This window comes from Arthrobacter sp. ES3-54, from assembly GCF_029504395.1.
Lineage (GTDB): Bacteria > Actinomycetota > Actinomycetes > Actinomycetales > Micrococcaceae > Arthrobacter.
Map to the genome: position 1 here is coordinate 1 of NZ_JAQFIF010000015.1, position 56,566 is coordinate 56,566.

Here is a 56,566-nt window from a genome sequence, read left to right on the forward strand (position 1 = left end):
CGGTGCGTCAAACGCTATCTCGCCCGACGGGTCTACCGAACACTCAACGCTACAAACCCGGAGTCCTGCCGCGCTTGACAACTATAGAAGGGTCGCCGGGGTTCCCCGTGCGCTGCACCGTCAGAAAACGCAAATGCTAAGGTTACTTATTATTTGAAATGCTGTCTTGAATGAAGGGCAAGAAACGTGACCCTGGAAAATCGGCAACCGCCCCAGGGCGGCGAGCAGGGCGAAGTCCAACAGGACCGCTTCGTCGGCGGCAATGACCTTACGCGCTGGGACACTCGGCTTGGCCAGCACCTCGCCTTAGTTGTCGGGCGTGCCAGCCGCGTTCTCGGCCCGCACGCGACCCTGATCCTGACGCTGACCATCGGCGCGGCCTTGGCTATTTCACTCACGGCGGTCTTCGCCCAGGTCTACGAATCCGTTGTTGAAGCTGACGGGGTCGCCGGTCTGGACCATCCAGTCCTAGCTACGGCCAAGACAGTTCGCTCCCCCGCACTGGACATCATCACGACTGCGTACACCGACATCGGCGGGACCATCGGCATGCCGCTCCTCGCGCTGGCCGTCATGGCAACTCTGGCTCTGCGACGCCGCTCCTGGACCCCCGTCATCCTCATCGTCATCGCTGGTACCGGGTCGTTGCTAATGACTATCGCGGGGAAATCACTCATTGGGAGAACCCGCCCGCCGCTGACCGACGCCGTTCCGCCGCATGAACACTCGGCGTCCTTTCCCAGCGGCCATTCGCTGAACGCGGTCGTTATCGCCGGCATCGTCGCGTACTTAATCATCCTCCGCCTGAAGTCCCCCCGCGCCAGGATCATCACAGCACTCCTGGCAGGACTCTTCGCCGCAACCATAGGCCTGAGCCGGGTCTATCTGGGCCACCACTGGCTCACGGACGTCCTTGCCGCCTGGGCCCTCGGCGCCGCATGGCTTGCGTTGGTTATCACAGCCCACCGGCTCTACCTCACCGAACGGACGCACCGCATAAGTACACCGATAACCGACTCCCGCACAGTAAGGGCGACTAGAAGCTGAGGTTTGGCTGGAAACCTGGCGTCGCTACATTCGCACCTTCACTGACCGCCCGAAAGCCGGAACCGGCGGCCGCGATGAACTCGCAACCGCCGGCTGCTACCGGGTGAGACCTGGTCTCAACGCACCGACTTCCGCTCGTAAATCACCATCGACCACGCGTAGCCGGCAACCACGATCACGACGCACCATACGATGGCGAGCACCGGGCTCCACCCGAGCGGCGTGCCGAGCAGCAGTCCGCGGATGGCCTCGATGAACGGCGTAAACGGCTGGTACTGCGCGAACCACTGCAGCCACTCCGGCATCGACTCGGTCGGCACGAAGCCGCTGCTGAGGAAGGGCAGGAAGGTCAGGAGGAGGGGCCAATTGCTGGCTGTCTCGACCGACTTCGCCTGCATGCCCATGGCGACCCCGAGCCAGCTGATCGCGTACGCGATGAGCACGAGCAGACCGGCGGCTGCGATCCACTCGATCGGCCCGGCAGTCGGGCGGAAGCCGATCAGTAGACCGACGCCGAGCACGAGCGCGACGGCGATGATCGCCTGGATGGTGTTGCCGAGCACGTGCCCGGCGAGCACCGCAGCCCGCGAGATCGCCATTGTGCGGAACCGCGCCGTGATGCCCTCGGTCATGTCCATCGCGACCGTCGTCGCGGTGCCGCCGGCGCTGCCGGCGATGGTCAACAGCAGGATGCCCGGCATGATGTACGCGACATACGCCTCCCGCCCGCCGGCCGGATCCGCACCGGGCAGGCCGGCCCCGAGGGTGCCGCCGAACACGAACACGAAGAACAGCAGGAGCACCACCGGCCCCACGATGGTGAACACCGACAGGCCCGGGTAGCGCACCATATGCAGCAGGTTGCGGTGCAGCATCGTGATCGAGTCGGCGACGACGTGCGACTGTCGACTGGTGCTTGGGGCCGTCTTGCGCTGAGCGGTGATGGTGGTCATGACGCGGTTCCCTTCGTGTCTGCCCGGCCGGTGAGCGCGAAGAACACGTCATCGAGGTCCGGGGTGTTGATGCTGAGGTCCTCGACTTCGACGTCGGCCGCATCAAGGCGGTCCAGGACGGTGCGCAGCACGCTAACCCCGCCGTCGCTCGGCACGGTGAGCGCGAGCCCGGCGTCGTCGCGCGCGGACTCATCGAGCAGGCCGGAGGCGGCATCCAGCGCCGCGGCATCCGCGAACCGGAGCCGGATGTGCCCGCCGGGCACCAGGCGCTTGAGCTCGTCCGGCGTCCCCTCGGCGACGATGCGGCCGCCGTCGAGCACTGCGACGCGGTCCGCGAGTTCGTCTGCTTCCTCGAGATGCTGGGTGGTGAGCAGGACGGTCGTGCCGTCCGCGACGAGGCTGCGGACGATGTCCCACATGGTGTGGCGGCTGCGCGGGTCCAGGCCCGTGGTGGGCTCGTCGAGGAAGATCACGCTCGGCGTCGCCACGAGGGTCATCGCGAGGTCGAGGCGGCGCTGCATCCCGCCGGAGTAGGTGGCGAGCGGCTTGCGGGCGGCGTCGACGAGGTCGAACTGCTCGAGCAGCTCGGCCACCCGAGTCTTCGAGCGCTTCGCCCCGAGGTGCCGCAGCCGCGCCATCAGCAGCAGGTTCTCCTCGCCGGTGAGCAGTTTGTCCACCGCGGAGAACTGGCCGGTGAGGCCGATCGCGGCGCGCACGCCGTCGTGGTCGCGGACGACGTCGCATCCGTTGACGAATGCCGTGCCGGCGTCGGGCCGCACGAGCGTGGACAGGATGTGCACGGTGGTCGTCTTGCCGGCGCCGTTCGGGCCGAGCAGCGCAGTGACGGTGCCGGCGTTGACGGTGAGGTCGACGTCGTCGAGCACCACCTTGCCGCCGTAGGACTTCCGCAGCCCGTGGACTGCGATCGCTGGCGTGTTCATGTGTGTGGTTCCCTTCTGTTGGTTGCCCGGATTCACCGCGCGCGCCGGATGTTGATGTTGCCGTGCTGCGTGCGTGCACGTACTTCGACGGTCTGTTCGGACGCGTCGGGGGCGCCGTCGCCGTCGAGCTCGTTGCGAACGTGCCCGGCCTTCGAGGACAGGTCCAGCCACGCGGCAACGCCGGACCGCACGCCGATGGTGACCTGGCCGAAGCCGCTTTCGACCTGGATGGAACCGCTCGAAACATCGGCCAGCTGGATGCTGCCGTATGCGGTCTTCGCCGTAACGGAGGCGCGTGCATTCATGATTTCGAGGTCGCCGTAGGAAAGCTTCGCGTCGAGGTCGCCGCCGGAGTCCCCGACCTGGATGGTGCCGTGCGAGGCCTTGAGGATCGCGTCGCCGGTGACCGTGCCGACCCGGATCTGACCGTGGTCAGCCGTGATCTCGATGCCGCCGTCGGCGGTGCCCACGGTCGCGTTGCCGTGCGAGGCGCGCAGCCAGAGGTCGCCCGCGGTGTCGACATCCACGGGACCGAGCGAGCTCTTGATGCGGGTGGCGCCGAGGCGGCCGACGGTACGCAGGCCGCCGACGGCGATCTCGGCGGCGAGCCGCGACCCCGTCGGCAGCTCGACCTTCACATCGACCGACTCGGTCGGGCCGCTCCAGCTGATGCGGGGCCGTGGGCCTGTGATGGTGAGCCGCTGGCCATCGAAGTCGACTGTGGTGTCCTGCGCGCCCCGGCGGTCGACCGCCTTCTCGGGGTTGGTGGGCGAGACGGTCACGACCGTGTCGGCGCGGTCGCTGGCGAAGACATCGATCGCGCCGACCTGCAGGTTGATGGCGAGGTCGATGGGGCCGGGGGTGTTGTAGGTGGGCATGCTGAAGCCTGCCTTTCTCTGCGCGTGTTCGTATTACCCCGCGGGTCCGCGTGGTTGGTGAATGGTGAGGGTGGTGGGCTGAGCGGGTTAGCGCGCCCAGCCGGCGAAGTTGTCGCCGGTGCGCAGCGTGCGCTGCGTGGATCGTCGTTGCTTGGGTTGGAGGGCGGCCGCAATCGCACGGACCAGCCAGGTGTTGACGGACATGCCGTCGGCCGCCGCTGCCTCATCCACCCGCGCCTTGAGGGCGTCCGGCAGGCGAAGCGTAGTGCGGGAGGTGCTCGCGTCGTCGAGGTCGACGGTTGCGGCGGGCCGCTCGTCGCTCTCCGGCTCGGTGCTCGGCTGGGTAACGACGAACTCGATCTCGCGTCCGCGCAGCCGCATGTCAACCGATCCAGGTGCGAGGTCGCGGGTGATCTCGCCGGCCGCGGCCGACAACACGTCGAGCAGCACGAGCCGCACCGCGGCATCTAGTCCGGCGGCGAGCCGCTCGGCGACGGCGCGGGTGTCCTCCGTGCCGTTCTCCGCGGTATCAACTAGTTGGCGCTGCAGGTCGCTGACGTATTGTCCAAGTTCCATGCCATCATAGTGACACCACAGTGGTGTCACGTCAAGACATGGTGGTGTCACGGGTCTCGGCGAGAGCGGCTGGACGACCCCCAACCCCCGTAGCGGTCCATCAAGGAACGCATTGCAAACTTGATTGCTTGACCTTGGCCCGTCGTGATTCCGTGCTCACGAGGGCTACTGCCCGGAAGAACCGGGCGATGCCCCAAATTGGCCCGTGCAGGCCACGGCTGGTGGCCTGCACTCGGTCCTTTCTTCCTAAGGTCCAACCGCGACCGAACCGGAGCGTCTAGATTCGCAGACTAAACAGTGCCGGCGCCCGAGTCGTTGTGACGATTTCGGCTTCGTCCGAGCTCACTGGTATGCGAGCACCGCCACCGCCGTCATCCGTCAGAACATCGTTTATTGCGTCCCAAGCTCGACCGGCCAGGTCCTCGGCCGCGTCCCATATACCCGACAGACTGATCGCATTTACGTCAAACCCAGGGGTGGCTGTCGTTGAAACCACGAGGTCTGGCGTCTTGCCTTCTGCTGTTAATAGTGTTGTTTGACCGTGCACCATTGCACGATATCGATATCCCTGGCGGGATTCTGCAGGCTCAGAGGTAAAAGCACCGGGCGCGTCCGCAACCGGCTTAAAAGAAATTCCAGACATTTTGTCTCCGTTGATCCCCAGATTCGGAGTTGACTAACAGATGCGGAAGCATGAGCTTCGCGAATAGCGATATTCCATTGCAGAGTCAAAATCTAACGCGGGAATAATCGACACACATGCATATTCTCGGCAGGTCAGACTCGGAGTTATTCCCCCCATCATCGACTTACACTCGACATCGTCCTCGCAGGAGGCAAGAAAGTCAACGGCGCCTGTTGACGCGTGATTCCGAGGGGAAGTTTTGATCAAAGCGGGTCAGCCCGCCCGGATCGATGTGGCGGTCGGCCGCTGGGCCTGGAACTGAAACTGGACCGCCCCTCCCCCGAACACCAGACAGTTGCCGAACAGGCAGCGATACTCAAGGAAGGAATGTGGTGGTTATGATTCGGTCATGCCGAACCCGCGATTGTCCCTCGCCCTAGAACGTATTGGCCCTGGAGATTGGGAGGTATTTGAACAGTTCGCGTCAGAGTTCTTAGCCGTCGAATATCCCGCCCTGCGGACGATGGCAGCTCCGAACGGAGACAAGGGCAGAGACGCCGAAATATTCACGACTGACGGTGTGCCAAAAGTCGCATTTCAGTACTCCGTCACGGCGAGTTGGAAGACGAAACTTAGGAGCGCGCTGGACACGCTCAAAAGGAATTTTCCTTCGGTCAGCACCATGATCTACGTGACCAACCAGGTGATTGGTCCGGCTGCCGATGAACTCAGGGAAGAGTCTCGACGTGACCGGAATATAACCGTAGATATCCGAGACCGGTCGTGGTTTGTGGACCGTGAGGAGTCCTATCCCCAACGACGAGTGGCAAGTGAAGAGCTGGCCAAGAGATTTGTCGATCCGCTCCTGTCCAAACGAGGGGTCATCGACAGAATATCGACGCTGACAGCGGATGAGAGCAAGGTCGCGGTGCTGCACTTGGCACTTGACGGCGTAGACCAGGCAACCGATCAGAGTCTTACCAAGAGCTGCTTCGATTCACTGGTTTTGGCGGCACTTCACGATTCGAGCAGAGACAACAGGCTCAGCCTGAGCGAAATCCAAGACGGCGTCGCCCTCCGTATGCCCGTGGGGAAGCGAGGGCAAGTCGATGCCCTGACCCTGAGCGCATTGAACCGACTGTCCCGGAAGGGGCCCGTTAAACAACACAAGTCAGGTTCCGGGTCTGAGGACACTTACCATCTCAGTTTTGAGGAGGCCAAGAGGATAAATGATCAGACAGCCAAGTTCCTTCTTGATGAAGCTGTTCTAGATGCGAAACTCACTGTCGCGATTCGAGCCCTCGAAGTCCCGAAGGCGCTGAACGAAACACAGTTGACGGAGATTTCCCGGCAACTACGAACGGTGTTGGAAGAAACACTCCTGGAACGCGGTGAGTCTTTTGCCGAGGCCGTGGAAACGGGAGAACCGTTCCAACTCAGCCCCGTAGCCATAGCAGACAGAATTACGGCGAATGGCGGCATCAGCGAGCTCAGTTCTGATGCCGCGGCCGCGGCCATCATGCATGTATTGGAACAGCCGTCGCCTCAAACACAGTCCCATCTTCGGCGACTAGCTGACGCATACACGCTTTTCGCGTTCCTGAAACAAACCCCGGACGTCCAGAAAGTCATGCTCAACGTCTTCAGTGAAGGCGACATATGGATGGACACCACCGCGATCCTGCCGCTAATCGGGGAGAGCCTGGTAGACGACCCGGAAGAGCGCCACTTTACGATTCTGATGCGAGCAGCGGTAGACGCCGGGTTGGTCTTATTCGTGACGGAAGGAGTGGTGGAAGAAGTTGAAAGACACCTCAACCTGGCCGTTGCGTATGGTCACAACAGAACGTCGAATTGGACGGGACGAGTCCCCTTCCTATACTCGGCCTTCGTGCTCTCGGGCCGGCCAGAGAACGAATTCTTGGACTGGCAAAGGAACATCTGTGGACGCGAACAGCCGTTGCAGGACGTCAGCGACTACCTTGCCGACGAATTCTCAATCGAGACCAAGAATCTCCTGGAGTACTCCGATGCCGCATCCCTCGAACTTCGGGGCGTAGTGCAGGAACTGTGGAATGAGACTCACGAAAGAAGGCGTCAACGAGGTGACTACGGAGCCGACCAAGGGACGCGGTCTCGCCTGGTTGCTCACGACGTTGAAAACTCAGTCGGCGTCATCGAGTATCGCCGGACGATTGGACCATCACCGATGGGCTACCTCGCATGGTGGCTGACGTTCGATGGAACAGCAATGAAAATGAAGGACCACCTACGGGAACGCCTTGGCCCTCAAGCGCCGCCGTCGCCCGTATTGAGTCCGGATTTCCTCACTCAATTGCTTCGCTTAGGCCCCCTTCGCACTGCCATCGAGCAGGATCTGCGGGTGCAGTTACCCCTCCTCACCGACATGAGCGTCAATCACTACGCTCCGCACGCTCTGCTCGATTTAGCAAGAGAAACGAGAGAAAAGTCGTCGAGTCAGAATGAACGGGTAGTCCGTCGCGAAGTCCGCGATGCGGTGAACCGCGCAAGACAGCAGATGGGTCCAGCGGCGGTAGGCGGCGTTCGAGCAATGGAGGATCGAATTTCAGCTTCCATCAAACGTCAGTCATCCGAATGAATCACCACGCGCAAAGCTGACGACGGCGAAACGTCCTGTCCCTACCCTCGGCGCGCCACAGGAAAATCCCAACGACACAGGCGCACAGTAAGAACATGAAATCACTACTAAGCGATGAAGTCGTCGCAGTACGTGGCGTCCTCACTGATACACACCCGGTCGACTTCCATGCTCTTGGGGTAACCGGTGCAATCGACCGCCTAACGGGTCCCCTCCGCGAACGCGGCACCGTGGTGCATCTGGAGACTCCGCGCCACCGGATGGACGTAGACCGACAGACCGCAACTCTTCTGTACCGGGCGGCGCAGGAGCTTCTCAGCAATGTCTATAAATTCGCTCAGGCATCAGCTGTGACGGTCCGGCTCGGCTGCGTCACCCACGGCATGAGCCACGGCGTTCAGCTCAAAGTGACCGACGACGGTGGTGGGTTCGACGTGCCGGCAGCCATGATTGGCCGGCACACCGGCATGGGACTGCGCCTCATGCGCGCGGCCGTAGGCCTTGCTGGCGGAGAGGTGATCATCGATTCATCCGCCGCCGCAGGAACCTGTGTGACGATAACGCTGCCCCTCGACTAGCGTCGGCCGTGGCCGCCCGGAGTCTTGATTGGCTCAAATCCGGGCCCCTGCGGGGCCGGCGTCCGCGTCGGGGTTCGCGCCGCTGGGACGCTGCACATTCACGGACGGCACCGGCTCCTCATCGGCCGGCCCAAAAAAGTGCCAGGCCGCGAGTCCCGCGGTCACCGCGACGGCGACCGCCCCGGCAATCAACCAGGCTTTCCCGGAAGCCGTCCGCCTCGACTTAGCCCGGGCGGGTGCCGGGGCAACATTAGGTGCGACCCGCTTCAGACCCTCGTGAACACGGGGAGCCAGAGTTTCCACTCCGCCGGCGAGCTCGTCAGCAAGCCGCCGCAGACCGGCCTGGATCCTCGGGGACGCAGATTCAATCCCGGCATCGAGCCCCGCGACCGCTTTTTGCAATGCCGCCTCGACCCCGGGAGTGGCCCACTCCCTCCCCTTGGTGAGCTGAGACATGAGATTCTCTGAAAGTTGGCGGACCTGATCGGCCTGCGCTGTGGGTGTTGCCGTGCGCATGAGTGCCTCCTCGGTGTGATGGATGCCCATAGCCTACGGTGGACGGCGCCGCCGAAACAGGCCCCGCGTTGACTCAACCCGCCTGGCTGGGCTCCCGTTCCTGTCGAATCGGGAGCCCAGCCACGCCTGGATCCGGCTAACGGAAGACGTTAGGCAATCTCCCGGAGCGGGGGGATCTTCGCTACGGCTTCAGGACCACCTTGATGCAGCCGTCTTCCTTTTTCTGGAAGATCTCGTAGGCGGCCGCGGCGCCGTCGAGGTCAACCTCGTGAGTTTTCAGGTCCATGACGCCGAGCGGGTCTGCGGGATCTTCCACGAGCGGGAGCAGCTCGTCCGTCCACCGGCGGACGTTGCACTGGCCCATCCGCAGTTGGATCTGCTTGTCGAACATGGTCAGCAGCGGCATGGGGCTCGCCGTACCCCCGTAAACCCCGCTGAGCGAGACGGTGCCTCCCCGGCGCACGGAGTCGATCGCCGCGTGGAGGACCGCCATGCGGTCTACGCCGGCAGTTTCCATGGCCTTCTTTGCCAGGGCATCCGGCAGGAGCCCGACGGCATTCTGTGCAAAGGCGCCGACGGGCGAATTGTGCGCTTCCATCCCGACGGCGTCGACCACAGCGTCGGGGCCTCTTCCGCCGGTCATCTCGCGCAGCTGGTCACCGACGTCCTTTGTGAAGTCAATCGTTTCCACTCCGTGCCGCTCTGCCATGCGGCGGCGTTCCGGAACCGGCTCGACGGCGATGACCCGCTGGCCCAGGTGCCGACCGACCCGGCTGGCGAACTGACCCACCGGTCCGAGCCCAAAGACGGCCAGTGTGCCGCCGGCGGGGACGTCCGCGTACTTCACTCCCTGCCAGGCGGTGGGAAGAATATCGGAGAGGTAGAGGTATCGCTCATCAGGCAGTTCGTGCCCGACCTTTATCGGTCCGTAATCGGCGTGGGGCACGCGCAGGTATTCCGCCTGCCCGCCGGGGACCGACCCGTAGAGCTCGGAGAACCCGAACAGGCTTGCCCCGCTGTTGTGGGCATGGACCTGGGTGGTTTCGCACTGGGATTGCAGCCCCTGTTTGCACATCCAGCAATGGCCGCAGGAGATGTTGAAGGGGATGACCACCCTGTCGCCCGGCTTGAGGTTCCTGACTTCGGAGCCGACCTCTTCAACCACACCCATGGGTTCGTGGCCCAGGATGTCCCCGGCCTTCATATAGGGGCCAAGGACCTCGTAGAGGTGGAGGTCTGAGCCGCAGATCGCCGATGAAGTGATCCGAACGATGGCGTCCGTCCCCTTCTCAATGACCGGATCCGGAACCATCTCCACGCTGACCGACCGCTTTCCCTGCCAGGTAAGTGCCCTCATATTCGCTCCTTCCGTCACGTCCAAATTAGTAAGTTTACTGATCAATACGATCATTCCTTGTTCGCGCCTGAATGGGAAGGATCGACGCCCCCCGGCACCCGCCGACAGCTTTGAAGGGCAGAAGCCGGCCGCACGATTGCTGAAGATATTTGATGGCCAGCAGGCCCCCTGGCCGATCCGCAGGCATAGGCTACAAACAGAACATCCCAACCACGCCGGGGAGCTCGTCATGGACACTGAAACCGCCGACGTCATCGGCCATGATGTCACCACCATCACCTGCGTGTGTGGCAACACCGTCAGCCAAAACGGATTGATCCAGTGCAATTCACAAGGCATCCCCGTCTACATTGGAGGAGACGCTCCTGTCCCGGCAGGGCTGGCCAAATGGCCTGAGGATGAGGACCTCTACACGCTGTGTCCGTCATGCGGCCGCGTGTACCACGACACGGTCATCGAAGAGACAGGGACCGCACCCGTTGCTTTCCGGGTCGATGTCACCGCTGGCCCAATTGCCGAGGCCATCCGAGTCCATTGGGAGCTCAACACCTAGGCCCTTTAGGCAGCCTCAGAGGCCGGGTTCTTCTTCCTCCGCCAGTCTGATCATGCGCAGTTCGTCCTCCACCGCGCGGGCAGGCCAATAGTCCTTCGCCAGCTCACTTGCCCGGATTTTATCTGCTGCCGGGACGAGCTTGCCGAGCAGTCCGGCAGCCTGAAGCAGGGCGATCAGCGCTGTGGTTCTGGCATCGGGTGCCTTGGCATCAGGCTTCGCGGGAGCGGGAGTCCCGGTGTCAGGTGCCCCGGCATCGGACGGAGTGGCATCAGACGTACCGGCATCAGGCGCGCCTGCATCGGGCGGCGTGCCATCCGACGCGCCTGCATCGGGCACCGTGTCATCCGGCGCCCCGCCGTCGGGTGGCGCACCGCCGAGTGGGGCCTGGATCTTCTTCAGGAGCGCCGCCTCCGGAGCGTGGTCCTTCTCCGGGTACCGCACGCTCCGGAACACACCCAGGTGTTTTTCGCCGACATGTTCCACGATGCCCAGTGCCGCCATCCCCTCGTAGACACGCTGCACTTCGGCGCGGCCCTCCAGCATGGAGACCCACCGCTTGGGAGTATGGGGCCGCGATTTGCCACGTATGAGTTCCAGCTCGTGTTGGAAGTCCGTTTGCGGGGCCGTGCCGGTAGCCTTGACGTGCTTCCCCTGCAGCCCGATTGCACCGATCAGTTCCAGCTCGGCCAGTATCGCCCCTGCCAAAGTGGTCCTGAGTGCGTATACCGGCACGTCAGGTGTGCCGTCTTTGTCGTTCGTTGCCAGAAGGAGGAAGGCCTGGGGAAGGTTCAGCTCCGCGGCCTTCGGTGTTTCAGCGTTCATACGAACATCGTGGCGCGGTTGGGCGGCCGCCACAATGAGGATTTGCAAGCGTCGACGTCGGCTCCTACCTTGCCCTGCCGCCGGCCCACCGCTTCCAAAAGTTTGCGGCCCCAGTGGGCGGACGACGGCGGGACTTCCCGCCGTCGTCCGGCGTGCAACTCGCGACACGGGCTCTGTGCGCCAGGAAGGGCAGCACTTTCGTAGACTCAATGGAGATCCGACGTGTCTCCTCTATAGAGACAGCCCGCCACAGGAAGAGCCATCAATGAAGATTATCGTCCTAGTAAAGGAGGTCCCCGACACGTACGGGGACCGAAAACTGAACCTAGAAACAGGCCTCGCCGATCGAGAAGCCAGCGAGGCAGTCATTGACGAGATCGGTGAGCGGGCCTTGGAGCTGGCACTGACGTACGCCGACGCGAACGTGGGCACTGAGGTCGCAATCCTCTCCCTCGCCCCCGAGGGTGCGACCGCGACGATACGCAAGGCGCTTGCGATGGGCGCGGGGAGCGCCATCCACGTCTCTGACAAGGCGCTCCGGGGTGCGGATCTTGGCCTGACCGCCGAAACCCTCGCAGCGGCCATCCGTCGCGTTGAGTTTGACCTTGTGATCACTGGCAACGTCTCCACCGATGGATCCGGCGGCATGATCCCCGCGATGCTTGCAGAATTTCTTGACGTGCGGCTTGCGACCGGCCTCAGCTCCGTAGAGATCAGCGACGGCGCCGTGTCCGGCTCCAGGCCCCTTGAATCCGGCGTGCAGAAGGTATCAGCGAACCTGCCCGCGGTGATTTCCATTACCGAGGCGCTTCCCGGGCCGCGCTTCCCGAACTTCAAAGGAATCATGGCCGCGAAGAAGAAGCCCCTGGAGGTGCTCACCCTCGCAGACCTCGGGATCACGGCCGACAACCCGGACGCGGCCCGGTCGATCATGTTGACCGTTGCAGAGAAGCCCCCGCATGCGGCGGGCGTAAAGATCATTGACGAGGGTGATGCCGGCGAGAAACTGGCTGACTTCCTTATTGAAAACCGACTGGCGTAAGGAGTATCGACATGACTGAATTCCCTCGTGACGCAATCCTCGTCGTCGTGGAATCCCGGACTTCCGGTGAACTCGAGAAGGCCGCACCCGGACTCTTCGGCGCTGCCGCTTCCGCTGGCACCCCAATTGCACTGGTACTTGCATCACCCGGCACCGGGAGCGCCGCCGCTGCGGAGGCCGCGGCCCTGGGTGCCGCGCACGTGCTGATCGCGGAGACTCCGGATCCGTCCGCGCTCAGTGTGCCGAGCGTTGACGCGCTGGCCGCCGCTGTGGAGCAGGTGCAGCCCGACGCGATCCTGATTTCGCATTCTTTGAATGGGCGCGACCTTGCTGGCCGCTACGCCGCACGTTCGCGTGCAGCGATTTCTGTCGATGCGATCGGCGTCTCACGTGATGACGAGGGCGTCGTGGCACACCACTCCGTCTACGGCGGTGCCTACAACGTGACGTCAACGTCCACGTTTGGGGCGCCGGTCATTACGGTTCGCCAGGGCTCCATCGAAGCGCGCGCTTCGGCTCAGCCGCCGGCGTCAGAGACCCTGGCAGTGACGCCCTCCGGGAAGCCAGCCGCGCGGATCGACTCGTTCGACGAGGCAGTTGCCGCCACCTCGCGGCCGGAGCTGCGTGGTGCCGCGAAGGTTGTCGCCGGTGGCCGTGGCCTCGGGTCGGAGGAACAGTTCGCCCTCGTTGGACAGCTCGCCGATACCCTCGGTGCTGCCGTTGGCGCTTCGCGTGCCGCAGTGGATGCAGGCTACATCCCGCAGTCGCAGCAGGTGGGCCAGACCGGGGTTTCCGTGTCATCACAGCTGTATATTGCGCTGGGCATTTCCGGCGCGATTCAGCACCGGGCCGGCATGCAGACCGCGAAGACGATCGTCGCCATCAACAAGGATTCAGACGCGCCGATCTTCGAGATCGCCGACTTTGGTGTGGTGGGCGACGTCTTCAAGGTGGTGCCCCAGCTGATTAACGCACTTGAGGCTCGGAAGAAGTAGCGATGGCAACTCTGTCTCGGAATATCCGGCGGGGCCTGCCGCGCGTCGAAGGCGGTGACCCCTGGCCTGCAGCAGGCCAGGCGCCCGCACGCATTCTCACGGCAGAAGCGGCACCCCGGTCGGTGCCTGCGTCCGGGGTGGGACCGGTCACCGCCCCGCCAGCGGCAGCCGCACCCTCCGTCCCCGCTGCAGGCCAGGAAACGACGCCGTCCGTCCCCGCTGCTGCCCAGGAAACGGCACCGGGTGCGGCATTGTCCGCTCCAGCCCCTGCAGTGAAGGCAGGCGCCGCGGTGGCGCAGCAGCTTCGCCGCGGCCTGCCGCGCGTGCCGGGCGGCGAGCCTTGGCCGCCAGCGGGCGAGGTTTCCGTATCAGTGCCGGCCGTGTCCGGGGCTCCCGCCGCGGGCGCCACGCCCACGCCGGCCGCAGATGCTGCTGCAGATGCTGGTGAGAAAGCAGCAGTGCCGGCAGCGACCTCGCCTGCAGTTGCTCCGACCACCGCACCCGCCACACTGACGGTGGGAAGCACCCCGCTTCGTCGCGGACTTCCCCGTGTCCCCGGTGGTGAACCGTGGCCGCCAGCTGGACTTGCTCCGACTACCAGCATGGTGGCAGCCGCTGCCGCCCCTGCGGTGCAGGCGGGTCCCGAACAGATTGCGCAGGCCCCTGCCCCGGCCGCCAGCGTGGCGGAGACCGGTGCCGAGGCGGTCAGCATCGTGGAGACCGTTGCCGCGGCGGAGCCACTAAGGACCGCGAGTGCACCCGCGGTCACAGCCGCCCCAGCATCGGCGGCACCGGCCGCCGCTCAAAAGCCCGCCGCCGCTGAAAAGCCCGTAAGGCCACAGGCCGAGGCGAGGCTCTACGGATCGCGCACCCTGGGCCAGTGGATCAAGCTCGGCGTGCTCCTCGCGCTCGGCGCCGTGGCCGCCGCCGGGATTCTTGTGCTCGCCGCGCGCGGTGTGACCACGCTGCCGGGCGTGCCGGAGTTCCTTGAGCGGTACCCCGGTGTGTATCAGCTGCCCGATACGGCCGAGCCCGGATTCCCGTGGTGGGCGCAGTGGGCGCACTTCTTCAACATTTTCCTGATGGTTCTCATCATTCGCTCCGGTTATCAGGTGCGCACCGAGCAGAAGCCTCCGGCGTTCTGGACGCCGAATCGCGGTGGCAAGAAAATCAGCATCAACCTGTGGCTGCACCAGTCGCTCGACATTTTGTGGCTGGCCAACGGACTCATCTTTGTGGTGCTGCTGTTTGCCACCGGCCGCTGGATGCGGATCGTACCGAGCAGCTGGGAGGCGTTCCCGAACGCGCTCTCCGCGCTCCTGCAGTACATGACGCTGGACTGGCCCGTTGAGTCCGGCTGGGTGAACTACAACAGCCTCCAGCAGATCATGTACTTCGTGGTGGTGTTCATCGCGGCCCCGCTCGCGGCGATCACGGGTGTGCGCATGAGCGAGTTCTGGCCGAAGGACGAGAAGACGCTGAACAAGGTCTACCCGGTGGAAGTTGCGCGCGCGATCCACTTCCCGACGATGCTGTTTTTCGTGCTGTTCATCCTCATCCACGTGTTCCTGGTGTTCGCGACCGGTGCGCTGCGCAACCTGAACCACATGTTCGGCGGCACTGACGAGGTGAACTGGGTCGGGTTCTGGCTCTTCGCCGCCGCAATCGCCATCACGGCGGCCGGGTGGTACGCCGCCCGCCCGCTCGTGCTCGCACCAATCGCGAAGCTGTTCGGTCAGGTGAGCAGTCGCTAGGCTTCACCGCCTGCACAGGGAGGATCCACTCAAGCGGACGACGGCGGGACCTCCCGCCGTCGTCCGCTGGCGTTTTGTCAGTTTCCAGTTTTGTCAGTTTCCATAGGTCAGTGCCTGCGACAGGATCACTGCCAACAGGGCACCGGCCGCGAGAATGACAGCCCAAGTTTCCCTGCGTAACCGCCGATCAGCGCGCTTCCGGTGCGATGTTTCGCGCGCTGGCCTGGGCCGGCTACGCGTTGATTTCGACCCGAACATAATCCTCCCGGTGGAACATTCGCCGTTCGGACCAGCCGTCAAGGACAACCCAGATGATGGATCCGTCAGGCGTGGTGCCGTCCACGGTGCCGGAGCCGATAATGCGGCCGTCCCGCGAGAGCCTCACTGACCGTCCGACGGGCAAGGCGTTCCAAGACACGCGGCGCCAGCGTGGCACATTTGTCGGTTTCATGGCCTACCGCAAAATGACTGTGCGGTTGCCGAGCAGCAGGATCCTGCCATCACAATGCCAGCGGACGGCGTTGCGGAGGGCCGCGCATTCGGCGTCCCGGCCCACAGCCACCAGGTCATCGGCGGTGTACGTGTGGTCCACCTCGATGACCTGCTGGGAAATGATCGGGCCCTCGTCGAGTTCGGCGTTGACGTAGTGAGCCGTGGCGCCCACGGTCTTGACGCCGCGGTCGTAGGCCTGGTGGTACGGCTTTGCGCCTTTGAAGCTGGGCAGGAACGAGTGGTGGATGTTGATGGTCCGTCCTGCCAGCTGAGCCGAGAGCTCATCGCTCAGTACCTGCATGTAACGGGCCAGGACCACGAGTTCCACGTCGAAGGCGTCCACCAGCTCCATTAGCCGGGCCTCCGCCTCGGGCTTGGTGTCCTTGGTGACTGGCAGGTGGAAGAACGGGATGCCGTGCCACTGGACCAGGTCCTCCTGGTCGCGGTGGTTGGACACCACCGCCACGATCTCCACCGGGATGTCGCCGGTGCGTGCCCGGAAGAGTAGATCGTTGAGGCAGTGGCCCATCTTGGACACCATCACCAGGACACGGCGTTTGCGGCCCTGCGGTTCCAGCTGCCAATTCATCTCCCACTTCTCGGCCACGGGCATGAAGTCACGGCGCAGGTCCTCGGTGCTGAAATATTCCTGCCCTGAGGAGGATTCGGAGGAGGAACCCGAGGAAAAGTGGACGCGCATAAAGAAGTGCCGTTGCCCCTTGTCCCCGTACTGCTTGATGTCCAGGATGTCGCAGCCGTGGCTGAGCAGGAATCCCGAGACCGAGTGGACGATGCCCGGCGACTCCACACAGTCGACGGTCAGGATGTGCTCTGCCGTGGGACCGGGTTCCACAGGTGCAGGCTCGGGGCTGTTTGGGGTCTGTGCGGTCATTTCTGCACCTTCTCGAACTTTCGCGCAACAGCTGATTCCTCTTCCTGCGCGAGATCAGTCTGGAAGCTTGCATAGCGGGCCAGGTGCGCGGGGCGCCGGCGCAGCACCAACCACGCGGCGCCGAGCAGGATGAACCAGACCGGCGTGACCAGGAGCGCCAGAAGCGTGTCCGGCTGCGTGGTCAGCGCCCAGAGAACGAAGGCGAAGAACGCGAAGACCACGCAGACCATGGGGATTCCTCCCGGCATCTGGAACTTGGACGCCTCATGCAGGTGCGGGCGGCGACGGCGGAAGGCCAGGTAACTGGCCAGGATGATGGACCACACGAACACGAAGCAGACGGCGGACACGGTGGTCACCATGTCGAAGGCCTTCCCGATGTCCTGTCCGGCGTACATCAGCACCACGCCGGAGAGCAGGAGGACGCAGGACAGGAACAGGGCGTTCTGCGGCACCTTGCGCCGGGACAGGCTGCTGAAGACTGACGGCGCGTCGCCCTCCTGCGCCAGCCCGTAGACCATGCGCGAGGTGGAGTAGATGCCGGAGTTGGCCGAGGACATGGCCGAGCTGAGCACCACCAGGTTCACGATCGTTGCCGCAGCTCCGAGCCCGGCCAGGGAGAACATGGCGATGAACGGGCTGTGGCCAGCCTGGAACTGGGTCCAGGGAGTGACAGACATCAGGATGATCAGGGCGCCCACGTAGAAGAGCAGCACGCGGATGGGGATGGAGTTGATGGCCTTCGGCAGGCTCTTCTCCGGGTCCTTGGCCTCGGCGGCGGTGGTGCCCACCAGTTCAATGCCCACGAAGGCGAACACTGCGATCTGGAAGCCGGCCACAAAACCCATGAACTCGTTCGGGAAGAAACCGCCGTGGCTCCACAGATTCGAGAAGCTGGCAGGGCCGGCGTCGGACTGGAAACCGCTGAAGATCATGAACAGGCCCACCACGATGAGCGCCGCGATCGCGATGATCTTGATCAGCGCGAACCAGAACTCCGTCTCGCCGAACGCCTTCACCGTGGTGAGGTTCAGGAGCAGGAGGATGGCCACGGTGGCCAGGCCCGGGATCCACAGCGGCAGCCCCGGCCAGAGTTCCTCGGAGTAGCCTGCGATGGCGATGACGTCAGCGATTCCCGTGATCACCCAGCAGAACCAGTAGGTCCATCCGGTGAAGAAGCCGGCCCAGGGCCCGAGGAGGTCCGCTGCGAAGTCGCTGAAGGATTTGTAGTTCAGGTTGGAAAGCAGGAGCTCGCCCATGGCCCGCATCACGAAGAACAGCATGAAGCCGATGATCATGTAGACGAAGATGACGGAGGGTCCGGCCGCGGAGATGGTTTTGCCCGAGCCCATGAACAGGCCGGTGCCGATGGCGCCGCCAATGGCGATCAGCTGGATGTGCCGATTGCTGAGCTGCCGCTCAAGATGCGGTTCCTGGTGGGAAGTTACGGTTTCAGTTGTCACGTGCTGCTCCTCGAATCACTGCTGTCTGGAGTGCTGCTGAGATGGGCGCCTGACCCGGTCCGCCGGGAACCGAGTCAAGGCTGTTGAAGCTGTAGAGATGGATGCCCGCGAGGTTGCCAGGCTGGATTTCCAGCCCGGACACCAGGCTTTGCGGCGAGTAGTGGTCGCCGCTCAGGAGTTTGCGGGCCAGCGGGCCCTTCCGGCTCAGGAACTTCAGGGAACTTCCGACGCCGATCTGCGTCGCCAGGGAGACCAGTTTGGTCCGGGGCACGGACCCCGCCACGCCCGCCCAGACGGGCAGCTCAACGCCTTCGCGGCGCAGGAGCGCCGCGTAATCAAGGATTTTCTCCGGGGCGAAGCACATCTGGGTGACAACGTGCGATGCCAGGTGCTGTTTTGCCAGGAGGGCGTCCAGCATGTCCACGGGCCCGGCGGAGGGGTGGCCCTCCGGGTAGCCCGCAATGCCTGCCCGCATCAACCCGCCGGTGTACTGCGCTATGTCCTCCAGCACAGGAAGGGCGGACTCATACGGGCCGGCCGGCTGCTTCCGGTCCCCGCCGATGACAAACACCTCGCGGATGCCGGCGGCATCGCAGTCGCGGAGGATTCCGGTCAGCTCGGCCCGGTCATGCAGGCTCCGCGCGGCGAGGTGCGGGATGACGGTGTAGCCCAGCACGCCAAGCTGCACGGCAGTGCGCATGGTCCGCTCGATGCCGTGATGGGGCAGGCACGTCACCGTGAGCGTGGTGGTCAGCGGCACCAGGTCCGTGACCCGCTCAACGATTCCCGCGGAAGGGATGATTTCTATTCTGATGGGGAACATCATTGGTCCTCTCAATGCATCAGGTTTTGGGGCATCAGGTTTTGGGCATCAGGGTTGGGTTGTTCAGGCCGTAGCCGCGAGCAGCGAGCTGGCTTCCTGGCGGGTGCTGCCCGAACTTACGATGTGCGCGAGCTCGGCCGGGATTTCCCAGCCCTTCTTGCGCATCGCGGTGGCCCAGAGCCGGCCGGCGCGGTACGAGGAACGCACCAGGGGCCCGGACATGACGCCGAGGAAGCCGATCTCGTCCGCTTCGTGCTGCAGGTCCACGAATTCCTGCGGCTTGACCCAGCGGTCCACCGGCAGGTGGCGTTCGGAGGGGCGGAGGTACTGGGTGATGGTGATCAGGTCGCAGCCGGCCTCGTGCAGGTCCCGCAGCGCCTCGGAGATTTCCTCGCGGGTCTCGCCCATGCCCAGGATCAGGTTGGACTTGGTCACCATGCCGAGCTTGCGGCCCTGAGTGATGACGTCCAGGGAGCGGTCGTAGCGGAACGCCGGGCGGATCCGCTTGAAGATCCGGGGCACGGTTTCGACGTTGTGGGCGAAGACCTCGGGCTTGGAGTCGCAGATCGCCTCGATGTGCTCGGGCTTGCCGGAGAAATCGGGGATCAGCAGTTCGACGCCGGTGCCCGGGTTCAGCTCGTGGATCTTGCGGACCGTCTCGGCGTACAGCCAGACGCCCTCGTCGGCGAGGTCGTCGCGGGCCACACCGGTCACGGTGGCGTAGCGCAGCTGCATGGCCTGGACCGAGCGGGCCACCTTGATGGGCTCGAACATGTCCACGGGCGAGGGCTTGCCGGTGTCGATCTGGCAGAAATCGCAGCGCCGGGTGCATTCGGAGCCGCCGATCAGGAAGGTCGCTTCCTTGTCTTCCCAGCATTCGAAGATGTTCGGGCAGCCGGCCTCTTCACACACCGTGTGGAGGCCTTCCTTCTTGACGAGGTTCTTGAGCTGGACGAACTCCGGGCCCATCTGGACCTTGGCCTTGATCCATTCCGGCTTACGTTCCACCGGTATGGCCGCGTTTCGCTGCTCAATGCGCAGCATCTTCCGGCCTTCTGGTGCCAGTGTCATAGTTCTCTTTCCTTCAGCATTCGACGACGTTGACGGCGAGGCCGCCCATGGCCGTTTCCTTGTATTTGGAGCTCATGTCCTTGCCGGTCTCCCGCATGGTCACGATGACCTCGTCCAGGGAGACCCGGTGGGTGCCGTCGCCCCACAGGGCCATCTTGGCGGCGTTGATGGCCTTCGCGGCGGCGATCGCGTTGCGTTCGATGCACGGGACCTGGACGAGCCCGCCGATCGGATCGCAGGTCAGGCCCAGGTTGTGCTCCATCGCGATTTCCGCGGCGTTCTCCACCTGTTGGGGGGTGCCGCCCATGACTTCGGCCAGGCCGGCGGCCGCCATCGAGGACGCCGAGCCGACCTCGCCCTGGCAGCCGACCTCGGCGCCGGAGATGGACGCCTGCTCCTTGTAGAGCACCCCGATGGCGCCGGCGGTCAGCAGGAACTTGACCACGACGTCGTCGCGGTCGGCCTGGGTTGCCTTGTCCATGCCGGGGGCGAAGTGCAGCGCGTAGTAGAGCACGGCCGGGATGATGCCCGCGGCGCCGTTGGTGGGCGCGGTGACCACGCGCCCGCCGGAGGCGTTTTCCTCATTCACGGCCAGGGCGATCAGGTTGACCCATTCCTGCCAGTACTTCGGGTCCCGGAAGTCGGGGTCCTGGCCCAGGGTTTCCTTCATGAGCCGCTCGTGCCAGTCGGGGGCGCGGCGGCGGACCTTGAGCCCGCCGGGCAGCAGCCCGGTGCGCTTGAGGCTGACCTCGACGCAGCCTTCCATCACCGAGTAGACGTGCAGCAGGCCCTCGCGGATCTCCGCTTCCGTCCGGCTGTCCTCTTCGTTGATCCGCATCACCTCGCTGATGCTCAGCGAGGTCTTCCGGCAGTGCTCCAGGAGTTCGGCGGCCGTGCGGAAGGGCAGCGGGAGTTCCTTCTTCGATTCCGCGAGTTCCTTCAGGGCCGCGTCCTCCTCGCCGTCGCGGACAATGAAGCCGCCGCCGACGGAGAAGAACGTGGCCTGGTGCAGGGTTTCGCCCGCGGCGTCGGAGACCGTGAACGTCATCCCGTTGGTGTGCCGGGGCAGGATGGTCAGCGGCCGCAGGACCATGTCCTTCACCCCGTAGGGCAGGGCGACGGATCCGGCCAGCTGCAGGGTGCCGGTCTCGGCGATCGTGGCCAGCCGGTCCTCCACTTCCGCGGGCAGGATCTGCTCGGGGTGGAAGCCCTCGAGTCCGAGCAGGATGGCCGTCATGGTGCCGTGGCCGTGGCCCGTGGCAGCGAGGGAGCCGTAGAGGTCCACCCGCAACGACGCCACCTCTGCCAGCTTGCCGAGGGACTTGAGTTCTTCGGCGAAGACGGCGGCGGCCCGCATGGGGCCCACGGTGTGCGAGCTCGAGGGTCCGATTCCGATGGAAAAAAGGTCAAAGACTCCAACTGCCATGATGCGTACCTTCCGCGGAGAAAGAGAAATGATGGTCAATGACTAGAGGCGAGGCTCATCGCACCGGTCCCGGCCCCCCAATGACCCTGGACCGGTGCGATGATGCGCCCGTTGAGCATTAGGCGATGTTCGCAACCGAGGGGTAGAGCGGGTGGGCGGCGGCGAGGGCCTCCACCCTGGTGCGCAGGCCGGACAGGTCCGCGCCGGCGTCGGCGGTCAAAGCCTCGGCGATGATGTCCGCAACCTCGGCGAAGGCTGCCTCGCCGAAGCCGCGGGTAGCCAGCGCCGGGGTGCCGATGCGCAGCCCGGAGGTGACCATCGGCGGGCGCGGATCGAACGGGACGGCGTTGCGGTTGACGGTGATGTCGATGTCCGCCAAGCGGTCCTCGGCTTCCTGCCCGTTGAGCTCGCAGTCGCGCAGGTCCACCAGGACCAGGTGCACATCGGTGCCGCCGGAGATCACGTTGATCCCCTTCGCGGTCACGTCCGGCTGGACCAGACGCTCGGCGAGGATCCTGGCACCGGCCAGGACACGCTCCTGGCGTTCCTTGAACTCCGGGGACGCGGCGATCTTGAACGCCACGGCCTTGCCGGCAATCACGTGCTCCAGCGGGCCGCCCTGCTGTCCGGGGAACACGGCGCTGTTGATCTTCTTGGCAATGTCGGCGTCGTTGGACAGGATGATGCCGCCGCGCGGACCGGCAAGGGTCTTGTGCGTCGTCGAGGTGGTGACGTGGGCGTGCGGAACCGGGGACGGGTGCAGCCCGGCCGCCACCAGTCCGGCGAAGTGGGCCATGTCCACCATCAGGTAGGCGCCCACCGAATCGGCGATCCGGCGGAACTCGGCGAAGTCCAGCTGCCGCGCGTACGCGGACCAGCCGGCCACGATCAGGGCCGGCTTGTGCTCCCGGGCCAGGCGCTCCACCTCGGCCATGTCAATCCGGTGGTCCTCCTCGCGGACCTGGTACGGGATGATGTTGTAGAGCCGGCCGGAGAAATTGATCTTCATCCCGTGCGTCAGGTGCCCGCCGTGCGCCAGGTTCAGGCCCATGATGGTGTCGCCCGGACGGATCAGGGCATGCATGACCGAAGCGTTGGCCTGCGCGCCGGAGTGCGGCTGGACGTTGGCGTACTCCGCGCCGAACAAGGCCTTAACCCGGTCGATCGCGAGCTGTTCGACCACGTCAACGTGCTCGCAGCCGCCGTAGTAGCGCTTGCCCGGGTAGCCCTCGGCGTACTTGTTGGTCAGCACCGAACCCTGCGCCTGCATGACAGCCCTGGCCGTGTGGTTCTCCGAGGCGATCATCTCCAGGCCATCGCGCTGGCGGCTGAGCTCGGCGTCGATCTTCGCGGCGATCTCCGGATCCAGCGCGGACAACTCCGCGTCCAGGCTCGCGGAAACGACCTGCTCAAACGCCACGGTCCCCGTCGCTGCCCCGCTCACAGTTCGCCACCGTTCTTGGCGGCGTACTCCTGGGCCGACATCAGCGGGCCTTCTTCGGTCACGGCGACTTTGAAGAGCCAGCCGGCCCCGTAGGGATCGCTGTTGATCAGCGCCGGATCGGAAACCACGTCGTCATTGATCTCCACTACCTCGCCGGTGACGGGGGCGTAGAGGTCCGAGACCGACTTGGTCGACTCGATCTCACCGCAGGTCTCCCCCGCGGTCACCGCGGAACCGACCTCGGGCAGGTCCACGTAGACGATGTCGCCCAGGGCGTCGGCGGCCACCGCCGAAATCCCAATTCCTGCAGGGCCCGATCCGTCGGCAGCAACCCACTCGTGTTCAGCGGAGTACTTCAGTTCGGCTACAACTTTGCTCATTTATCTCAATCCTTAAGTTCGTATTGGGTTTCGACAGGCTCAACCAGCGGCGGCTGGCTACTGTTGGCGCTTGTAGAACGGCAGTGCGACAACTTCGAAGGGCTCCGCCTTGCCGCGGAGGTCAATGTCCAGGGCGGTGCCCGGTGCGGCGTGTTCGACATCGACATAGGCCATGGCAACCGGGTAGCCCAGGGTGGGGCTCGGCTGTCCGGAGGTCACTTCGCCGACCACATTGCCGTCCTTGAGGACCGGGTAGTGGCTGCGGCCGGCGCGGCGGCCCAGACCCTTGAGGCCCACGAGTTTCCGGCCGGTGGTGGAACCTGCGCCGGCTGCCTTGAGCTCGCTCAGGGCAGCTTTGCCAATGAAGTCCGATTCCTTGGCGAGCGAGACGACCGGGCCCAGGCCTGCCGCGTACGGGTTGCCTTCGCGGGAGAGTTCGTTGCCATAGAGCGGCATGCCGGCTTCCAAGCGCAGCGAGTCACGGCAGGCCAGGCCGGCCGGGATGAGTCCGTGGCTGGCCCCGGTTTCCAGCAGTGCTTCCCAGAGGCCAGCGGCGTCCTCGTTGGGAAGGTAGATTTCGAAGCCGTCCTCGCCGGTGTAGCCGGTGCGGGCGAGGAGCAGATCCTGGACAGTACCGTTGACGGCGATACCTACCTCGACGGCAGCGTAGTACTTCAGCTCCGTAACCAGCGAGTGCTGCTCGGCCGGGACAAGGGTCAGCAGAATGGCTTCTGCGTTGGGGCCTTGGACGGCGATCAGCGACGTCTCAGCGGAGGCGTCCTGGACGGTGACGTCGAATCCGCCTTCTTGGGCAGAACCAGCCCTTTCGGCCAGTGCCGCGGCAACCACCACAGCGTTTCCGGCGTTGGGGACCACCAGGTACTTGTCCTCACCGCGACGGTAGGAGATGAGGTCATCGATGATGCCGCCGTCTTCCTGGCAGATCAGCGAGTACTTCGCTTTGCCTACGGCCACGGCCGACAGCTTGCCGGCCAGGGCGTAGTCCAGGAACGCTGCGGCGTCGGGGCCGGTGACCCAGACTTCGCCCATGTGCGAGAGGTCGAACAGGCCGGCCGCGTTGCGCACGGCATGGTGCTCGGCGAGTTCCGATTCATACTTGAGGGGCATCTGCCAGCCGCCGAAGTCGGTGAAGGACGCGCCCGCTTTCTTGTGCTCTTCATAGAGAGCGGTGTAGTTCTCAGTCATCAGAAATCCTTAGTTCTCGAATTCGGCAAGCGGAGGGCAGGAGCAGACCAGGTTCCGGTCTCCGGCGGCGCCGTCGATGCGTCCGACCGGCGGGAAGTATTTGTCCTGCCTGAGTGTGTGGACGGGGAACGCGGCCTGCTCACGCGGGTATGCCCGCTCCCAATCAGAGCTAACGACGGCGGCTGCCGTGTGGGGTGCGTTGCGCAGCGGGGAGTTCTCTACCATGAAATCGCCGTTGGCGACCTGGTCGATCTCCTGGCGGATGGTGATCATCGCCTCGATGAAGCGGTCGATCTCCGCAAGGTCCTCGGACTCGGTGGGCTCCACCATGAGGGTGCCCGCCACGGGGAAGGATAGCGTGGGGGCGTGGAAGCCGAAGTCGATGAGGCGCTTGGCCACGTCCTCGGCGGTCACGCCGGTCCTGGCCGTGAGTTCGCGCAGGTCCAGGATGCACTCGTGCGCCACCAGGCCGCTTTCCCCCGTGTAGAGAACCGGGAAGTGCTCATCCAGCCGGGATGCTATGTAGTTCGCCGCGAGCAGGGCCGACTTGGTGGCCTCGGTGAGGCCCTGGCCGCCCATCAACTTCACGTACGCCCAGGAGATCGGCAGGACACCGGCAGACCCGTAACGTGAAGCGGAGATCGCAGCACCAGTTCCTGGTTCGATGGCGCCGGCGTCGTGCGCCTTGTTCGCGTCCCCTGGCATGAACGGGGCCAGATGGGCCTTGGCAGCAACCGGGCCGACGCCCGGTCCGCCGCCGCCGTGCGGGATGCAGAAGGTCTTGTGTAGGTTCAGGTGCGAGACGTCGCCGCCGAACTTGCCCGGCTGGGCCAGGCCAACGAGCGCGTTGAGGTTGGCGCCGTCGACGTAGACCTGCCCGCCGGCCGCATGCACGGAGTCGCACACCTCGCGGACGTCGGCGTCGTACACCCCGTGGGTCGACGGGTAGGTGATCATGATCGCCGAGAGAACGTCCTTGTTGGCCTCGATCTTCGCCTGAAGATCGGCGTGGTCGATCGTTCCGTCCGATGCCGTGGCCACCACAACCACCTTCATGCCTGCCAGGACGGCCGAGGCCGCATTGGTGCCGTGGGCCGAGGCCGGGATCAGGCAGACGTTGCGCTGGGCGTCCCCGCGGGAGTGGTGGTAGCCGCGGATGGCCAGCAGGCCGGCGAGCTCGCCCTGCGAGCCGGCGTTGGGCTGGATCGAGACCTGGTCGTAGCCGGTGATTTCTGCGAGGTCACCTTCGAGGCCGCTGATGAGTTCCCGCCAGCCCTCGGTCTGGGAGTCCGGCGCGAACGGGTGGATGGAGGCGAATTCCGGCCATGAGATGGCTTCCATCTCGGACGTGGCGTTCAGCTTCATGGTGCAGGAGCCCAGCGGGATCATGGTGCGGTCCAGGGCGAGGTCGCGGTCCGAGAGTCGGCGGATGTAGCGCAGCAGCTGGGTTTCGGAACGGTGGGTGTTGAACACCGGGTGCTGCAGGAAGTCGGAGGTGCGCAGCACCGTCTCGGGCAGCTCGAAGCCCTTGGCCTCCACCACCGGACCGGCGCCAAAGGCGACGACCACCGCGGAGAGGACCTCCGGCGTCGTGGTTTCATCGACTGACACGCCAACTGTGTCCGCGTCGATGCGCCGCAGGTTGATGCCCCGGGCCTCGGCGGCGGCGATGACCTTGGCGGCCTTGCCCGGCACCCGGACCGTGAGGGTGTCGAAGAAGGAGTCGCTCACCAGTTCGAGGCCGACGATCTTCAGTGTTGCGGCGAGGGCGCGGGTGTTGTTGTGGACGGTCTCGGCGATCGCCTTCAGGCCCTCAGGGCCGTGGTAGACGGCGTAGAACGAGGACACGATGGCCAGCAGGGCCTGGGCGGTGCAGATGTTGGACGTGGCCTTTTCGCGGCGGATGTGCTGCTCGCGGGTCTGCAGGGCCAGCCGGTAAGCCGGGACGCCGGCGTTGTCTTTGGAGACGCCGACGATGCGGCCGGGGAGCGTGCGTTCCATCCCTTCCCGGACCGCCATGTACGCGGCGTGCGGGCCGCCGAAGAACAGCGGCACGCCCAGGCGCTGGGTGGAGCCGACGGCGATGTCCGCGCCCTGCTCGCCCGGAGGGGTGATCAGGGTGAGGGCCAAGAGGTCCGCGGCCACGGTGACGAGCGCGCCGCGTTCTTTAGCCTCCGCGATCACGCCGGACTGGTCCCACACCCGGCCGGAGACACCGGGCTGCTGCAGGACGACGCCGTTGATGTCGCCGCTGGGCAGGCCTTTGGAGAGGTCCGCGACTTCCACCTCGAAGCCGAGGGCTTCGGCGCGGCCCTTGACGATGGCGATGGTCTGTGGGAGGCAGTCGGCGTCGAGGACGGTCTTGGCCCCGGCAGCGGACTTGTTCTTGTTGGCCCTGCGCATCAGAAGCACGGCTTCGGCGACGGCGGTGGCCTCGTCGAGGAGGGATGCGTTGGCGACCGGGAGCGCGGTGAGGTCCTGGACCATGGTCTGGAAGTTCAGCAGCGCCTCGAGCCGGCCCTGGGAGATTTCGGGCTGGTAGGGAGTGTACGCGGTGTACCAGGCCGGGGCTTCGAGGATGTTGCGGCGGATCACCGGCGGGGTGACGGTGTCGTAGTAGCCCTGGCCGATCATCTGTACGGCGGTCTTGTTCTTGGCGGCGAGCTTGCGCAGTTCGGCCAGCACCTGGACTTCGCTGAGGGCGCTGTCCAGGGTGAGGGGCTTTTCCTGGCGGATGGAATCGGGGACTGCGTTGTCAACGAGGCCATCAACGCTGTCGTAGCCGACGGCCTTGAGCATGGTGTCGATGTCGGTCTGGCGGCGCGCGCCGATGTGGCGGTCTGCGAAGGTGGACGGGGACGATTGAACCGTCATGTGAGGAACTCCATAATTCAGGTGGCATCTTGACGCCACGATGATTCGGGTTCCTCCCCGCTCTGTATTGGACCTGAGAGTTTCCGTTTTGCCCTGCTGTTAGCAGCGCGCCACTTGCACCGTCGGTGAGCCCGGTTGCCCGGACTGCTTTCCAGAGTTGCCTTGCCGCGGCGGTACGTGGGCCTGAGAGATTCCTGGGGAGGATTTGCTCCTACGGCGCCTGCTGAACGTACCGGCAGGACTCTCCCGCCGCAGATCATAAGCCGTGCCACTGGTGGGTGACACAGCTCACAAGATATCTGGTTTCCGGGCAGGATGGCAAATATATTTCAATTACGTCGCTGCAAGCGGACGACGGCGGGAGCCACCCCGCTGTCGTCCGCTTGCGTTTGGTGCCGCTCCCCTACAGCGCCGACCAGCCGCCGTCGGAGGCGACAATGGCGCCGACCTTCAACTTTTCCGAACAGTTTGACGGCCGACGCATTCGCGCCCAGGATCGCGATGGAGAAGACAATCGTCGTGAGCCAGAGGGGAATTTCCGGCCACCAAAACCTGACAATCGGGCACGGCACCCGACGGTCCCCACCGCGGCATACCCTCCGACGTTGGCTGCCGCAGCCGCACGCTCACCTCTGGCACATGGAAGTATTCACTTATGACTATCGATAATGATGCTGCAAACATCCCGGCGTTAATGGACTCTCACGGCACAGGCGACTCGACCGAAGTCAGCCGTGGTTGGGACCACATCGGGGCCATCATTGTCGATGCGTCCCTCCAGCGGAGACAGAACTACCACGCGACCGTCAGGCCGCGCGTTGTCGCTCTGGTCGCGGCGTGGCCGGAGGCCGCCACGACCAGTGGATTCCGGCGGTGCCTCGATACGGGGACGCTTTCCGAAGTTATCAGCTGGCCGTCGCCTGGCCGTCTCGCCCAGGTAGAGGACATGACGCGCGTGTTCGAGAGTCAGGGCATCGAGACGGTAGCAGAACTCCGAGGAGCGCTTGGTGACCACGCCAATGGAACCGTTCTCCGGGAGGCTCTTGGGGCCGTGCGGCATGTCAGTCCCAAAACGCTGGACTACATTGACACCCTGAGCGGAGTATCAGCGGGCGGGGCTGTCGAAGAGTAGATACGGGGACCTCTTCGCTGCGATCATGCTCCGTTGGTTCCGCTGGCTCCCCAGGTCGAGTCCGTGGTGATGCAGCTATCAACGGTGGCCCGTCCGTCCAGCGCGTAGAACGTCAGGGAAGTCAGTGGGGAGCTGGGGAAGATGGCGTCCGTGAGGGTGATCTCACCATCATGAATGAAAAGTTCTATGGAGTTGTGGTCTAGATAAACTCTCATCTGAAGCCGACCGTCCTTGGTGGGGGCCGGTGCGCTGTCGATGGACGGAAAAGTGGAGTGGAAACTCGTGTTTCCGGCCGCACTTCTGTCCAGGAACAAGGTTCCTTCAGCAGGCCTTACACCTATCCGAATTTCGCTATCGGGCCCTTGAATGAGGAGACCCACTTCTCCCGCGTCCTGGATGCGCATGTCTATGTCGATGATGCCGGCCCCCTGCAACCCTGCGCGGAGCTGGTATTCACTATTGTCAAGGAGAATCGGACCCTCCTTTGCAGCAGATGGCTCGGATGCTGAGATGAGGTGGCTCACCGCTGGCCTCTGGATCAGGTGAGGGCGGCCGTTTTTGGTGGCGAGTGAGAGTTCCCTCGGGAGGGACATCTGCCCCCGCCATGGAGCAGTGGGGACGGCTTCGGCGTAGTCCCAATTGTTCATCCACGCGATCATGATTCGCCGCTTATCGGGTGCGTCATTGAACGAGACGGCGGCGTAGTAGTCCCTGCCCCAATCCAGCCAGTCGTATCGCTGCAGCTGCGGCCGCGGGTCGGTGGAGTCATCTGCCACGGTCGTTTCGGAGGTGAATGTGACTCCGTCGAAGTGACCAATAAAGTATTGCCCCGCGGAGCCGCCGTTTGGGCCTCCCGGGTTGAGGTTCACGGTGAGGACCCATTTCATATGCTGAGGATCACCGTCCACGGGGAGGGGGAAGAGGTCGGGGCATTCCCAGACTCCGCCCGTGGCGTTGGCCGGGCCGAAATTGCTGAGGTGCTCCCAGTGTTTCAGGTCCTCGGATTTGTAGATGACGACCTCCCGCTGTTCGGCCTCGACGGCGACCATGACCCAGTAGGTCTCATCGGTGCCCGTGTAGCGGAAGACCTTGGGGTCGCGGAAGTGCGCGGAATGCCGGGTGAGCACGGGATTGTTCCCGTACTTTTCCCAAGTCGTACCGCCGTCGAGGCTGTATGCGAGTGATTGTGCCTGGGTCCCGGATCGTTTGGACGAGAGTTTGTAGGCGCTTGTGTAGATGGCTACGAGGGGCTTGGCGTCCCTGTCCCCGAGTCCGCTGCTGTTTGTGTCGTCGAAGACGATGCTGCCTGAATAGATTTCTTCTTCGTCGTCACAGGCTATGGCTACGGGGTGTTCAGTCCAGTTGTGAAGGTCCGGTGAGGTCGCGTGTCCCCAGGACATGTTTCCCCACGTGGTCCCTTACGGATTGGCCTGGTAAAAGAGGTGGTACTGGCCGTTGTGGTGAATGAGTCCGTTTGGGTCATTGATCCACATCTTTTCTGCGGTGAAGTGCAGGGCAGGCCGGAGGGCGGAGCGCTTATCTGCTGTGATGGATGATCCTTTGGTTTGCACGACGATATCCGTGAGGGATTCGCCGACGACGATCACGTCGGGTTTTTCGAGGCGGAGGGGTGCGTGACGGGTCATGGGGGTCTCCTGAGTGGGCCTTACCTTGAAGGCACGGAAAGGCGGGCGGATTAGGCTCTGGTGCCGGCGTCAACGACTGACGGCACGACGAAAGACGCCGGGTTCCGCCTCCGGCGCGGCGGGGCAGGCGGATGGGCTTTGCAGGTGCCTGGGGTGGCTAGGCGGGGGCCAGCGCCCGTACCGAATTTCGTTCCACGGTGGGACAGTGGATTTTTGCGGGGCCGCTGTCCTGTGCTTCATCAAGGCCCAGCAGCATCCTCACTCCCGCTGCGCCCAGTTCGTAGTGCGGGAGAGACACAGTGGAAAGCGGGGGCCGGAGGTGGGCGGCGATGACTTCCTGGTTGTCGAATCCCACCACTGCTATGTCGTCCGGGATGGAGAGGCCCTGCTCACGCAGCCCGTCGTAGAGTCCCATCGCCATTCGGTCGTTATAGCAATACACGGCCGTGACGTCCCGTTTGAGGAGTTCCTCGGTAGCCCCGTAACCGCCTTCCTGGTCTGGATAGGCTTCAAGGACCAGACCGGCGTCGAATGGGATGCCTTCCGCTTCCAGCGCTTCCTTGTAGCCCTGGAGCCGCCCGTCCTTCGCCGGGGCAGGGATGGTGGCGTTGATGAAGGCGATCCGGCGGTGGCCGTGCTTCAGCAGAACCTCCGTGGCTGAACGGCCGCCTTGTATTTCATCCGGGACGACAGCCCGGGTGCCGGGTTCCGCAGAAAAGCAGTTGACGAGGACAAAGTCAGACTCCCGGAGGGAGGCCGGTATGTCCGTGGCTCGGTGGAACCACGTCGAGTAAAGGATTCCGCGGACTTTGTATTCGAGCATCATGGCAATCGCGTCGGTCTCAAGCTCGCGGTTGCCTTCGGTATTGGCGATGAGAAGCGCGTAGCCGTGCTTCCAGGCCTCATCCTGTGCGCCGTGGATGATCTGGCCGGCGAACGGGGTCGTGGCGATGGCGTCGGCGACAAGGCCGATGAATCGGGAACTGCCGCTGACCAGAGTTTGCGCCATTGCATTTGGCCGGTAGCCCAGGTCCTGGATGGCGTCCCGTACCCGCTTGCGGGTCTCGTCGGAAATTCGAGCGGCCTTTTTCTTGTTCACGACCAGAGAGACGGTGGCTGTGGAAACGCCAGCTGCTTCCGCTACTTGCCGGAGCGTGACAGGTTGGTGGCGCTGGGTCTGTTTTACGGCGGCAGGCGCATCCGATGGCGTGCCCGAACTATTCTCCTGCGAAATCATGTGCCCTCCTTCAGGAGTATATCCGCCTGTTGTTGCTGTCATCCCTTGGTCGCCCCGCTTTCCAAGCCCTGGATCATCGCCTTGTTGAGCACGAGGAAGACCAGCAGCAGCGGGGTGATGGTGACGCAGACGGCGGCGAACGTGGCCGTCCAGTCGGTCTTCCCCATGGCCCCGATATAGTTCTGCAGCCCCAGCGGGATCGTCTTGAGCCCCTCAGAGAGGACGAAGGTGTTGGCGAAGATGAAATCGTTCCAGATGAAGATGCTGTTTACGAGGATGACGGTCACGACGGTGTTAACCGACAGGGGCAGGGTGATGAGCCCGAAGATTCGGTACGGGCCTGCACCGTCCAGCGAGGCCGCCTCGTAGGTCTCGCGTGGGATGTATTCGAAGAATGAGGAGAAAAGGTAGATCGACATTGGAAGAGCAAAGCCCGCCAGGGGAATGATCATTGATGGGTAGGTGTCGAGCAGGTTCACTGTCGAGTAGTCGATGAAAAGCGGGACAAGCGCGATCTGCACGGGCACGATGATGCCGATCAAAAACAGGCCGCGGACGAACTTGCTGAGACGGAAGCCGAGGACCTGGATTGCATATGCGGCCATCATTCCCAGGAGCACGATCAGCACGTTGGCACCCATCGTGACAATGAAACTGTTGACGATGTTCATCCCAAGATTGCCGGTCTCGAACGCGCGGGCGTAGTTATCGAAGGTGATCTCTTTGGGCAGTGCAAACGGGTCGCCCGTCGCGAAGTCCTGTTCGGTGCGCAGGCTGGTGATGAAAAGCCATGCGAGCGGGTAGACCTGCACGATGACGATGAGCGCGATCAGCACCTTTGACAGGGCGCCGTGCAGGCTGGGTTTGCGCTTGCGCCGGCTAAGTAGCGGCGGCCTGCTCTCTGATGGTGCAGGGGTGGGCCTTGTGATCGGAGCTGCTTGCGCGGTCATGCGTCCGCCTTTCGTTTGAGCATGAGGAGGATGAGTCCGACGGCGATCAGACACTCGACGACGATGAACACCGAGATGGTGCTGGCGTAGCCGAAGTCGGTGCTCGTGAAAGCTGTCTTGTACATATACGTGGTCAGGAGCTCCGACGACTGTCCCGGGCCGCCGTTCGTCATCAGATACGGGATGTCGAATCCGCGCAGGCCGTAGGTTGTCGCCATGATCGTGGTGGTGATCCAGACGGGCCGGATGTGGGGGAAGCGGATCTTGGTGAACAGTTGCCACCGCGACGCGCCGTCGAGGCGGGCGGCTTCCTCAAGTTCCTGTGGAACAGACAGCAGCGCAGCGTAGAGGATGAGCATGTAGAGGCCGGTGAAGCGCCAGCCTTCCGGTACCGACACCGCGACAAGGACGGTGTTCACGTCGGAGAGCCATGCGTGTTCAAGGGCGCCGAGGCCGATCCAGTGCAGAACCTGGTTGAGGAGACCCACCGGGTCGATCGAGTAGATCCGTACGAAGAGGAATGCGATGGCCACGGTGGAAATCACGGCCGGCAGCAGGTAGAGAGTCTTAATGAGTTCGCGGCCGCGGCGCAGCGAGGTGAGGAGGCTGGCGACGAGCAGCGCACCGCCGAGCTGCAGGACCAGGCAGATGACCAGGTAGCCAAGTGCATTGAAGAAGGAGCGCCAGAAGACGTCGTCGCCGGTGAACATCCGTATGTAGTTGGCGAGGCCCACGAACTCCATGTCGCTGATGCCGTTCCAGGAGAAGAAGCTGAGGAACAGGGACTGGAGGATGGGGAACAGTACGGCGGCGCCGTAGAGCAGCAGAGGTGGGAGCAGGAATACCAGGACTGAGAGTCGCGACCTGTTGGGGAGCATGGCGGGGGGCCTTTCGGGTGGGGGGCCGAGGCCCCCCACCGCTACGTGTTATTTGAAGAACTTCGGTGCGTTCTGCGCGATCGCGCTGTCCATCGTGCTGGTGAACTGTTCGGGCGTGATGTCGCCCTGGACGAGGAGCACGAGCTCCTGCTTGAGACGGGCGTCAGTCGTCGGGTCAAGTTGGGTATCCCACGGCATGGCCTGCTGATCCCCGAGGTCGTTGGCCGTCCCGAGGGCTTTCTTGTACAGCGGAGTCGCATTCGCCGGGGTGGCAGTCTGCACGTCGGTCGTCGGTGACAGCGCGCCGGTGGCTGCATACTCCGAGGGGTACTTCGTCAGTGCGAACTTGAGGAAGTCGCTAACGAGCGGGTCGTAGTTCTTGGCGTTCACGGCCATGCCGATTCCGGACGGCGAGACGTATTCGTTGGCAGCGGTGACGGATCCCGCAGTTGTCGGCAGGGTCATGAAATCGATGTTGGCCCGAACATCCGGGTTCAGCTTGTCTGTCGCCAGGCTTGGCAGTTCCCACGTGCCGATGTTGTACATGGCCGCCTTGCCGGAGGTGAACTGGTTTTGGGCGTCGGAGTAGCCCTGCGAGGAGAAGCCGTCCTGGAAGCACTTGGCCTTGCCGAGGGCGGCCATCCAGTCAACGGCCTTCTTTCCGGCAGGATCGGAGAACTTCGCCTCGCCCTTCTTCAGCTTCTGGAGGAAGTCGGGGCCCGCCTCCCTGAACGCCTGGTAGGCCACGTACCGTTCCAGCGGCCACTGGTCCTGCCCGTCGATGGCGATCGGTGTGATGCCGGAGCTGCGCAGGGCGGTGCACATCGCGGGGATGTCATCCAGCGATTTCGGCACCGAGACGCCGGCCTGCTGCAGGAGGGCCTTGTTGTACCAGATGAACTCCAGTTCGAACTGGAACGGAACCATGTACAGCGACCCGTCGTCGAAGCGCTGGTAGTTCAGCGCGTTGGGGCGATAGTTGTCGTAGACGCCTAAGTCTTTGAGCAACTTCTCCGCATCTATCATCTTGCCCTGCTTGGCCAGCTGCTGGGCGAACGGTGTCGCATCCGTGTCGAACAGCTCGGGAAGCTTGTTCGCAGCGGCAAGGGTCTCAAGCTTCTGAATGTAGGAGGGCCGGTCTGGGGTGGTGATCAGGTTCAGCGAGAAGCCCGGGTGGTCCTTGGCGTAGTCGTCCGCGATCTTCTTCATGATATTGATTACCGCCCCGTCGGCGGGGCGGGAGAGCAGCCACGAGATTTCCCGCGGTTTGATCTCGCCGGTAGGGCTCACATTGGAGGGGTCGGTGGCCCCTCCGCCGCCGCAGGCGGCCAGGGACAGGGCAGCTATGGCCGCTACGGCAGCCGTGCGAAATAGTTTCTTCAATGCGAACAATCTCCTTTGATGAGGGCGGAAGATGCGGTGCTTGGATATTTAGTTGTCCGTGCGCTGACGTATCTCAAGTTCGGTGACGGTGACGGATCCTTCGCCGGCGAAAACGCCCAGCCGCCCGGCGGCCAAGTCGTAGATCCTGGCGCTGAGGGCCACTTGCCGGTCCAGAACGGCGACACAGATATCTCCGTCCACGGTGACTTCGAGCGTGTGTTCGCCGGGGCTGAGGTCACAGGGGCGTTCCAGTTCGATTTCGAATGGAACGTCGCCTGAGACATGCCATTGAGCGTCGCCGCTGATTTCCCGGGGCCAGCGGTCGAACACCATACGCCCGCGCTTTGGTTCCAGGCGGAGAACGTACGACCGGTCTCCGTCGGCGCTGGAGCGGAGCAGCAGACCGCACTCCGTGGTGCCGGGTGCGATCTGCAGAACGGTCTTGGCGTAGAACTGCGGGGGCAGGTCCTCCTCGGACACCACGGCGGCGTAGCCGTCCGGGACAGTCAGTGTGGCGGGCAGTTCCCGGTCGAAGGTTGCCGGGATCTCGTCCCAAAAGCTCTCCACTAGTTCGTCGGCGAAGGAGAACGCCAGGGTACCGTCCGGGTTCTGGCGTGCTTCCAGGACTGACATGGTGCCGGCCCACTGCCAGGCGCCGCCGTCGCAGTTGTCTTCCTTGCTGGCGATCCAGCCGAAGAAGAACCGGCGCCCGTCCCGTTCAGCCGTCTTGGAAGCGTAGAAGGCGCGCCCGTCGATGCTGTCCAGGTCCGGCACGATCCAGGGGCCGTCGGGGCTCTTGGCCATCCGGTATCGGGTCGTGAACGACTCGGAGAACTCCGAGTAGACCAAGTACCACCAGTCACCCCAGGCAAAGACGTCCGGGCATTCATGCGTGATGTACCGGCGCGGATCCCAGAACGGTTCGGTGTGCTGCCACGTCATCAAGTCAGTGGACACGCACTGGGCTATGACGCCGCGACGGCGTTCCGGTCCGTCGGAGTGCCGTGCCGCCAGCAGCATCCGCCACTGGCCTGCGGCCTCGTCCCGGAAGACGAAAGGATCCCGCCAGTCCCCGGGCTCGTAGCCGGCCGGGGCGCCGAAGGTGAGTTCCGGGTGCTTCACCCAGGTCTGCATGCCATCGGTGCTCGTGGCCTGCATCACGAGCTGCAGGGGCGCACCGTCCGGCCCGAGGTTGCGCGGGTTTTGGCCCGTGTAGAACAGGTGATGGATGCCGGTTTCATCGACGACGACGCTACCCGTGTAGGCGTTGAAGTCCAGGTCGGTTTCACTTCCGTGCTGGAGGGAAACGCCCTGGTCCTCAAACTGCGTGAGGTCTTTGGTGGTGACCAGGTTCCACGAGGTTCCCGGCTTCGGGTCGGTGCGGACCTCGTGAAGGTAGAAGAGCCAGAACTCCCCGTCCTTCTCGAAGGGGATGAGATCTCCGACCCATCCATCGGTGGGCTGGAAGAATACTGGGCGAGTCATCGGCGGTGATGTCCTGTCTGCTAAAACGCTTGATCACCCAAAGGTACCCATGCTTCAGGGATTGATCAAGCGTTTTAGCAAAATAGTTGCGCCGTCGTTGACTGAGCTCTCGCAGATAGGGCACTGGCCGTGAGGAGGACCAGCGCACCTAGCTAGCTGGTGCTGCGAATTCGCGGATGGTGATTCCGGAGAAGTTCGCAGCGCCGCCGTCGGCGTACAACGAGATCCCAGTGTCGCCGTCTGCGAAGGGCACTTGCTGCGAGAGCACCGTGTGCCCGGCATTCACGAACACTTCGACGCTCTGCGTGTCGACGAAAATACGCAGGTGCACTGAGCGTGCGGCGGCGTCGATTGGCCCGGCAGCACGGGTGAACGGCACGAGCGAGAAGCCGCTCTGGTCCGAAGCTGCGCGGTCGACGTACAGCTCGTCACCGTACTTGCCGATGTTCGTGTGGCGCGTGCCGTCGGCGGAGCAGCCGACCGATACGCCGACGTTCGTGGCAGCATCCCACGAGATGTCGAGCTCGAGCTCGTAGGCGCGGCCGCTCCACGGCAGTACGGCGCTGCCGTTCACGCTGCGATCGGGGAGCAAGGTTGTCGAGCTGACGTAATTTGATAGCGCTCCAATAGGGCTGCTGAGTAAGCTGTACCAGCCTCCCGGCTGACGATCGAGGCGCAGCTCCCGCACGATCGAGTTCTGACCGTTGTACCCATCGGATGCATCGGTGGGAACATCCCGCCCGGCGTATTTCCAGTTGTTCATCCAGGCGACCGCGTACCGTCGCTCGTCTGGTGCGTCGACCGCCGGCCAGGTCACGGCGGCGTACCAGTCCCAGCCCGAATCGAGCCACTGCGGGTTGAGGTCGTCAGCGACAAATTGATCGCCGTCCCAAGTACCTGTCCAGTATGCGAATGTCATCGGCAGGCCGACGGTGTAGGCGTCCATGCTTGCGCCAAGCAACCAGTGCCGTGTGCCGTCATTGGCGGTCATTTCGAATAGGTCGGGGCACTCGATCCCGCCAAGCGCGTGGTTCGGGTAGTCGAAGTTGCGTTTCAACTGCCAGTCGCGCAAATTCGGCGAGGTGTAGAAGGCTGCGTATCGGGCTCGGCCGATCACGCACACCCACTCGCTGCGCACCGCATCCCAGTGGATCTTCGGGTCGCGAAACCATTCCGCGTTCTCGATCTCTGCCGGTGTCGTCGCGGCGCGGCCGTCGGAATTGACGATCACTGGATCGGGGAGGGCGGTAAAGGTGTAACCGCCGTCGGTCGACCAGTATAGGTATTGCTCCTGGTACTTGCGGACGTTGTCGGTGGGCTGCGTAGCGAGTGTGACGATCGCACCTGCGCCGAAGCCCGCGGTGTTTGCAGTGTCGACGACTGCCGATCCCGACCACACGGGAAAATTCGTCTGCAGCGGCAGTGCGACTCCGCGATGAGTGAAGTTCACACCATCGGTGGTTGTCGCGTGGTCCCATCCTCCCGGGGCGTTGTTCTGCCCGGAGTGCAGGTAGTACAGGTGGTAGGCGCCGTGGGCATACACCGGGCGCTGTGGGTCGCACAGCCATCCGGACGGCGGCGTCATATGGTAAACGGCGCGCAGTGATCCCTGGGCGTGGGCGGCCGTGACAGGTATGGCGCTACTCATGAACAGGGTGAGTGCGCCAACTCCTGTGCCTTGCAGGACGTGACGCCGAGAAATTTCATGTGTCATTGATGGTTCCTCTTCATTGAAAAACAGACATTAGGTTTCCGGCGGCGCATCAGGGCGGCGGTACTTTGCCGGGCCAAAGAGCACCACAGACGTCGATGTAAATAGGCGTCAGGCGACCGAGCTCAAACGCTTTAGCACCTGAACTCTAAATTCGTTCTTCAATTCGGTCAAGCGTTTAATCAGACTGGGATTTTCATAGTTTTTTGTTTGAGCCTGCCGCTATCGAGCTTCAAGCGTCGGAGCCGGGCTCATTTACCGATGGCCATCGGGCCTTTGCTGATGTGATGTGGCTGGCCCTCCCCCGCAGCCAGCAATTGGGCGTGGGTCCCCTTTTTCCACGATCTGCCCGGCTTCCATCTCCAGGATGACGTCGCCGTCGCGGATCGTGGACAGGGCGATCTCCGCCGCCCCCGCATGCCGGCCGTCGGCGACGTTGTTCGGGATGGTCCCGGCGAACAGGCACGTGTCCGGCAGCACCGTCCCCTCCGCAAGCGCAGTTCATTGCGCATCAACGCCGACGAGAAGTAGGTTCACACCGAGCGGACGACGGCGGGACTTCCCGCCGTCGTCCGCTCGGCTGGGGTGCGGTGCTTTACAGCGCGGACCAGCCGCCGTCGGAGGCGAGGATGGCGCCGTTGATGTTGGTGCCGTCGTCGCTGAGCAGGAAGGTGATGGAGGCGGCGAGCTGCGCCGCGGTGGCGGGGGTGGGGACGGTGGCCTGCATCAGCGGGCCGAGGCGTTCGGCCGCGAGCTGGGATCCCCAGGTGGCCACGATGTTGGTGATGGTGCGGTCTTCTTGGGTGTGTCACATTTCGAGCCTCTGCGGTGTCCTATGTTCAAACGTTCGTTTAGCGATAGGAGACACAGTGTCAGCACGCATTCGTGTGGTTGTTATCGGCGCCGGGTATGCCGGAGTCATGGCCGCGAACAGGCTCGCAGGAAGTCCGCGACTGTCTGACTCCATCATCGTTACCGTCATCAACCCGATTTCCGATTTCGTGGAAAGGATTCGCCTTCACGAGGTCGCGGCAGGAAGTCGGGAATCAGCCCGGGTGCCGATGCGCTCGCTTTTGCATGAGCGTGCGGACATCGTCGAAGGCACTGCGTCGCGCATCGACCCTGAAAACCACAACGTGCACCTATCAGGCGGCCGCGCACCGCTCGGCTACGATGTACTGCTGTACTCCGTGGGCAGTACCCAGGCATGGGGCAAGATTCCGGCCGGTGCGTACGGGTTAAAGGATTCCGACGACGCGAACCGTTTGCAGGCCAGGATTTCGCAACTGGATCCAGGCTCAACCGTCAGCATCATCGGAGCCGGCCTGACCGGCATCGAGGTTACCGCCGAAATCGCGGAAAAGTATCCGCAGCTACAGGTACATCTCATTTCCCGCGGAGCCATTGCCGGCAGCCTCTCCGGCTCGGGCCGACACGCGGTAATGAAACGGCTTTCAGGGCTCGGCGTCGAAATGATAGAAAATACCGATGTGCAAGGGTGCGACGATTCATCGGTCATAACGTCGGGTGGTGACACCTTGCGGTCTGACTGCACGATCTGGACCGCAGGATTCAGCGCACCGGTCCTGGCACGTGACAGCGGACTGCCAACCGATGCCCTCGGGCGGCTCATGGTCGACGAGTCACTGTCGTGCCCGCAGTTCCCCGACATCTTCGGTGCGGGCGATGCCATACAAGCCCCCCAAACGGTCGCCGGCCACCTGCGCATGAGCTGCGCGACGGCCCTGCCGCTTGGTGCACACGCGGCCGACAGCATCATGGCCCGCCTCGATCAAAGAGCTCCGGCCCCGCTTTCGGTGGGATACATGCTCAGGTGCATCAGCCTGGGACGTAAGTCAGGACTCGTTCAGACCGTGCGCGCCGACGACCAGCCGCGCCGGTTCGTCCTTCGGGGTCGTCTCGCGGCAACGGCGAAAGCGCAGATGTGCCAAATGACGCTTTCCTGGATCAGAGGCGAGCTTCGCCAGAGCGGTTCGTACAGCTGGCCCAAGGGCCCCCGGCCGGCAGAAGCCAAGTAAGACTGTGGGAACAGCAGGAGTTTTCGAGGAACACCGTTCCCTGCTTTTCACCATTGCCTACGAAATCACTGGAACAGTTACGGATGCCGAGGACGTCGTTCAGGAGAGCTTTCTGAGATGGTCCTGTGTTGATGCAGAAGCTGTCCAAAATCCGCGAGCCTACCTGGCCAAAACCGTGACGCGTCAAGCGTTGAACTCGCTTAGGGCAGCTCAACGCCGCCGGGAAGACTACATTGGTCCGTGGCTCCCGGAGCCTGTGGTCACGGCCCCGGACGTCGCTGAGAATGCTGTACTGAGTGAATCACTGTCTTTTGCGATGCTCGTGGTGCTCGAGACCCTGTCCCCCGATGAGCGGGCAGTTTTCGTCCTCCGCGAGGTTTTCGATTTCCCATACGCGGAGATCGCCGAAGCCACAGACAAGTCGCTGGCGGCCGTCCGTCAAATAGCAAGCAGGGCAAAGGCGCACGTGCGCGCGCGGCGACCGCGCTTTGAGGTGGATGCACGACGGCAGAGAGCGGTCGCTGATCGGTTCCTCACGGCTCTACTTGGGGGCGATATGCAGTCCCTCATGGATGTGCTCGCCCCGGGAGCCGTCCTCCTCTCCGATGGGGGCGGAAAAGTCACAGCGGCCCGCAAACCCGTTATGGGCGCGGACAACATCGTGCGCTTCCTCACCGGCATCGCTAAAACCCCGCTCCCTGATCTGCGGGTTGAATCATCATCCTTGAACGGGATGCCGGCCCTCATCATTTACAGCGGAGACAGGGTTGACCTTGTGGCCCTTGTTGAATCAAGCAACGAACAGGTTACGGGCATCTACCTCGTACGAAATCCGGACAAACTCGGCGCGACCACCGAAGCCCGAAGCTTCCGCACGCTCTTGCCTCATCGCGAGCCCTTCATTGGCGAGGGCCAATGACGCTCGAACCCATGCATCGTGAAATTGAACGCTTCACAAAGCCAGCACACCATCTAGATGCAGTGTGCGCATACGCATCCTTGTCGCTGCGTGAATGCATTAGCAACGCTCTCTCGTGGCAGCCCACCTGGCTGAAGATCCTGTTCCTCGCCCGTGGAGGGCTTGCCCGTCTAATGCGCATCGAGCACCCTTCAAGCCGTCCAGGTCGCCCCCTCCGGCCGGAGGAGATCAGCTTCCGCCCTGGCGACAGACTCGCCTTCTTCACTGTTTCGGCCGGCAAGGAAGACGCATTCATAGTGCTCACGGCCGAGGACACGCATCTGGTCGGCCATTTAATCGTCGAAGAAGACCCGACGGATACCGGAACCGAGCGCAGATTTCGGATCATCACTGCCGTCCGCTACCGCCGCTGGACGGGGCTGCTTTATTTCAACATCATCCGGCCTTTCCACCACATCATCATGCATCGCATGATCGCCGCAGCAAGCAGACCCGGCGAACCCGTCCGGTGAGTCGAGATTGACCGGAGCTGTGATGGGCGTGGGGACAGTGGCCTGAATCGCGCTGGTCCTGGCCGATCCGGCCTTTCAGGGTCACGTCGGAGGCAGGGGCGCAGGCCAATAGCCGGCACATCCTTCGAACCTTTCACTGGACGGGGAGGGGAACATGGAGCGCCGATCCTACGCCGCGATGAACAGTGCCCAGTCAGGAAAGGGATCCACTGGTAATGGCGGCCCGGTCTCTCCGGGTCCAACGGCGCCGGCAAGTTCGTCGAGCCAGTCGGGCGGTTCCAACTCCCAGCCTTCATCCGCGTGGCCGAGGTGCTGCGGCCAGTGCGGTGGTTCCCAGTCTTGTTGTTCGCTGGGATAGGAGCGTCCCGCAGGTGAGATCCAGCCGGGCGGCTGGTCCCGGGTCGCGTCAACCGGCCTCCACGCTGTGGTGTGTCTGAGTCGGTGGTGCCGCCGGCAGGGCTGGCCCAGGTTGGTGATGCCGGTACCGCCTCCCTCGGACCAAGCCAACAGATGATCCGCTTCGTTATCCAGGGAATGGTTATTGCAGCCGGGAAATGGGCACCGGCCGTCCCGAAGCCGCAACCATTGGCGCATCGCCTTCGGAACCCGGTAGCTGGTCCGTCCGATCTCCAGCGGCGCTCCGCTGCGGGGATCGGTCAGCACACGCAGGAACGATCCGGCGCCATCCCCCACAAGCCGGCGGGCGATGCTCGGCGGAACGGGACCATATCCGTCCAGCGTGGCGGGCTCCGTCACGGCGCCCAAAAGAGACAGCACCGGCACGGTCACCAGGACCTGCGCTTTGGGTGACGGAGTTCCTTCCGCCACCCCCGCCAGCAGCCAGTCGGTGGCGACGTCCGCACGGAGCTGGGCCAGGGTGCGGGATTCATTCGGCTCCTGCAGGGCACGGGCCGCTTCCGTGGCACGGGTCCATCCAGCCACCGCCACATCCGCAGTCACATAGGCCGAGAGCCAAGCCATGCCGTCCCGGTCCGGCACATATTCCAGCCGGCGGTCCTCCACACCCTTGCGGTGGCGCGTTTCGATGCTGACGGGATGGTGCAGCTCACGCCATCTGCGCGCTTTGGCCCGGAACCTGCCCGGCACCAGTTCCCCCGCGGCGCAACCACGCGCGGCAAAGGGAGCTTCGGGGTCCAGGAAATGAGCCTCCAGGGCAGCCGTCCCGGCGGGCTCCAGACCGGACGTTTCATCACACATCACCCGCGCGTGTTGCCAAGAAATGCTCGCTGCCTGCAGCGCGGACAGCGTCAGGGGCAACCCAGTGGTCAGGTTGGCTGACTCCGCCAGGAGCGCCGCCGCCGATCTTTCACTCACAGTCAGGGCACACGCCACCTCTGCGGTCATTGCCATTTCCTGGGCGGTGCGCTCCTGCGGGGAGGCGGCTGGCGCCGCCATGGCGACGGCAGCGCGGGCATATCCGGCGGCGAAGTGCACTTTCAGCGCGGCCAGTCTGGCTTCCATGCTGGCCACCTCGGCCATACCGTCCAGGCACGCGTCCGCTTCGTCCCGAAGTGGGTCAGCGTCAGTCGAGGCCGCGTTCCCGGCTCCGCGACCGGCAAATGCAGCCAACCTGACAAGGGAGGCCTCCATGGCCTCCAATGTCTCCGCAGCTGCTCTGCCGTCCATATCCACAGCATTTCAGGAGCCACTGACATTTAACGCCGGCGTCAGAGTTGCAGGCTAAGTCCGTCATCCAGGATCTGCCTGATCCCGAACTTCCCTACGGCGAACATCCGCGGATTATCGTCGGAATTGCTCAGCATGGCGGTGGACAGGATGAGGGCCCAACCGCGCGCCCTCATCCAGGTGTCCCCGTCCACTGCGGAGCCAAAGGCGCCCCTGAAGCGGTGGCGAGTGCCGGCGTCGAACATCAGCCACCCCACCGCAAGATCGACAGCCGGGTCCCCTGCCCCGACGTCGCCGAAATCGATGACGCCGGCCAGGGAGCCGTCGTCCGTCAGCAGGATGTTGCCAGGGTGGAGGTCCCCGTGGAGCATCATCGCCGGACCGGCCCAGGCTTTGGCGGCACAGGTCTGCGCCCACACTGCTCTCAGCGCTGCTGCCTGCGGGTAGCGTTCGTGGTCCCCGAGCCGTTCCACCAGCACAGCGTCGCGGTCTGTCAGCGGCACGCCTCGGAAAGGATTCACCGGGACGTCGGTTTCGGCGGCCACGTGAAGGGACAGCAGGAAATCGGCCAGGCCTTTAGCCGCCGTCCCGCGGCCTGCCGGCCCGACGTCGGCCGCAGCGGCTCCGGGGACCCACTGCACGATGCTCCACGGCCATGGAAAGTCCGACGTCGGCCGGCCGGCATGGACGGGGACAGGAACCGCAACCGGGGTGCGGCGAGCTATGTCGGGAAGGTAGCGCTGCTCATGAAGTATCAGCGAAACGGCCTCCGCCCTGCGCGGCAACCGGACGGCCAGGCCGTCACCGAGCCGGAAGGTCGCGTTGTCCCAGCCGTTCGCGACCCGCGCTATCGGACAATCGCCGAGGTCGGGCCGCTGGTCCCGGACGAGGCGCTGGACCACCGCGTTACTCACTTCCACCGTGGCTGGCGGCATTTCCGCCATTCAGAAATCCGCCTTCCTTTGTGCCTGCAATGCAGTCCGATCCTTTCCCTTGTCCGAACATAGTTCAAGACCCCAACAGCGGACGGGGCGCGGAACGAGGTCAGCGTCGAAGGGTCCAAGGTGACCGCGACGCGGGGTCTGTGACTGACACGGTGTTGCGACGCAAGGAGTCCCTGCATGATCCAGCCCGCGGGAGGACATGGAATCAGTCGACGCCGGGACTCCTGCCGTCGTCCTGGGACAGCATGAAGTTGCGGCTCTCAGCTGTCAGCCGCGCCCTGGCCCTCGCGGGCCACCTCCTCCAGAATTTTGGCTGTTGGCGCTGCCGTCATCAGCTGCCCTATCACCTCGGGTTTGTCCCACACCTGCCTGCGCAACTGTTCCAGAAAGCCGGTCGCGGCGTCCTTGGTGTCGAAGTCAAGGAGCACGGCCACGCTGTTCTGGTCCTCGGTATCCCGGAACAAGCGGACAGACCGGGCGCCCGAGGCGGCGCGGCCTGCGGGATCCGTGTCGAACACTTTCTTGAAAGCCTCGTAATCCCGGACCGGATAGCTAATTTGCAGGGTGAACATCGTCGTTCCTTTCCCTCGGGCTGTGGCAGGGACCACGATAGGCCGTCCGGCGTTATCCCGGTAGGGCCGGAGGGCGGCCTCGATCCGGTGCTGCCTGCCTCGGACGCCAGCGCGTCGACCCGTCCGCCGGCGGCACCGACAACGGCGGCCACGGTGTCCTCCGGGGAGATGTCGCCGGCCACGGGGACCAGGTCCAGCCCGGCGTTCTCGGCCACCAGTCGTTGAGTTGACGCGTTGTTTCGTTGCCGCGTTGAAGCAAAGGCATTCACGAGCTCCGGCTCAGTTGCCGGGGTCAACGCGACTGCTCGCCCGCAGGTAGTTTTGCCTAATGGCCCGGTGGAAGTCCGGGGCGGGTGCGGCGTCCACCGCGACAGGCCAATCCGGGCGGCTGCCGAGGTTGGCCCACGCCGCCTGGACGGCCGCACCCCTGGCCACGTACTCGCCCGGGCTGGGGACCACGACCGGCAGGTCGAAGACCTGGGCCGCGATTGCCTGGACCGCCGGGTTCTGCACGGCACCGCCGATCAGGAGCAGGCGTGTTGCCGCGCCGCCTTGCGCCCGCAGGGCCTCCAGCCCGCCGGACAGGCCGCACAGCATGCCTTCGATGGCTGCCCGGGCAAGGTTGCTCCGGGTGCTGGAGGCAATGCTGAGCCCGTGGAAGCTGGCTTTGGCGTGGGGCAGGTTGGGCGTGCGCTCACCTTCGAAATACGGCACCAGCACCACGCCCCCGGCACCGGGTTCGGCGCCCAGGGCAAGTCGCGCAAGTTCGTCGAAGTCCACACCCAGGATGCCGGCCACGGAGCTCAGCACCCGTGCGGCATTGAGCGTGACGGCGATGGGCAGGTACTCGCCGCTGGCGTCCGCGAATCCTGCTACCGTTCCGCTGGGATCGGCGACGGCACGGGACGCCACCGAGAACACCGTGCCGCTGGTGCCCACGGACACCACCATGTCTCCGGGCTGCGCCCCCAGTCCCAAGGCGGCGGCCGCATTGTCTCCGGCGCCGGCGCCGAGCAGGATCCTGTGCCCAGATCCAGCAGAACCGGCCAGCTCCGCTGTGCCGGGTCCGAAGCAGCCCGGGTGGATCCCTCCGGCGGAGTCGCCGGGGCCAAGAACCCGGGGCAAGACGACGGTTCCCGGTTCCCCCGGCCCGGCGTTCCCAGTGGCTTCCCTGGCGTCCCGGCCGAAGGCCAGCTTGAACAGGTCAAGGTCGTACTCCCCGGCCGAGGGGCTCCAATAGCCCGTTCCGCTGGCATCTGAGCGGTCCGTCGTGAGCTGTTCCAGGTCCGGGCCCAGCGGGCTGGAGGCCGCCGGCCCGTAACCACGGAGCCGCCAGGTCAGCCAGTCATGGGGCAGCGCGACGGCCGCCACCCGGTCTGCCAGGTCCGGCTCGTGGTCCCGGACCCAGCGGACCTTCGTGATGGTGAAGGAGGCCACCGGGACCAGCCCGGTCCTTCGGGCAAAGTCCTCCGCCCCCACTTCGTCGGTCAGTGCGGCGGCGGCCCCCGCCGATCGGGTGTCATTCCACAGCAGGGCCGGCCGCACCACGTCACCGGCGTGATCGAGCAGCACCATGCCGTGCTGCTGGCCCCCCACCGAGAGCGCGCTGACGTCCGCCAGTCCGCCGGCGTCGTCCAGTGCTGCGGACAAAGCCTGCCACCAGTGGTCCAGGTGAACTTCCGTGCCGTCCGGGTGGGCGGCCCGGCCCTCGCGGACCAGGGTGCCGGTGCCGGCGTCCAGGATCACCACCTTGCAGCTTTGGGTGGAGGAGTCGACGCCGGCGACGAGTGTCATGGGAGCAGCCGCCACGGGATCAGCGGGCGCCGAGCAGGTGCTCGATGAAGAGCTGCTGCAGCTTCACGAAGCCGAAGCCCTTGCCGCCGAAGTAAGCGTCGGCGTCGAAGTCCTCATAGGAGGCGCGGTCCGCGCGGAGCTGCTCGTACCCTTCGCCCGGGTTGAGCGTGGGCTCGTTGATTTCCGCAACACGGGAGGCCTGCAGCGCCGCCTGAACCTCGGGATCGGCACGGAAAGCCTTGGCGCGCTCCTTGAGCAGCAGGTAAGTCTGCATGTTGGCGGCCGCGGAGTCCCACACACCGTCGATGTCCTCGGTGCGGCTGGGCTTGTAGTCGAAGTGGCGCGGACCGTCGTAGGCGGGGCCGCCGTCGGGGCCGCCGTTTTCGAGCAGGTCCACTAGGGAGAACGCGTTCTGCAGGTCGCCGTGGCCAAACACCAGGTCCTGGTCGAACTTGATGCTGCGCTGGCCGTTGAGGTCGATGTGGAAGAGCTTGCCCTGGTATAGCGCCTGGGCGATCCCGTGGGTGAAGTTCAACCCGGCCATCTGCTCGTGCCCGGTTTCGGGATTGATGCCCACCAGTTCGGGGCGTTCGAGCGTTTCGATGAAGGCCAGGGCGTGGCCCAGGGTGGGAAGGAGAATGTCGCCGCGGGGTTCGTTGGGCTTGGGCTCGATGGCGAACCGGATGTTGTAGCCCTTGTCCGTGACGTAGTCGCCGAGCAGGTTCACGGCCTCGCGGTAGCGTTCCAGGGCGCCGCGAATGTCCTTGGCGGCGTCGTATTCGCTGCCTTCGCGGCCGCCCCACATGACGAAGGTCTCGGCACCGAGCTCGGCGGCGAGGTCGATGTTGTCCAGCACCTTGCGCAGGGCGAAGCGCCGAACGCCGCGGTCGTTGCTGGTGAAGCCGCCGTCTTTGAAGACGGGGTGGCTGAATAGGTTGGTGGTGACCATCGGGACGATCATGCCGGTGGCCTTCAGCGCGCCGGTAAGCCGGTCGATTTCGCGCTGGCGGTCAGCCGCGGAGCAGCCGAAGGGAAAGAGGTCGTTGTCGTGGAGGGTGATGCCATAGGCGCCGAGGTCGCTGAGCCTGTTGACGGCTTCGACCGTGTCCAGCGGCGGGCGGGTGGCGGAGCCGAACTGGTCCCGGGCCTCCCAGCCCACCGTCCAGAGACCGAAGGAAAACTTGTCGTCACGGGTGGGCTGAATCGCCATTGAATTCTCCGAAGGTAGGTGTGGCTGCTGTTGTGCGGCATGCGGGGGAACCAGGCAGAATTGTTCTAGACCCAAACATATTATGAATTTCCGCGGTGTCAACCCCCCAAGTGCGAAATGGATGCCCAAGCTCTAGCGCTGCGGGTGAGCGGTTGTTAAGTTGTGCATAACAGCAATTTGAGCGGCAGATCAAGCAATGAGGCCCTTGAGGGAAGGATTCCACCGTGATTGATCAGATGGTGACCGAACGCAATTGGACGGAAAACCTCAGCTACCAAGCCCATCCGGGCACTGTGGCGGCACCGCAAGACCTCCGGATGGATTCGGACGGGAAATTCCGCAACGCCTTCCTTGGCTGCACGGTGGCCGGCCGCTGATAGTGTCACGATGATGCCTCCACGTACTCTTGCTTCCGCGGCGGCGAGGGAGCCGGATCCGTCCCGCCGCAACAATTTGTCGCTGCTGACCTCCCTCGTCCATCACCACGGCGTCCTCAGCCGTGCCCAACTGACCCGGCACACGGGACTGAACCGTTCCACCGTCGGGACGTTGATCGGACAGCTCGTTACCTTGGGCCTGGTCTATGAAACGGCGCCCGCGGGTGAGGGGCAGGTCGGCAGGCCGAGTCCGAACGTCCATCCGAGCCCGTCGGTCGCGGCGTTGGCAGTCAACCCAGAGGTCGACGCCGTCACTATCGGCCTGGTCAGTCTCGGGGGGAAGGTGCAAAAGAAGATCCGCTTCGACACTGAACGGATACCGAGCGCCCGCGAAGCGGTGAATATCGCGTCGGCTGTTATCGCCGGGATGCGCTCCGAGTTGGATACGTCCTACCGGATCACGGGCATTGGCATGGCCGTGCCCGGCCTGGTCAACCGCGACGACGGCGTAGTCCGGCACGCTCCGCACCTGGGCTGGCGGAACGAGCCGGTCGCCCGAATGCTGAGCGAAGCCACCGGCTATCCGTGCCAGGCCGCGAACGACGCCTCCCTCGGCGCCGAAGCTGAGCTGATTTTCGGCGCCGGTGCCGGGCAGGGGAACCTGATCTACCTCAATGGCGGCGCCAGCGGCATCGGCGGCGGAATTATCTCCGACGGGCAATTGCTCAGGGGTGCCTCCGGCTACGCCGGGGAGATCGGCCATACCTTTGTCCGCTCCGGAGGAAAGAGCTGCCACTGCGGCGCCACCGGCTGCCTGGAAACCGAAGTCTCCCAGTCCCGCCTCCTCGAACTGGCCGGCCTGAGCCGCGGCGACACCGCCGACCTCGAAAAGGCGCTGGCGACCAGCAGCAGTGCTGAGGTGAACGACGAAGTGGCACGCCAGCTCATGTTCCTGGACATAGCCCTGCGCAATGCCGTGAACATTTTCAACCCTGAGGCAATCGTCCTGGACGGTTTCCTGGGAACACTGTACGCTCTCGCCCCGGAGTCGGTGGACGGAGTGCTGCTATCCCAGGCAATGGACGGCCCCGCCGGGCAGGTCAAGATATACCGTGCAGCACTCGGTTCTGACCTGATGATGATCGGGGCCGCGGAGCTGGCGTTTACCCCATTCCTGGCCGACCCCGCAGGCCTCGGCACAACCACCCGCACCGCGCCCGCGGCGGGCTAGGAACCCGACGCTGGTTCAGAAGCCGGAGCAGCGGGGTACGGCATTGCGCGCGGATCGACCACCCAGGCCAGCTATCTGCCATACAAATAGGTGGCATCAGGAAACACCCCTTCACCGAATACCTCTTTTGCCTCAGTCTGGTTACTAGACCTGCAGCGACCCCTCTCAAAGCAATCAGTTACTTAGAAGGAATTCAACGTGGAAACTCCCCTCTCACATCTTGCCCACCTCGAGATCACCACCCCCGACGTCGAAGCCTCGGCACGGTTCTACGAGGAAAAGTTCGGTATGCGCATCATCGACCGGGTGGACGGCAACGTCTACCTGCGCTGCTGGGGTGACTACTACCGCTACAGCCTGGTCCTCACCGAAGGGCCGGAAGCTTCCCTGGGCCGGATGGCCTGGCGCGCCAACTCCCAGGCTGCCCTGGAAGCCGCAGCCCAGCGCCTCGAAGCAACCGGTGTCCAGGGCACCTGGACCGCCGGCGGCCACGGCTACGGCAAAGCCTACGAATTCACCGGCCCCTACGGCCACCACATGCGCCTCTTCTATGACGTTGAGAAGTTCGCGGCTGAGCCCGGTTTTGAATCCACATACCCTGACCGTCCCGAGCGCCGCAGCAGCCACGCCGCAGCGCCCCGGTTCCTGGATCACGTCACCGTGGCCTGCTCTGATGTCCGTGGCTTCGCCAAGTGGTACAACGAGGCCCTGGGCTTCCGCGTCATGGCCTTCGTGGACCTGGACGAAGCACCCATCACCGTCTTTTCCGTGCTGACCACCAACGAAAAGTCCCACGACCTGGGCGTCGTCCTGGACACCTCCAGCCGTGCCGGCCGCGTCAACCACATCGCCTTCTGGGTGGACGCCACCGAGGATCTGCTGCGCACCGCGGACGTCATGATGGAAAACGGCACTCCGATGGAGTACGGCCCCTCCATCCACGGCGTGGGCGAGCAGAACTTCCTCTATTTCCGCGACCCCTCCGGCCTCCGCGTCGAGCTCAACTCCGGCGGATACCGCAACTACGTCCCGGACTGGGAAGCCAACACCTGGAAGCCCTCCGAAGGCTCCAACAACTTCTACAAGAACGGCGCCATGCCGCACTCCATGACCGAATCCTTCCCCCCGGCCGAAGGCTTCACCGCAACGGAAGAAGGCGCGTCCCCGGAGATGAAGGAAGCCCTCCTGAACCCCTACGCCAAGCAGGGACGGGGCTAGGACACCATGGCCGAAACACAATATGCACTCATCCGGTTCCAGGAGACCGGTGACAGCAAGGCCCGCGCGGGCCTGCTGGTCGGCGACCGCGTCGTGGCGCTGAATGAGGAGATCAATACACTGATCGAGCACTGGGACACCACCGAGAGCCAGCTGGATGCCATCGCCGCATCGGCAGGCGAGGACACCGGCCTGGCGAAGGCCGACATCGAGGTCCTCGCCCCGGTAGAGCCTGTCCAGGTCCTTCAGACCGGTGCCAACTACCGCAAGCACGTCATCGACCTCGCTGCAGCCCACCGCGAACCCGGCCAGGACGAGGACGAAGTCCGGGACAGGACCGCCGCGATGATGGACAAGCGCGCGGGCCAGGGAACGCCGTACTTCTTCATCGGGCTCCCGACGGCGATCGCGCCCGCCACGGACGACCTCACCCTGCCTGCCTACTCCAAGTCCCACGACTGGGAGCTGGAACTGGCCGCGGTGATCGGCAGGACGGCGTTCCGGGTCACCCCCGAGGAAGCCTTGGACTACGTCTTCGGCTACACCATGGTCAACGACATCACAACCCGTGAGTACGTGTTCCGCAAGGACATGCCGGCGATCGGCTCGGACTGGTACCGCGCCAAGAACGCCCCCGGCTTCCTGCCCACCGGACCGCTGCTGGTGCCCGCCAAGTTCTTCGGCGACCCGCAGGACGTCCAGGTGACGTTGAAGCTCAACGGCAAGGCCATGCAGGACGAGTCCACCTCAGACATGATCTTCGGTGTCGCCAAGCTGGTCAGCGAGGCCTCCCAGATCATGCCGCTGCGCCCGGGAGACCTGGTGCTCACCGGCAGCCCGGCCGGGAACGGCCAGCACTGGGGACGGCTGCTCCAGGACGGCGACGTCATGGAAGGCGCCATCACGGGACTGGGCACCCAGCTCATCCACTGCAAGGACGAAGTTGTAACTGAAGGCAGCCAGCAGTGACCAGCCAGGACACAGCACCAATCACCACCGGCACCGGGGAATCAGCCACTGATGCCCCGGTCATCCGGCGTGACGATCCGCTCAGCAGCATCCGCGCCATGGCCGAATCCCACAACAACTGGGGCCGCTGGGGCCAAGACGACGTCCTTGGGACCCTGAACTTCATTGACGCCGACAAGCGCATTGAAGCAGCAGCCCTGGTAAAGACGGGCGAGGCCTTCTCGCTGTCCCAGCCGTTCGACACCAACGGACCGCAGAAGGGCTGGCGGCGGCGCACCAATCCTGTCCACACCATGACCGACACCGGCGTGGACGCCGAACGGGGCAACCAGGGCTTCCCGCACGGCTTCGGCGGTGCGGACGACGTCATTGCCATGCCGCTGCAGTGCTCCACCCAGTGGGACGGTCTGGGCCATATCTTCGACCAGGGCAAGGCCTGGAACGGCCGGGCGGCAGGGGACGTGGTCACCTCTGAAGGTGACCTGGTGACCGGCATCGAAACCGCTGCGGCCAAGATCGTCACCCGCGGCGTCCTGCTGGACGTCGGCCGCGCCATCGGACCCGAACTGGGAAGGACCGACGGCGAGCTGCCGGACGGTTTCGCCATCACCCCGGAGCACCTCCAGCGGACCATCGACCTGCAGGGCCCCAGCTCAAAGGTTGGCCGGGGCGACATCCTGGTGATCCGCACCGGACAGTACACCCGGGTGCGCCGCGACGGCTGGGGCGACTACGCCGGCGGCGCGGCCCCCGGGCTGTCCTTCAGCACCGCGCCCTGGCTTCACCACAGCGAAATCGCCGGGATCGCCACCGACACCTGGGGTTTCGAGGTCCGGCCCAACGAGTTCGACGGCGCCTTCCAGCCCCTCCACCAGATCGCCATCCCCAACCTCGGGCTGTTCCTCGGCGAAATGTGGGACCCGGACGGCCTCGCGGAGGCCTGCGCGGCAGACGGCAGGTACGACTTCCTGCTCACCGCGGCGCCCCTGCCCATTACCGGCGCCGTCGGATCGCCCGTCAACCCGATCGCCCTCCGGTAATCACCGTCCGGTAGCTTTCAGTACAACAGCACCACAACCATCATCAGTTACGCCGTCAATACAAAGGAGTCAGCGATGGCAGCAGCACAGAACGTCGGAATCGTCGGGGCGGGAGCCGCGGGACTGACCGCCGCCATCCTGCTGGCCGACGCCGGAATCCAGGTTGAAATCCTGGAGAAGGCCGATGCCCCGCAGACCCTTGGCTCTGGAATCACATTGCAGGGGAACGCCCTACGGGTCCTCCGCCAGCTTGGCGTCTGGGAGCAAATCGAGGCGAAGGGCTACGCGTTCAGCACCCTCGGCCTGCGCGCCCCGGACCCCGCCGGCACCGTCATCGCCGTGTTGGATGACATGCGGACCGGCGGTGACGACCTCCCAGCCACCCTGGGTATGTACCGCCCCGACCTCACCGCCATCCTCCGCGAGCGTGCCGAGCAGGCAGGCGCACGGATCAGCTACGGCAAGACGGTCACCGAAATAACGGACGACGGCGATTCCGTCACCGTGAGCACCGCCGACGGCGGCACCGCCCGCTACGACCTCGTGATCGGCGCCGACGGCCTGCACTCAGCTGTGCGCAAGGCCATCGGCATCGATATTGAACCCCAGTCCACGGGCATGGGCATCTGGCGCGCGTTCGTGGAACGGCCGCAGGACGTGGTCCGCACCGACCTGACCTACGGCGGGCCTTGCTTTATTGCCGGCTACTGCCCCACCGGCCCGGACACCATCTATGCATACCTCGTGGAAAGGGCCCAGGAGCGCAAGCACGAGGACGGCCCCCGCATTATGGCCGAACTCGCCGCAGCCTACGGCGGCCCATGGAACGAGATCCGCGCCAATCTGGACCAGAGCGCCCGTATCAACTACACGTGGTTCACTACCCACCTGGTTGACGGGCCGTGGAACCGCGGCCGCACCGTCATCATCGGCGACGCCGCCCACAGCTGCCCGCCAACCATTGCGCAAGGTGCTGCCATGGCAATGGAAGACGCAGCCGTGCTGGCCGATCTCCTGATCGGCGCCGACGACATTACCGAGACACTCTGGAAAGAGTTCACCGACCGCCGCCTGGACCGGGCAAAAGCAGTGGTCGACGCCTCCGTCCAGCTGGGCCAGTGGATGCTCGACGGCGTCCGGGACGCCAACGTGCCGGGCCTCATGCATTCAGTCTCCAGCTTGGTTAGGGAGCCCGCATGAGCACCGGCCCTGCTGAAAAACCTACCGTGGACGTCCACGCCCACATCCTGCTTCCGGCCCTGCAGCAATTGGTGGCCGAAGCTGATCCCGAGGGCTTCGGCGCTCAACAGGCCCTGGAAGTCCGGCGCAACGGACCAGAGTCGATGGCCGCTTCGGGAAAGATGATCAAGGAGCGCTGGCCGCAGCTGACGGACCTGGACCGCCGTCTTGCGGACATGGACGCCCAAGGTGTGGACGTGCAACTGGTCTCGCCGTCGCCGTCGCACTTCTACTATTTCGCCGCGGAAGAGCTGGCCCTGAAGGTGGCCAAGGCCGCCAACCTGGCCGTGCGGGAGTTCGTGGACCGCGCCCCGGAACGCCTCAACGGTCTGGGCCTGGTCCCGCTCCAACACCCCGCCCTGATGGTGGAAGCCTTGGACCATGCTGTCCTAGAGTGCGGGTTGCTCGGTGTGGAGATCGGTTCGTTCGCCGCAACTCCCGGCGATCCGGAGCACAGCACCGTTGAGCTCTCGGATTCGCGCCTTGATCCGTTCTGGCGCCGCGCGGAAGAACTGGGCGCCCTGGTGTTCCTGCACCCGTTCGGCTGCTCGCTGGACGAGCGGCTGGATCGCTTCTACCTCGCCAACACCGTCTCCCAGCCCGCGGAAAACGCGGTGGCTCTCTCCCACCTGATCTTTAGCGGGATCCTGGACCGGCACCCCGACCTGAAAGTCCTCGCCGCGCATGGCGGCGGGTATCTTCCCACGACGATAGGGCGCTCCGACCATGCCTGGAAGGTGCGGCCCGAGGCACGCGGCTGTGCTGAGCCGCCTTCGTCGTACCTGAAGATGCTGTACTTCGACTCGTTGGTCCATAACCCGGCTGAGCTGCGGGCACTTGTGGCTGCGGCGGGCCCAGAGCAGGTCCTGCTGGGCTCAGACTACCCGTTCGACATGGGCTCCGACCGCCCCGCGGCAGAGGTGATCGAGGCGCGGCTTCCGGCGGAGGACGAAGCCAGGGTGCTGTCCGGCAACGCTGCTGCCCTTGGCATCACCCCCGCTTCCATCCTCACTGCCCCCCGCACAGCCTAAGGACGTTTTTATGGTCAAGATTGCTCGTTGGAATGATGACGGCGGGACGCAGTCCGGCTTCGTTGACGGCGGTAACTGCTACGCCCTCCCCGCAGGCCAGACGGTCCAGATGCTCTTGGACGCCGGGCTCGAAGAAACGCTGGGTGTTGCCCGCCGGACCATCGGTTCTGGCCCGGCCGTTCCGCTGGCGGCCGTGCAGCTGCTCGCCCCACTGGCGCCCACCACCATCCGGGACTTTGTCGCGTTCGAGGAACACGTCGAAGGCGTGCGGAAGAGCATCGATGGCGTGGCCGGCGTAGTGCCTGAATGGTACGAGGCGCCCACCTTTTACTTCACCAACCCGCATACGGTGACCGGTACCGGCGAGGTGATTGGTATTCCGGCGGGCTGCGAGGACCTGGACTTTGAAGCGGAAGTCGCCGCCGTAGTCGGACGCGTTCCCGGAAGTGACGGCCGCAACCTGACAGCGTCGGAGGCGCACCGGCACATTTTCGGTTACACAGTCCTCAACGACTGGTCGGCGCGAGACCTGCAGCGCCGGGAGATGAAAGTCAGCCTGGGGCCGTGCAAGGGCAAGGACTTCGCGAACACGCTGGGACCCTGGATTGTCACCGCGGATGAGTTCGAGGACCTGCACGACGCCGAAGGGTTCCTGCCGATCTCCATGGCCGTGGAAGTCAACGGGAAAGCTATCGGGCAGGACCTGCTGTCCAACATGGGCTGGCCGTTCGCCGAGCTCGTCGCCTACGCCTCGCAGGACTCCGTGGTGCGGCCCGGCGATGTGCTGGGCTCCGGCACCTGCGGCAGTGGCTGCCTCGCGGAGCTCCGGGGGCGGAACGGTTCAAAGACTCCCCCGCCGCTTAAAACCGGCGACGTGGTCCGCATGACGGTGGAAGGCATCGGCAGCATCGAGAACACGGTAGGCGCCCGGCGCGAAGCCGTGACCCGGGTGCCTGCCCGGCCCCGTCCGCGCAACCGGGTTGCCTCTACGGTTACTTCCGGTATCTAACGTGGTTTCCCTTCAGCTCGGTGGCCGGACTGTGGTGGTCACGGGCGCGGGCCAGGGCCAGGGCGCTGCCGAGGCGCGCATGCTGGTGGAGTCCGGGGCCCGTGTCATCGCCACAGACCTGTCGGCGGACGTGCCTGCTGAGTTGGCTGCTGTGCCCTCGAGTTCCGCCGGCGCGCTGGTGTACCGGCAGCTTGATGTCGCCGATGCTTCCGGCTGGGCAGATCTAGCTTCCTGGATCGAGTCCCATGGGTGGCAGGTGGACGGGCTGGTCAACAATGCAGGCATCACCCAGCGCAGCCGGTTGCTGGATGCCTCCATAGCTGACCTTCAGCGCGTCTATGAAGTCAATGTCGCCGGAAGCCTGCTGGGGATCCAGGCGCTCTCACCCCTGCTGGGCAGTGCCGCATCCATCGTCAATGTCGGTTCCGTCGCAGGCCTGACCGCGCACTATCCGGTGGCCTACACCGCCAGCAAGTGGGCGTTGCGGGGACTCTCGCAGGTGGCAGCCATGGAACTCGGCCCGCGGGGGATCCGCGTTAATACTGTCCATCCGGGCTTCATCGAAACGCCCATGACGGCGAGCGCTAAGCCCGAATTCAGGCAGGCGACCATGGCCGAGATCCCGCTGGGGCGCACTGGAAGCGTGGAGGAGGTGGCCGGCGTCGTGTTGTTCCTCCTCAGCCCGCTCTCTTCATTTGTGACCGGTGCCGAGATCCCGGTGGACGGCGGCCAGTCAGGCCACGGCGGAGCAAAATCTGTCTCCGACGCCATGCGCTGACGTGGCGCACGATTCCAACTAGCCCGGCAGCACCGCCGACCAGCCGCCGTCGACCATCAGGTTGGCGCCCGTCACGTATGACGCTTCGTCGGAGGCAAGGAACAGAGCGCATTTGGCCACTTCTTCCGGCGTGCCGATCCGGCCCAGCGGGATGCTGCCGGCGATGGACCGCATGGGGTGGTCGGCGGCCAGGAGGTTGCCCTCGGTGGCGGCGGTGCGGATCATTCCGGGGCTGACAGCGTTAACGCGCAGTCCATAGGGAGCTCCTTCGGCCGCGAGCTGCTTAG

The 56,566-nt window shown here is 64.5% G+C and carries 52 protein-coding genes, 1 pseudogene and 1 riboswitch (1 of these 54 cut by a window edge); of the genes and pseudogenes, 20 read left to right on the forward strand and 33 right to left on the reverse strand.

Features of this window, described 5'->3' with window-relative positions:
• The first annotated feature begins 186 nt into the window (after positions 1 to 186).
• Positions 187 to 1,047: a phosphatase PAP2 family protein gene (locus M2428_RS18750; RefSeq protein ID WP_277527469.1), complete on the forward strand. Its 861-nt coding sequence runs from the start codon at positions 187 to 189 to the stop codon at positions 1,045 to 1,047.
• Between the two features lie 116 nt (positions 1,048 to 1,163).
• Here the strand turns inward: M2428_RS18750 and M2428_RS18755 are convergent, their stop codons facing one another.
• The 4 genes from M2428_RS18755 to M2428_RS18770 form a co-directional block, all read right to left on the reverse strand.
• Positions 1,164 to 2,000, reverse strand: a complete 837-nt coding sequence (locus M2428_RS18755; protein WP_277527470.1) for an ABC transporter permease — start codon at positions 1,998 to 2,000, stop codon at positions 1,164 to 1,166.
• Positions 1,997 to 2,941 carry an ATP-binding cassette domain-containing protein gene (locus M2428_RS18760; RefSeq protein ID WP_277527471.1) on the reverse strand — a complete coding sequence of 315 codons (945 nt, stop codon included), beginning with the start codon at positions 2,939 to 2,941 and terminating at the stop codon, positions 1,997 to 1,999. The genes M2428_RS18755 and M2428_RS18760 overlap by 4 nt, the downstream gene beginning before the upstream one ends.
• Positions 2,942 to 2,973: 32 nt before the next feature.
• On the reverse strand, positions 2,974 to 3,819 hold the full coding sequence (locus M2428_RS18765; RefSeq protein WP_277527472.1) for a DUF4097 family beta strand repeat-containing protein: 846 nt from the start codon (positions 3,817 to 3,819) through the stop codon (positions 2,974 to 2,976).
• Positions 3,820 to 3,906: 87 nt separating this feature from the next.
• A complete protein-coding gene (locus M2428_RS18770; RefSeq protein ID WP_277527473.1) occupies positions 3,907 to 4,395 on the reverse strand; it encodes a toxin-antitoxin system HicB family antitoxin in 489 nt (162 codons plus the stop codon).
• A gap of 1,034 nt (positions 4,396 to 5,429) precedes the next feature.
• Between M2428_RS18770 and M2428_RS18775 the strand changes: the two genes are divergently transcribed.
• Both M2428_RS18775 and M2428_RS18780 read left to right on the forward strand, forming a co-directional pair.
• Complete coding sequence (locus M2428_RS18775) at positions 5,430 to 7,640, forward strand: hypothetical protein (RefSeq protein ID WP_277527474.1); 2,211 nt, start codon at positions 5,430 to 5,432, stop codon at positions 7,638 to 7,640.
• Between the two features lie 95 nt (positions 7,641 to 7,735).
• The gene (locus tag M2428_RS18780) at positions 7,736 to 8,218 is read left to right on the forward strand and encodes an ATP-binding protein (protein WP_277527475.1); all 483 of its coding nucleotides are present in this window, start codon (positions 7,736 to 7,738) and stop codon (positions 8,216 to 8,218) included.
• Between the two features lie 33 nt (positions 8,219 to 8,251).
• Here the strand turns inward: M2428_RS18780 and M2428_RS18785 are convergent, their stop codons facing one another.
• The gene (locus tag M2428_RS18785) at positions 8,252 to 8,734 is read right to left on the reverse strand and encodes a hypothetical protein (RefSeq protein WP_277527476.1); all 483 of its coding nucleotides are present in this window, start codon (positions 8,732 to 8,734) and stop codon (positions 8,252 to 8,254) included.
• A gap of 181 nt (positions 8,735 to 8,915) precedes the next feature.
• On the reverse strand, positions 8,916 to 10,091 hold the full coding sequence (locus M2428_RS18790) for a zinc-dependent alcohol dehydrogenase (RefSeq protein WP_277527477.1): 1,176 nt from the start codon (positions 10,089 to 10,091) through the stop codon (positions 8,916 to 8,918).
• Between the two features lie 229 nt (positions 10,092 to 10,320).
• Between M2428_RS18790 and M2428_RS18795 the strand changes: the two genes are divergently transcribed.
• A complete protein-coding gene (locus tag M2428_RS18795) occupies positions 10,321 to 10,644 on the forward strand; it encodes a hypothetical protein (protein ID WP_277527478.1) in 324 nt (107 codons plus the stop codon).
• A gap of 15 nt (positions 10,645 to 10,659) precedes the next feature.
• On the opposite strand, the gene M2428_RS18800 is transcribed toward M2428_RS18795, so the two are convergent.
• Complete coding sequence (locus tag M2428_RS18800; RefSeq protein WP_277527479.1) at positions 10,660 to 11,466, reverse strand: GPP34 family phosphoprotein; 807 nt, start codon at positions 11,464 to 11,466, stop codon at positions 10,660 to 10,662.
• Between the two features lie 265 nt (positions 11,467 to 11,731).
• Here M2428_RS18800 and M2428_RS18805 point away from each other — a divergent pair, with 265 nt between their 5' ends.
• From M2428_RS18805 to M2428_RS18815, 3 genes are all read left to right on the forward strand, one after another.
• Positions 11,732 to 12,508, forward strand: coding sequence for an electron transfer flavoprotein subunit beta/FixA family protein (locus tag M2428_RS18805; RefSeq protein WP_277527480.1), 777 nt, complete (start codon positions 11,732 to 11,734; stop codon positions 12,506 to 12,508).
• An 11-nt stretch (positions 12,509 to 12,519) separates the two neighbouring features.
• Positions 12,520 to 13,503 carry an electron transfer flavoprotein subunit alpha/FixB family protein gene (locus tag M2428_RS18810; RefSeq protein ID WP_277527481.1) on the forward strand — a complete coding sequence of 328 codons (984 nt, stop codon included), beginning with the start codon at positions 12,520 to 12,522 and terminating at the stop codon, positions 13,501 to 13,503.
• 602 nt (positions 13,504 to 14,105) lie between these two features.
• On the forward strand, positions 14,106 to 15,257 hold the full coding sequence (locus M2428_RS18815; protein ID WP_346780760.1) for a cytochrome b/b6 domain-containing protein: 1,152 nt from the start codon (positions 14,106 to 14,108) through the stop codon (positions 15,255 to 15,257).
• Positions 15,258 to 15,489: 232 nt separating this feature from the next.
• Here the strand turns inward: M2428_RS18815 and M2428_RS18820 are convergent, their stop codons facing one another.
• The 10 genes from M2428_RS18820 to gcvP all read right to left on the reverse strand — a co-directional run bounded on the left by M2428_RS18820 (position 15,490) and on the right by gcvP (position 27,328).
• A complete protein-coding gene (locus M2428_RS18820; RefSeq protein WP_277527483.1) occupies positions 15,490 to 15,642 on the reverse strand; it encodes a hypothetical protein in 153 nt (50 codons plus the stop codon).
• Positions 15,643 to 15,711: 69 nt separating this feature from the next.
• Positions 15,712 to 16,641, reverse strand: coding sequence for a formyltetrahydrofolate deformylase (gene purU, locus M2428_RS18825; RefSeq protein WP_277527484.1), 930 nt, complete (start codon positions 16,639 to 16,641; stop codon positions 15,712 to 15,714).
• On the reverse strand, positions 16,638 to 18,104 hold the full coding sequence (gene cycA, locus M2428_RS18830) for a D-serine/D-alanine/glycine transporter (protein ID WP_277527485.1): 1,467 nt from the start codon (positions 18,102 to 18,104) through the stop codon (positions 16,638 to 16,640). The genes purU and cycA overlap by 4 nt, the downstream gene beginning before the upstream one ends.
• The gene (locus M2428_RS18835; protein WP_277527486.1) at positions 18,094 to 18,930 is read right to left on the reverse strand and encodes a methylenetetrahydrofolate reductase; all 837 of its coding nucleotides are present in this window, start codon (positions 18,928 to 18,930) and stop codon (positions 18,094 to 18,096) included. Before M2428_RS18835 ends, cycA begins: the two co-directional genes overlap by 11 nt.
• A gap of 60 nt (positions 18,931 to 18,990) precedes the next feature.
• Complete coding sequence (gene lipA, locus M2428_RS18840; protein WP_277527488.1) at positions 18,991 to 19,998, reverse strand: lipoyl synthase; 1,008 nt, start codon at positions 19,996 to 19,998, stop codon at positions 18,991 to 18,993.
• Positions 19,999 to 20,011: 13 nt separating this feature from the next.
• On the reverse strand, positions 20,012 to 21,424 hold the full coding sequence (locus M2428_RS18845; RefSeq protein WP_277527489.1) for an L-serine ammonia-lyase: 1,413 nt from the start codon (positions 21,422 to 21,424) through the stop codon (positions 20,012 to 20,014).
• 118 nt (positions 21,425 to 21,542) lie between these two features.
• Complete coding sequence (gene glyA / locus M2428_RS18850) at positions 21,543 to 22,868, reverse strand: serine hydroxymethyltransferase (RefSeq protein WP_277527490.1); 1,326 nt, start codon at positions 22,866 to 22,868, stop codon at positions 21,543 to 21,545.
• On the reverse strand, positions 22,865 to 23,248 hold the full coding sequence (gene gcvH, locus M2428_RS18855; protein WP_277527491.1) for a glycine cleavage system protein GcvH: 384 nt from the start codon (positions 23,246 to 23,248) through the stop codon (positions 22,865 to 22,867). The genes glyA and gcvH overlap by 4 nt, the downstream gene beginning before the upstream one ends.
• Positions 23,249 to 23,305: 57 nt before the next feature.
• A complete protein-coding gene (gene gcvT, locus M2428_RS18860; RefSeq protein WP_277527492.1) occupies positions 23,306 to 24,454 on the reverse strand; it encodes a glycine cleavage system aminomethyltransferase GcvT in 1,149 nt (382 codons plus the stop codon).
• Between the two features lie 9 nt (positions 24,455 to 24,463).
• Entirely contained in the window at positions 24,464 to 27,328 is a 2,865-nt protein-coding gene (gene gcvP / locus M2428_RS18865; protein ID WP_277527493.1) for an aminomethyl-transferring glycine dehydrogenase, read from the reverse strand.
• Positions 27,329 to 27,489: 161 nt separating this feature from the next.
• Positions 27,490 to 27,587: riboswitch (glycine riboswitch) on the reverse strand.
• A gap of 396 nt (positions 27,588 to 27,983) precedes the next feature.
• Here gcvP and M2428_RS18870 point away from each other — a divergent pair.
• A complete protein-coding gene (locus M2428_RS18870) occupies positions 27,984 to 28,460 on the forward strand; it encodes a hypothetical protein (RefSeq protein WP_277527494.1) in 477 nt (158 codons plus the stop codon).
• Positions 28,461 to 28,483: 23 nt separating this feature from the next.
• On the opposite strand, the gene M2428_RS18875 is transcribed toward M2428_RS18870, so the two are convergent.
• From M2428_RS18875 to M2428_RS18920, 10 genes and pseudogenes are all read right to left on the reverse strand, one after another.
• Entirely contained in the window at positions 28,484 to 28,864 is a 381-nt protein-coding gene (locus M2428_RS18875; protein ID WP_277527544.1) for a GH32 C-terminal domain-containing protein, read from the reverse strand.
• Positions 28,865 to 28,999: 135 nt separating this feature from the next.
• Positions 29,000 to 30,106 (reverse strand): annotated as a pseudogene (locus M2428_RS18880) (glycoside hydrolase family 32 protein); the annotation flags it as partial.
• Between the two features lie 157 nt (positions 30,107 to 30,263).
• Positions 30,264 to 31,343, reverse strand: coding sequence for a LacI family DNA-binding transcriptional regulator (locus M2428_RS18885; protein ID WP_277527495.1), 1,080 nt, complete (start codon positions 31,341 to 31,343; stop codon positions 30,264 to 30,266).
• A 38-nt stretch (positions 31,344 to 31,381) separates the two neighbouring features.
• On the reverse strand, positions 31,382 to 32,293 hold the full coding sequence (locus tag M2428_RS18890) for a carbohydrate ABC transporter permease (protein WP_277527496.1): 912 nt from the start codon (positions 32,291 to 32,293) through the stop codon (positions 31,382 to 31,384).
• Positions 32,290 to 33,171, reverse strand: a complete 882-nt coding sequence (locus tag M2428_RS18895; protein WP_277527497.1) for a sugar ABC transporter permease — start codon at positions 33,169 to 33,171, stop codon at positions 32,290 to 32,292. The genes M2428_RS18890 and M2428_RS18895 overlap by 4 nt, the downstream gene beginning before the upstream one ends.
• Positions 33,172 to 33,219: 48 nt before the next feature.
• A complete protein-coding gene (locus M2428_RS18900; RefSeq protein WP_277527498.1) occupies positions 33,220 to 34,554 on the reverse strand; it encodes an extracellular solute-binding protein in 1,335 nt (444 codons plus the stop codon).
• Between the two features lie 48 nt (positions 34,555 to 34,602).
• Entirely contained in the window at positions 34,603 to 36,039 is a 1,437-nt protein-coding gene (locus tag M2428_RS18905) for a glycoside hydrolase (RefSeq protein WP_277527499.1), read from the reverse strand.
• Positions 36,040 to 36,187: 148 nt separating this feature from the next.
• The gene (locus tag M2428_RS18910; RefSeq protein WP_277527500.1) at positions 36,188 to 37,753 is read right to left on the reverse strand and encodes a glycoside hydrolase family 32 protein; all 1,566 of its coding nucleotides are present in this window, start codon (positions 37,751 to 37,753) and stop codon (positions 36,188 to 36,190) included.
• A 252-nt stretch (positions 37,754 to 38,005) separates the two neighbouring features.
• A complete protein-coding gene (locus M2428_RS18915) occupies positions 38,006 to 38,230 on the reverse strand; it encodes a hypothetical protein (protein WP_277527501.1) in 225 nt (74 codons plus the stop codon).
• A gap of 115 nt (positions 38,231 to 38,345) precedes the next feature.
• Positions 38,346 to 38,525: a hypothetical protein gene (locus M2428_RS18920; RefSeq protein WP_346780761.1), complete on the reverse strand. Its 180-nt coding sequence runs from the start codon at positions 38,523 to 38,525 to the stop codon at positions 38,346 to 38,348.
• A gap of 94 nt (positions 38,526 to 38,619) precedes the next feature.
• On the opposite strand from M2428_RS18920, the gene M2428_RS18925 reads away from it, so the two are divergent.
• The 3 genes from M2428_RS18925 to M2428_RS18935 are packed head-to-tail and all read left to right on the forward strand — an operon-like array spanning position 38,620 to position 41,220.
• On the forward strand, positions 38,620 to 39,789 hold the full coding sequence (locus M2428_RS18925) for an FAD-dependent oxidoreductase (RefSeq protein WP_277527502.1): 1,170 nt from the start codon (positions 38,620 to 38,622) through the stop codon (positions 39,787 to 39,789).
• A 4-nt stretch (positions 39,790 to 39,793) separates the two neighbouring features.
• A complete protein-coding gene (locus M2428_RS18930) occupies positions 39,794 to 40,708 on the forward strand; it encodes an RNA polymerase sigma-70 factor (RefSeq protein ID WP_277527504.1) in 915 nt (304 codons plus the stop codon).
• Positions 40,705 to 41,220, forward strand: a complete 516-nt coding sequence (locus M2428_RS18935; RefSeq protein WP_277527505.1) for a DUF2867 domain-containing protein — start codon at positions 40,705 to 40,707, stop codon at positions 41,218 to 41,220. The genes M2428_RS18930 and M2428_RS18935 overlap by 4 nt, the downstream gene beginning before the upstream one ends.
• 168 nt (positions 41,221 to 41,388) lie before the next feature.
• On the opposite strand, the gene M2428_RS18940 is transcribed toward M2428_RS18935, so the two are convergent.
• The 5 genes from M2428_RS18940 to xylA all read right to left on the reverse strand — a co-directional run bounded on the left by M2428_RS18940 (position 41,389) and on the right by xylA (position 47,387).
• Positions 41,389 to 42,831, reverse strand: coding sequence for an HNH endonuclease signature motif containing protein (locus M2428_RS18940; RefSeq protein ID WP_277527546.1), 1,443 nt, complete (start codon positions 42,829 to 42,831; stop codon positions 41,389 to 41,391).
• A gap of 77 nt (positions 42,832 to 42,908) precedes the next feature.
• Positions 42,909 to 43,811, reverse strand: a complete 903-nt coding sequence (locus M2428_RS18945) for an aminoglycoside phosphotransferase family protein (RefSeq protein WP_277527506.1) — start codon at positions 43,809 to 43,811, stop codon at positions 42,909 to 42,911.
• Positions 43,812 to 44,071: 260 nt separating this feature from the next.
• On the reverse strand, positions 44,072 to 44,383 hold the full coding sequence (locus tag M2428_RS18950) for a hypothetical protein (RefSeq protein ID WP_277527507.1): 312 nt from the start codon (positions 44,381 to 44,383) through the stop codon (positions 44,072 to 44,074).
• Positions 44,384 to 44,662: 279 nt separating this feature from the next.
• Positions 44,663 to 46,177: an FGGY family carbohydrate kinase gene (locus tag M2428_RS18955; protein WP_277527508.1), complete on the reverse strand. Its 1,515-nt coding sequence runs from the start codon at positions 46,175 to 46,177 to the stop codon at positions 44,663 to 44,665.
• Between the two features lie 19 nt (positions 46,178 to 46,196).
• Complete coding sequence (gene xylA / locus M2428_RS18960; RefSeq protein ID WP_277527509.1) at positions 46,197 to 47,387, reverse strand: xylose isomerase; 1,191 nt, start codon at positions 47,385 to 47,387, stop codon at positions 46,197 to 46,199.
• 224 nt (positions 47,388 to 47,611) lie between these two features.
• Between xylA and M2428_RS18965 the strand changes: the two genes are divergently transcribed.
• The 9 genes from M2428_RS18965 to M2428_RS19005 all read left to right on the forward strand — a co-directional run bounded on the left by M2428_RS18965 (position 47,612) and on the right by M2428_RS19005 (position 56,279).
• The gene (locus M2428_RS18965; RefSeq protein WP_277527510.1) at positions 47,612 to 47,764 is read left to right on the forward strand and encodes a hypothetical protein; all 153 of its coding nucleotides are present in this window, start codon (positions 47,612 to 47,614) and stop codon (positions 47,762 to 47,764) included.
• Between the two features lie 10 nt (positions 47,765 to 47,774).
• On the forward strand, positions 47,775 to 48,995 hold the full coding sequence (locus tag M2428_RS18970) for an ROK family transcriptional regulator (protein WP_277527511.1): 1,221 nt from the start codon (positions 47,775 to 47,777) through the stop codon (positions 48,993 to 48,995).
• Positions 48,996 to 49,193: 198 nt separating this feature from the next.
• Positions 49,194 to 50,213: a VOC family protein gene (locus M2428_RS18975; protein ID WP_277527512.1), complete on the forward strand. Its 1,020-nt coding sequence runs from the start codon at positions 49,194 to 49,196 to the stop codon at positions 50,211 to 50,213.
• 6 nt (positions 50,214 to 50,219) lie between these two features.
• Positions 50,220 to 51,182, forward strand: coding sequence for a fumarylacetoacetate hydrolase family protein (locus M2428_RS18980; protein WP_277527513.1), 963 nt, complete (start codon positions 50,220 to 50,222; stop codon positions 51,180 to 51,182).
• Positions 51,179 to 52,222, forward strand: coding sequence for a cyclase family protein (locus tag M2428_RS18985; protein ID WP_277527514.1), 1,044 nt, complete (start codon positions 51,179 to 51,181; stop codon positions 52,220 to 52,222). Before M2428_RS18980 ends, M2428_RS18985 begins: the two co-directional genes overlap by 4 nt.
• A gap of 75 nt (positions 52,223 to 52,297) precedes the next feature.
• Complete coding sequence (locus tag M2428_RS18990) at positions 52,298 to 53,422, forward strand: FAD-dependent oxidoreductase (protein WP_277527515.1); 1,125 nt, start codon at positions 52,298 to 52,300, stop codon at positions 53,420 to 53,422.
• Positions 53,419 to 54,492, forward strand: coding sequence for an amidohydrolase family protein (locus M2428_RS18995; RefSeq protein ID WP_277527516.1), 1,074 nt, complete (start codon positions 53,419 to 53,421; stop codon positions 54,490 to 54,492). Before M2428_RS18990 ends, M2428_RS18995 begins: the two co-directional genes overlap by 4 nt.
• Positions 54,493 to 54,502: 10 nt before the next feature.
• Positions 54,503 to 55,501, forward strand: a complete 999-nt coding sequence (locus M2428_RS19000) for a fumarylacetoacetate hydrolase family protein (protein WP_277527517.1) — start codon at positions 54,503 to 54,505, stop codon at positions 55,499 to 55,501.
• 1 nt (position 55,502) lies between these two features.
• Positions 55,503 to 56,279 carry an SDR family NAD(P)-dependent oxidoreductase gene (locus M2428_RS19005; RefSeq protein ID WP_277527518.1) on the forward strand — a complete coding sequence of 259 codons (777 nt, stop codon included), beginning with the start codon at positions 55,503 to 55,505 and terminating at the stop codon, positions 56,277 to 56,279.
• Between the two features lie 18 nt (positions 56,280 to 56,297).
• Here M2428_RS19005 and M2428_RS19010 read toward each other — a convergent pair whose 3' ends face one another.
• On the reverse strand, positions 56,298 to 56,566 hold the 3' portion of the coding sequence (locus M2428_RS19010; protein ID WP_277527519.1) for an SDR family NAD(P)-dependent oxidoreductase. Its footprint extends 514 nt past the window's final position; the window shows 269 of its 783 coding nt (coding positions 515–783); the start codon falls outside the window, past its right edge; its stop codon occupies positions 56,298 to 56,300.

What these genes read in the sequence shown, in the direction of transcription:
- M2428_RS18950 (WP_277527507.1), bottom strand. Translation starts at nt 44,383, where the DNA reads ATGTTCACCCTGCAAATTAGCTATCCGGTCCGGGATTACGAGGCTTTC.
- M2428_RS18845 (WP_277527489.1), bottom strand. Translation starts at nt 21,424, where the DNA reads ATGGCAGTTGGAGTCTTTGACCTTTTTTCCATCGGAATCGGACCCTCG.
- M2428_RS18970 (WP_277527511.1), top strand. Translation starts at nt 47,775, where the DNA reads ATGATGCCTCCACGTACTCTTGCTTCCGCGGCGGCGAGGGAGCCGGAT.
- gcvT (WP_277527492.1), bottom strand. Translation starts at nt 24,454, where the DNA reads ATGACTGAGAACTACACCGCTCTCTATGAAGAGCACAAGAAAGCGGGC.
- gcvP (WP_277527493.1), bottom strand. Translation starts at nt 27,328, where the DNA reads ATGACGGTTCAATCGTCCCCGTCCACCTTCGCAGACCGCCACATCGGC.
- gcvH (WP_277527491.1), bottom strand. Translation starts at nt 23,248, where the DNA reads ATGAGCAAAGTTGTAGCCGAACTGAAGTACTCCGCTGAACACGAGTGG.
- M2428_RS18805 (WP_277527480.1), top strand. Translation starts at nt 11,732, where the DNA reads ATGAAGATTATCGTCCTAGTAAAGGAGGTCCCCGACACGTACGGGGAC.
- M2428_RS18980 (WP_277527513.1), top strand. Translation starts at nt 50,220, where the DNA reads ATGGCCGAAACACAATATGCACTCATCCGGTTCCAGGAGACCGGTGAC.
- M2428_RS18890 (WP_277527496.1), bottom strand. Translation starts at nt 32,293, where the DNA reads ATGACCGCGCAAGCAGCTCCGATCACAAGGCCCACCCCTGCACCATCA.
- M2428_RS18780 (WP_277527475.1), top strand. Translation starts at nt 7,736, where the DNA reads ATGAAATCACTACTAAGCGATGAAGTCGTCGCAGTACGTGGCGTCCTC.
- M2428_RS18875 (WP_277527544.1), bottom strand. Translation starts at nt 28,864, where the DNA reads ATGCGCATCCAGGACGCGGGAGAAGTGGGTCTCCTCATTCAAGGGCCC.
- lipA (WP_277527488.1), bottom strand. Translation starts at nt 19,998, where the DNA reads ATGACACTGGCACCAGAAGGCCGGAAGATGCTGCGCATTGAGCAGCGA.
- M2428_RS18770 (WP_277527473.1), bottom strand. Translation starts at nt 4,395, where the DNA reads ATGGAACTTGGACAATACGTCAGCGACCTGCAGCGCCAACTAGTTGAT.
- M2428_RS18760 (WP_277527471.1), bottom strand. Translation starts at nt 2,941, where the DNA reads ATGAACACGCCAGCGATCGCAGTCCACGGGCTGCGGAAGTCCTACGGC.
- M2428_RS18815 (WP_346780760.1), top strand. Translation starts at nt 14,106, where the DNA reads ATGGTGGCAGCCGCTGCCGCCCCTGCGGTGCAGGCGGGTCCCGAACAG.
- M2428_RS19000 (WP_277527517.1), top strand. Translation starts at nt 54,503, where the DNA reads ATGGTCAAGATTGCTCGTTGGAATGATGACGGCGGGACGCAGTCCGGC.
- purU (WP_277527484.1), bottom strand. Translation starts at nt 16,641, where the DNA reads ATGACCGCACAGACCCCAAACAGCCCCGAGCCTGCACCTGTGGAACCC.
- M2428_RS18940 (WP_277527546.1), bottom strand. Translation starts at nt 42,831, where the DNA reads ATGGAGGCCTCCCTTGTCAGGTTGGCTGCATTTGCCGGTCGCGGAGCC.
- M2428_RS18810 (WP_277527481.1), top strand. Translation starts at nt 12,520, where the DNA reads ATGACTGAATTCCCTCGTGACGCAATCCTCGTCGTCGTGGAATCCCGG.
- M2428_RS18945 (WP_277527506.1), bottom strand. Translation starts at nt 43,811, where the DNA reads ATGGCGGAAATGCCGCCAGCCACGGTGGAAGTGAGTAACGCGGTGGTC.
- M2428_RS18895 (WP_277527497.1), bottom strand. Translation starts at nt 33,171, where the DNA reads ATGCTCCCCAACAGGTCGCGACTCTCAGTCCTGGTATTCCTGCTCCCA.
- M2428_RS18905 (WP_277527499.1), bottom strand. Translation starts at nt 36,039, where the DNA reads ATGACTCGCCCAGTATTCTTCCAGCCCACCGATGGATGGGTCGGAGAT.
- M2428_RS18990 (WP_277527515.1), top strand. Translation starts at nt 52,298, where the DNA reads ATGGCAGCAGCACAGAACGTCGGAATCGTCGGGGCGGGAGCCGCGGGA.
- M2428_RS18995 (WP_277527516.1), top strand. Translation starts at nt 53,419, where the DNA reads ATGAGCACCGGCCCTGCTGAAAAACCTACCGTGGACGTCCACGCCCAC.
- M2428_RS18955 (WP_277527508.1), bottom strand. Translation starts at nt 46,177, where the DNA reads ATGACACTCGTCGCCGGCGTCGACTCCTCCACCCAAAGCTGCAAGGTG.
- M2428_RS18800 (WP_277527479.1), bottom strand. Translation starts at nt 11,466, where the DNA reads ATGAACGCTGAAACACCGAAGGCCGCGGAGCTGAACCTTCCCCAGGCC.
- M2428_RS18885 (WP_277527495.1), bottom strand. Translation starts at nt 31,343, where the DNA reads ATGATTTCGCAGGAGAATAGTTCGGGCACGCCATCGGATGCGCCTGCC.
- xylA (WP_277527509.1), bottom strand. Translation starts at nt 47,387, where the DNA reads ATGGCGATTCAGCCCACCCGTGACGACAAGTTTTCCTTCGGTCTCTGG.
- M2428_RS18910 (WP_277527500.1), bottom strand. Translation starts at nt 37,753, where the DNA reads ATGACACATGAAATTTCTCGGCGTCACGTCCTGCAAGGCACAGGAGTT.
- M2428_RS18935 (WP_277527505.1), top strand. Translation starts at nt 40,705, where the DNA reads ATGACGCTCGAACCCATGCATCGTGAAATTGAACGCTTCACAAAGCCA.
- M2428_RS18765 (WP_277527472.1), bottom strand. Translation starts at nt 3,819, where the DNA reads ATGCCCACCTACAACACCCCCGGCCCCATCGACCTCGCCATCAACCTG.
- M2428_RS18755 (WP_277527470.1), bottom strand. Translation starts at nt 2,000, where the DNA reads ATGACCACCATCACCGCTCAGCGCAAGACGGCCCCAAGCACCAGTCGA.
- M2428_RS18835 (WP_277527486.1), bottom strand. Translation starts at nt 18,930, where the DNA reads ATGATGTTCCCCATCAGAATAGAAATCATCCCTTCCGCGGGAATCGTT.
- M2428_RS18870 (WP_277527494.1), top strand. Translation starts at nt 27,984, where the DNA reads ATGACTATCGATAATGATGCTGCAAACATCCCGGCGTTAATGGACTCT.
- M2428_RS18795 (WP_277527478.1), top strand. Translation starts at nt 10,321, where the DNA reads ATGGACACTGAAACCGCCGACGTCATCGGCCATGATGTCACCACCATC.
- M2428_RS18775 (WP_277527474.1), top strand. Translation starts at nt 5,430, where the DNA reads ATGCCGAACCCGCGATTGTCCCTCGCCCTAGAACGTATTGGCCCTGGA.
- M2428_RS18790 (WP_277527477.1), bottom strand. Translation starts at nt 10,091, where the DNA reads ATGAGGGCACTTACCTGGCAGGGAAAGCGGTCGGTCAGCGTGGAGATG.
- M2428_RS18785 (WP_277527476.1), bottom strand. Translation starts at nt 8,734, where the DNA reads ATGCGCACGGCAACACCCACAGCGCAGGCCGATCAGGTCCGCCAACTT.